This window comes from Streptomyces paradoxus (genome assembly GCF_014202475.1).
Taxonomy (GTDB): Bacteria; Actinomycetota; Actinomycetes; order Streptomycetales; family Streptomycetaceae; genus Streptomyces; species Streptomyces paradoxus.
The window spans coordinates 1-57,671 of record NZ_JACHGV010000019.1 but is presented as its reverse complement, the minus strand read 5'-3'; the positions used below and the strand labels follow the sequence as shown (position 1 = coordinate 57,671).

The 57,671-nt window shown below is 70.8% G+C and carries 45 protein-coding genes and 3 pseudogenes (1 of these 48 running past the window's edge); 33 read left to right on the top strand and 15 right to left on the bottom strand.

Annotated elements, in window-relative coordinates; genetic code table 11:
- Positions 1-192, bottom strand: the beginning of a protein-coding gene (locus HNR57_RS36935; protein ID WP_184567410.1) for a DeoR/GlpR family DNA-binding transcription regulator. It extends 639 nt beyond the left edge of the window; the window shows 192 of its 831 coding nt (coding positions 1-192); its start codon is at positions 190-192; its stop codon lies beyond the left edge, outside the window.
- 290 nt (positions 193-482) lie between these two features.
- On the opposite strand from HNR57_RS36935, the gene HNR57_RS36930 reads away from it, so the two are divergent.
- Positions 483-2,837 carry a hypothetical protein gene (locus HNR57_RS36930; protein WP_184567408.1) on the top strand — a complete coding sequence of 785 codons (2,355 nt, stop codon included), beginning with the start codon at positions 483-485 and terminating at the stop codon, positions 2,835-2,837.
- A gap of 26 nt (positions 2,838-2,863) precedes the next feature.
- Here the strand turns inward: HNR57_RS36930 and HNR57_RS36925 are convergent, their stop codons facing one another.
- The 4 genes from HNR57_RS36925 to HNR57_RS36910 form a co-directional block, all read right to left on the bottom strand.
- The gene (locus HNR57_RS36925; RefSeq protein ID WP_184567406.1) at positions 2,864-5,299 is read right to left on the bottom strand and encodes a right-handed parallel beta-helix repeat-containing protein; all 2,436 of its coding nucleotides are present in this window, start codon (positions 5,297-5,299) and stop codon (positions 2,864-2,866) included.
- A 154-nt stretch (positions 5,300-5,453) separates the two neighbouring features.
- Complete coding sequence (locus HNR57_RS36920; protein ID WP_184567404.1) at positions 5,454-6,059, bottom strand: Rv1733c family protein; 606 nt, start codon at positions 6,057-6,059, stop codon at positions 5,454-5,456.
- 163 nt (positions 6,060-6,222) lie between these two features.
- A complete protein-coding gene (locus HNR57_RS36915; RefSeq protein ID WP_184567402.1) occupies positions 6,223-7,050 on the bottom strand; it encodes an MOSC domain-containing protein in 828 nt (275 codons plus the stop codon).
- Positions 7,051-7,094: 44 nt separating this feature from the next.
- Entirely contained in the window at positions 7,095-7,523 is a 429-nt protein-coding gene (locus HNR57_RS36910; RefSeq protein ID WP_184567400.1) for a DUF6643 family protein, read from the bottom strand.
- Positions 7,524-7,821: 298 nt separating this feature from the next.
- On the opposite strand from HNR57_RS36910, the gene HNR57_RS36905 reads away from it, so the two are divergent.
- Positions 7,822-9,102, top strand: a complete 1,281-nt coding sequence (locus tag HNR57_RS36905) for a TerD family protein (RefSeq protein ID WP_184567398.1) — start codon at positions 7,822-7,824, stop codon at positions 9,100-9,102.
- 16 nt (positions 9,103-9,118) lie between these two features.
- On the opposite strand, the gene HNR57_RS36900 is transcribed toward HNR57_RS36905, so the two are convergent.
- A complete protein-coding gene (locus HNR57_RS36900) occupies positions 9,119-10,309 on the bottom strand; it encodes a glycosyltransferase (protein ID WP_184567396.1) in 1,191 nt (396 codons plus the stop codon).
- Positions 10,310-10,348: 39 nt separating this feature from the next.
- Between HNR57_RS36900 and HNR57_RS36895 the strand changes: the two genes are divergently transcribed.
- Entirely contained in the window at positions 10,349-11,134 is a 786-nt protein-coding gene (locus HNR57_RS36895) for a glutamate racemase (RefSeq protein ID WP_184567394.1), read from the top strand.
- Between the two features lie 113 nt (positions 11,135-11,247).
- Entirely contained in the window at positions 11,248-11,802 is a 555-nt protein-coding gene (locus tag HNR57_RS36890) for a hypothetical protein (RefSeq protein WP_184567392.1), read from the top strand.
- A gap of 50 nt (positions 11,803-11,852) precedes the next feature.
- On the opposite strand, the gene HNR57_RS36885 is transcribed toward HNR57_RS36890, so the two are convergent.
- Positions 11,853-12,911, bottom strand: a complete 1,059-nt coding sequence (locus tag HNR57_RS36885; protein ID WP_313675800.1) for an O-antigen ligase family protein — start codon at positions 12,909-12,911, stop codon at positions 11,853-11,855.
- A gap of 224 nt (positions 12,912-13,135) precedes the next feature.
- On the opposite strand from HNR57_RS36885, the gene lnt reads away from it, so the two are divergent.
- The 4 genes from lnt (at position 13,136) to HNR57_RS36865 (ending at position 18,138) form a co-directional block, all read left to right on the top strand.
- Positions 13,136-14,752, top strand: a complete 1,617-nt coding sequence (gene lnt, locus HNR57_RS36880; RefSeq protein WP_184567388.1) for an apolipoprotein N-acyltransferase — start codon at positions 13,136-13,138, stop codon at positions 14,750-14,752.
- A 68-nt stretch (positions 14,753-14,820) separates the two neighbouring features.
- Positions 14,821-15,300, top strand: a complete 480-nt coding sequence (locus HNR57_RS36875) for an NUDIX hydrolase (protein ID WP_184567386.1) — start codon at positions 14,821-14,823, stop codon at positions 15,298-15,300.
- Positions 15,301-15,354: 54 nt separating this feature from the next.
- Positions 15,355-16,158 (top strand): 3-hydroxybutyrate dehydrogenase, encoded by an 804-nt coding sequence (locus HNR57_RS36870; protein ID WP_184567384.1) that lies wholly within the window; start codon positions 15,355-15,357, stop codon positions 16,156-16,158.
- Between the two features lie 75 nt (positions 16,159-16,233).
- On the top strand, positions 16,234-18,138 hold the full coding sequence (locus tag HNR57_RS36865) for a helix-turn-helix domain-containing protein (protein ID WP_184567382.1): 1,905 nt from the start codon (positions 16,234-16,236) through the stop codon (positions 18,136-18,138).
- Between the two features lie 51 nt (positions 18,139-18,189).
- Here HNR57_RS36865 and HNR57_RS36860 read toward each other — a convergent pair whose 3' ends face one another.
- Positions 18,190-19,581, bottom strand: a complete 1,392-nt coding sequence (locus tag HNR57_RS36860) for an MFS transporter (protein WP_184567380.1) — start codon at positions 19,579-19,581, stop codon at positions 18,190-18,192.
- A 611-nt stretch (positions 19,582-20,192) separates the two neighbouring features.
- On the opposite strand from HNR57_RS36860, the gene HNR57_RS36855 reads away from it, so the two are divergent.
- A protein-coding gene (locus HNR57_RS36855) for an IS5 family transposase (protein ID WP_184567377.1) occupies positions 20,193-21,003 on the top strand; the annotation gives its coding sequence in 2 pieces (ribosomal slippage) (positions 20,193-20,566 and positions 20,565-21,003; 813 coding nt in all).
- A gap of 92 nt (positions 21,004-21,095) precedes the next feature.
- On the opposite strand, the pseudogene HNR57_RS40125 reads toward HNR57_RS36855, so the two are convergent.
- Positions 21,096-21,292: pseudogene (locus HNR57_RS40125) on the bottom strand (hypothetical protein); the annotation flags it as partial.
- A 136-nt stretch (positions 21,293-21,428) separates the two neighbouring features.
- Here HNR57_RS40125 and HNR57_RS36850 point away from each other — a divergent pair.
- The 4 genes and pseudogenes from HNR57_RS36850 (at position 21,429) to HNR57_RS36835 (ending at position 25,791) form a co-directional block, all read left to right on the top strand.
- Positions 21,429-21,917 carry a GNAT family N-acetyltransferase gene (locus HNR57_RS36850; protein ID WP_184567375.1) on the top strand — a complete coding sequence of 163 codons (489 nt, stop codon included), beginning with the start codon at positions 21,429-21,431 and terminating at the stop codon, positions 21,915-21,917.
- A gap of 227 nt (positions 21,918-22,144) precedes the next feature.
- Positions 22,145-22,743, top strand: a pseudogene (locus HNR57_RS40120) (PP2C family protein-serine/threonine phosphatase); the annotation flags it as partial.
- 485 nt (positions 22,744-23,228) lie between these two features.
- Positions 23,229-25,280, top strand: coding sequence for a spermine/spermidine synthase domain-containing protein (locus HNR57_RS36840; RefSeq protein ID WP_313675799.1), 2,052 nt, complete (start codon positions 23,229-23,231; stop codon positions 25,278-25,280).
- Positions 25,281-25,449: 169 nt separating this feature from the next.
- Positions 25,450-25,791: a transglycosylase family protein gene (locus HNR57_RS36835; RefSeq protein WP_281403947.1), complete on the top strand. Its 342-nt coding sequence runs from the start codon at positions 25,450-25,452 to the stop codon at positions 25,789-25,791.
- 94 nt (positions 25,792-25,885) lie between these two features.
- On the opposite strand, the gene HNR57_RS36830 is transcribed toward HNR57_RS36835, so the two are convergent.
- Positions 25,886-26,440 carry a carboxymuconolactone decarboxylase family protein gene (locus HNR57_RS36830; RefSeq protein WP_184567371.1) on the bottom strand — a complete coding sequence of 185 codons (555 nt, stop codon included), beginning with the start codon at positions 26,438-26,440 and terminating at the stop codon, positions 25,886-25,888.
- 34 nt (positions 26,441-26,474) lie between these two features.
- Here HNR57_RS36830 and HNR57_RS40115 point away from each other — a divergent pair, with 34 nt between their 5' ends.
- Positions 26,475-26,966 carry a UDP binding domain-containing protein gene (locus HNR57_RS40115; protein WP_184567369.1) on the top strand — a complete coding sequence of 164 codons (492 nt, stop codon included), beginning with the start codon at positions 26,475-26,477 and terminating at the stop codon, positions 26,964-26,966.
- A 279-nt stretch (positions 26,967-27,245) separates the two neighbouring features.
- Here HNR57_RS40115 and HNR57_RS36820 read toward each other — a convergent pair whose 3' ends face one another.
- Positions 27,246-28,715, bottom strand: coding sequence for a non-reducing end alpha-L-arabinofuranosidase family hydrolase (locus HNR57_RS36820; protein WP_184567367.1), 1,470 nt, complete (start codon positions 28,713-28,715; stop codon positions 27,246-27,248).
- A gap of 672 nt (positions 28,716-29,387) precedes the next feature.
- Here HNR57_RS36820 and HNR57_RS36815 point away from each other — a divergent pair.
- Together HNR57_RS36815 and HNR57_RS36810 are read left to right on the top strand one after the other, a co-directional pair.
- On the top strand, positions 29,388-30,818 hold the full coding sequence (locus HNR57_RS36815) for an endo-1,4-beta-xylanase (RefSeq protein WP_184567365.1): 1,431 nt from the start codon (positions 29,388-29,390) through the stop codon (positions 30,816-30,818).
- 31 nt (positions 30,819-30,849) lie between these two features.
- Positions 30,850-32,223, top strand: coding sequence for an RICIN domain-containing protein (locus tag HNR57_RS36810; protein ID WP_221343471.1), 1,374 nt, complete (start codon positions 30,850-30,852; stop codon positions 32,221-32,223).
- Between the two features lie 87 nt (positions 32,224-32,310).
- Here HNR57_RS36810 and HNR57_RS36805 read toward each other — a convergent pair.
- Both HNR57_RS36805 and HNR57_RS36800 read right to left on the bottom strand, forming a co-directional pair.
- Positions 32,311-32,570: pseudogene (locus HNR57_RS36805) on the bottom strand (DUF418 domain-containing protein); the annotation flags it as partial.
- A gap of 286 nt (positions 32,571-32,856) precedes the next feature.
- Positions 32,857-35,310, bottom strand: coding sequence for a SpoIIE family protein phosphatase (locus HNR57_RS36800; protein WP_184567363.1), 2,454 nt, complete (start codon positions 35,308-35,310; stop codon positions 32,857-32,859).
- A 322-nt stretch (positions 35,311-35,632) separates the two neighbouring features.
- On the opposite strand from HNR57_RS36800, the gene HNR57_RS36795 reads away from it, so the two are divergent.
- Genes HNR57_RS36795 through HNR57_RS36780 form a run of 4 tightly spaced genes read left to right on the top strand, consistent with a single transcriptional unit; the run spans position 35,633 to position 41,629 of the window.
- Positions 35,633-36,901, top strand: a complete 1,269-nt coding sequence (locus tag HNR57_RS36795; protein WP_184567361.1) for an aspartate aminotransferase family protein — start codon at positions 35,633-35,635, stop codon at positions 36,899-36,901.
- A complete protein-coding gene (locus HNR57_RS36790; RefSeq protein ID WP_184567359.1) occupies positions 36,898-39,801 on the top strand; it encodes an FAD-binding and (Fe-S)-binding domain-containing protein in 2,904 nt (967 codons plus the stop codon). The genes HNR57_RS36795 and HNR57_RS36790 overlap by 4 nt, the downstream gene beginning before the upstream one ends.
- Positions 39,798-41,237 (top strand): NAD-dependent succinate-semialdehyde dehydrogenase, encoded by a 1,440-nt coding sequence (locus HNR57_RS36785; protein ID WP_184567357.1) that lies wholly within the window; start codon positions 39,798-39,800, stop codon positions 41,235-41,237. The genes HNR57_RS36790 and HNR57_RS36785 overlap by 4 nt, the downstream gene beginning before the upstream one ends.
- A 38-nt stretch (positions 41,238-41,275) precedes the next feature.
- Complete coding sequence (locus HNR57_RS36780; RefSeq protein ID WP_184567355.1) at positions 41,276-41,629, top strand: cupin domain-containing protein; 354 nt, start codon at positions 41,276-41,278, stop codon at positions 41,627-41,629.
- A 14-nt stretch (positions 41,630-41,643) separates the two neighbouring features.
- Here the strand turns inward: HNR57_RS36780 and HNR57_RS36775 are convergent, their stop codons facing one another.
- Together HNR57_RS36775 and HNR57_RS36770 are read right to left on the bottom strand one after the other, a co-directional pair.
- Positions 41,644-42,387 carry an IclR family transcriptional regulator gene (locus HNR57_RS36775; RefSeq protein WP_184567506.1) on the bottom strand — a complete coding sequence of 248 codons (744 nt, stop codon included), beginning with the start codon at positions 42,385-42,387 and terminating at the stop codon, positions 41,644-41,646.
- A 226-nt stretch (positions 42,388-42,613) separates the two neighbouring features.
- Positions 42,614-43,360, bottom strand: coding sequence for an IclR family transcriptional regulator (locus HNR57_RS36770; protein WP_184567504.1), 747 nt, complete (start codon positions 43,358-43,360; stop codon positions 42,614-42,616).
- A gap of 279 nt (positions 43,361-43,639) precedes the next feature.
- On the opposite strand from HNR57_RS36770, the gene solA reads away from it, so the two are divergent.
- From solA to HNR57_RS36705, 13 genes are all read left to right on the top strand, one after another.
- Positions 43,640-44,779 (top strand): N-methyl-L-tryptophan oxidase, encoded by a 1,140-nt coding sequence (gene solA / locus HNR57_RS36765; protein ID WP_184567353.1) that lies wholly within the window; start codon positions 43,640-43,642, stop codon positions 44,777-44,779.
- Positions 44,776-45,843, top strand: coding sequence for a succinylglutamate desuccinylase/aspartoacylase family protein (locus tag HNR57_RS36760; RefSeq protein ID WP_184567351.1), 1,068 nt, complete (start codon positions 44,776-44,778; stop codon positions 45,841-45,843). Before solA ends, HNR57_RS36760 begins: the two co-directional genes overlap by 4 nt.
- 87 nt (positions 45,844-45,930) lie before the next feature.
- Positions 45,931-47,037 carry an ABC transporter substrate-binding protein gene (locus HNR57_RS36755; protein WP_184567348.1) on the top strand — a complete coding sequence of 369 codons (1,107 nt, stop codon included), beginning with the start codon at positions 45,931-45,933 and terminating at the stop codon, positions 47,035-47,037.
- The gene (locus HNR57_RS36750) at positions 47,030-48,169 is read left to right on the top strand and encodes an ABC transporter ATP-binding protein (RefSeq protein WP_184567347.1); all 1,140 of its coding nucleotides are present in this window, start codon (positions 47,030-47,032) and stop codon (positions 48,167-48,169) included. Before HNR57_RS36755 ends, HNR57_RS36750 begins: the two co-directional genes overlap by 8 nt.
- A gap of 3 nt (positions 48,170-48,172) precedes the next feature.
- On the top strand, positions 48,173-49,069 hold the full coding sequence (locus HNR57_RS36745) for an ABC transporter permease (RefSeq protein ID WP_184567345.1): 897 nt from the start codon (positions 48,173-48,175) through the stop codon (positions 49,067-49,069).
- Positions 49,066-49,932 (top strand): ABC transporter permease, encoded by an 867-nt coding sequence (locus HNR57_RS36740; protein WP_184567343.1) that lies wholly within the window; start codon positions 49,066-49,068, stop codon positions 49,930-49,932. The genes HNR57_RS36745 and HNR57_RS36740 overlap by 4 nt, the downstream gene beginning before the upstream one ends.
- Complete coding sequence (locus tag HNR57_RS36735) at positions 49,929-51,311, top strand: aminotransferase class III-fold pyridoxal phosphate-dependent enzyme (protein ID WP_184567341.1); 1,383 nt, start codon at positions 49,929-49,931, stop codon at positions 51,309-51,311. Before HNR57_RS36740 ends, HNR57_RS36735 begins: the two co-directional genes overlap by 4 nt.
- A gap of 23 nt (positions 51,312-51,334) precedes the next feature.
- Complete coding sequence (locus HNR57_RS36730; RefSeq protein WP_184567339.1) at positions 51,335-52,288, top strand: succinylglutamate desuccinylase/aspartoacylase family protein; 954 nt, start codon at positions 51,335-51,337, stop codon at positions 52,286-52,288.
- The gene (locus HNR57_RS36725; protein WP_184567338.1) at positions 52,285-53,745 is read left to right on the top strand and encodes an aldehyde dehydrogenase family protein; all 1,461 of its coding nucleotides are present in this window, start codon (positions 52,285-52,287) and stop codon (positions 53,743-53,745) included. Before HNR57_RS36730 ends, HNR57_RS36725 begins: the two co-directional genes overlap by 4 nt.
- A complete protein-coding gene (locus HNR57_RS36720) occupies positions 53,742-54,680 on the top strand; it encodes an aldo/keto reductase (RefSeq protein WP_184567335.1) in 939 nt (312 codons plus the stop codon). Before HNR57_RS36725 ends, HNR57_RS36720 begins: the two co-directional genes overlap by 4 nt.
- A 45-nt stretch (positions 54,681-54,725) precedes the next feature.
- Positions 54,726-55,391: a haloacid dehalogenase type II gene (locus tag HNR57_RS36715; protein ID WP_184567333.1), complete on the top strand. Its 666-nt coding sequence runs from the start codon at positions 54,726-54,728 to the stop codon at positions 55,389-55,391.
- 39 nt (positions 55,392-55,430) lie between these two features.
- Positions 55,431-56,714, top strand: a complete 1,284-nt coding sequence (locus HNR57_RS36710) for an NAD(P)/FAD-dependent oxidoreductase (protein WP_184567331.1) — start codon at positions 55,431-55,433, stop codon at positions 56,712-56,714.
- Between the two features lie 91 nt (positions 56,715-56,805).
- On the top strand, positions 56,806-57,671 hold an 866-nt coding region (locus tag HNR57_RS36705; RefSeq protein ID WP_246555348.1), incomplete at its 3' end, for a lyase family protein.

Genomic DNA, 57,671 nt, shown 5'->3' with positions numbered 1-57,671 from the left:
CGGGACCGCGCCGCCGTGCACCTTCTCCAGCACGCCCTGACGGGCGAGCGCGTCGAGGTCGCGGCGGACCGTCATGTCCGACACGCCGAGCTTGCGGGTCAGCTCGTTGACCCGGACACCGCCCCGGCGGCGAACCTCGTCGAGGATCAGGGATCGCCGCTGCTCCGCGAGGAGGTTCTGATTCTCGCTCACGTACGCTCCGGTCCTTTCGCCTCAATGCCGTCCGACACCCCCCACACCGGACCCGACCAGGACATTCTTCCGGCCCTCGGTGCGAGGACGCCCCATCCTCGCATGTCGCGGAGCGGAGAGCGCCACCACGCCCACTCGTCGCGCATATGCCACCGGTGGCTCAGCCGTCACAACGGTTCATCACGGATCGGGGAGATTCCGTGACAGGAGGTGTGCGGCGCCGCGGAAGTGGAGATCCTTGTGCCCGCACAGACAGAGCCGACGGCGTGTCACGGGGGAAGTGCGAATCAGTGGAACGTGCGCAGGAACATGCGTCGACCGGCGGGCCCGACGGTCCCGCCACGCGGCCCGGCGAGCCCGGGACCGCCCTGGAACTCCTGGTCCACGGCGTGGGCGGCACCACGCCGCAGGAGATGCTCAACGATCCGCGGACGGTGCGGATCACCGGCGACGACACGGCGGCCGTCTTCCGGCGCGCCGACGACGTCGACGCCGAGCACCACCCGGACGACCGCCGCCGTGAAGGGCCGGTGCCGGAGGCCTACGTCTGGTGCAACCTCACCTCCGGCAACGGCACCCGCGCCCTGTGGCTGTTGCTGCTGCCGTTCATGGTCGTCAACCTCGCCCACTGGATGCGCCCCTCCGCCCACGGCCGCCGCCGCACCGTACGCCTCTACGGCCTCTTGGTACGGCTCGCGGCGCTCACCCTGACGGTGCTGCTCGTCGCCGCCGCCTGCGAGGTCGCCCTCGACCTGGCGGCCTGGCAGTGCGCGGGCACCACAGCCTGCGCCGACCGCCACTCCTGGCTGGGCTTCCTCTCACCCAGCGTCTCGGACGGCGGCTGGTGGAGCGCACCCGGCCGCAGGCTCGCCCTCGCCGCCGTCGTGCCCACCGCCCTGACCGTCCTGCTCTGGTACCTGTCCCGGCGTACCTGGAGCGACTACGAGTCGCAGCAGCCCATCGAACGCGCCCCCGAGCCCGAAGGTGAGGGCGGCCCGACCGCGCTCGGCCGGCCCGGCTTCTGGTACGGGCGCCGGCTGGTGGCCCGGCTGCGCGCCGCGCACACGGCCGCCGGCCTGATCACGGTCGCCGCCGCGGTCGCGAGCGCCGCCGCCCGCCACGACCGGCGCCCCGGCGGCCCCGCCGTACTGGATGCCCTGGGCCTGATCCTGGAGGCGGCCCTCGCGGCCTGCGCGGCCGCCGTGGTGTGGGTGGTGTGCCGCCGCGGCCGCAGCGAGAGACGGCTGGACCGCACACTCGACGAGCGTTTCGTACGACGCCTGCCGCTCGTCGCGCTCGTCCTGCTCACCCTCTCCCTGTTGTACGCCGGCTGGGAGCGCCCGGGGTGGACGTCGGAAGGCCGGCTGCCGGGGGATGCGACCTTCGGCGGGATCGCCCTGGTCCAGGGCCTGCTCGTGATCGTCCTCGGCGTCGTCGCCCACGTCCTGCACCGCACCGACCCCGACCGGCGGGCGGTGCTGCGGGGCCTGGGCGGACCGGCCGTCGCGATGCTGGCCTGCGCGCTGGGCGGGGTGATGTCCGGCGGCGTGTCGCAGCGCGTGTCCGACTGGCTGGACGGCACCGGAGCGTCGATCGAGGGCCCGCCGGTGCTGCTGACCTGGCAGGCGTCCGTGATCCCCCCGCTGCTCGTCGTGCTGCTGGGGCTCCTCGGCTGGCTGGCCCATCGCGCCTGGCAGCTCGCCCGCGCCGAGCGCGCCGCCGTGGCACTCGACTACCCCGACGAGGCCCAGGACCCCGCCCGCACCCGCCGTATCGCCTACACCCGAGCGATGTCCTCGCTCACCGACCGGGGACCCCGCATCGTCGCCGTCACCTCCGGCATCACCCTGCTGCTCGGCGCCGGAGCCCTCGTGGGCGCCCTCGCTACCGACGAGACCCCCGGCGAGGCCGCGCAGGGCGCCTACCCCGTCGTCCACGGCGCCGCCGAGACCTCCCAGGCCCTCGGCTCCTGGCTGATCGGCCTCGGCTTCATCCTCTTCGTCACCTGGGGCCGGCGCGCGTACAAGGACGCCGCGGCCCGCCGCACCATCGGCATCCTGTGGGACGTCGGCACCTTCTGGCCACGCGCCTCCCACCCCTTTGCCCCGCCCTGCTACGCCGAGCGCGCGGTGCCCGACCTGACCTGGCGGATGGCCACCTGGACCCGCGCCACCGGCGGACGGCTGGTCATCTCCGGGCACTCGCAGGGCAGCGTCCTCGCCGCCGCCGCGGCCTGGCAACTCGCCCCGTCCGCCCGCAAACGCGTCGCGCTGCTGACCTACGGCTCCCCGCTGGAGCGCCTCTACGGCCGCTGGTTCCCGGCGCACTTCGGCCCCGCGGCGCTCACCTCCCTGCACCGGGACGTCGACTGCTGGCGCAACCTCTACCGGCTCACCGACCCCATCGGCGGCCCGATGCGCCTGCCCGGCGCCCAGGTCGACCACGCCCCCCTGATGGACCCCCTCGCCTACGGCCGCACCGATCTCCTGCCGCTGCCCGCGCCGATACTCGGCCACTCCGACTACCAGGCCGATCCGGTCTTCGCCGAGGAACGCCGCAAGCTGCTGGCGCGGCTGCGGCCGGAGGACCCGGCCGCCGGGGAGGTGCCTTCGCCACGCCACCAGCCCGAGCCGCCCGCCGCGTGAGGGGCCCTCAGAGCAGCCAGAGGACCTCAGAGCAACTCGGGCAGATCCTCGGCGTAGAGGAGGGTCAGGTCGTCCGTGCTCGGCTCCGGAAGCTGGGCGACCCGGCTGGCGTGCCGTTCGACCATGGCCTCGAACGTCTGCCGTGCGGTACGGCCGTTGCCGAACGCCGGGCCCTTCGGCAGCACCGTGAAGTACTTCCGCAGGGCCTCCGACGCGCCCGGCGCCAGCCGGTACTCGTGCTCCTCGGCCTGCTGCTCCACGATCCGCAGCAGGTCCTCGGGGCCGTAGTCGCTGAAGGTGATGGTCCGGGAGAAGCGGGACGCCACGCCCGGGTTGACCGACAGGAAGCGTTCCATCTCGGCCGTGTAGCCCGCGACGATCACCACGACCGCGTCCCGGTGGTCCTCCATCAGCTTCACCAGCGTGTCGATGGCCTCCTTGCCGAAGTCGCGGCCCGCGTCCTCCGGGGACAGCGCGTACGCCTCGTCGATGAACAGCACGCCACCGCGCGCCTTCTCGAAGGCCTCCTGTGTGCGGATCGCCGTCGAGCCGATGTGCTCGCCGACCAGGTCGACCCGGGACACCTCGACCAGGTGGCCCTTCTCCAGCACGCCGAGGGAGGCGAGGATCTCGCCGTAGAGCCGCGCGACCGTCGTCTTGCCGGTGCCGGGAGAGCCGGTGAAGACCAGGTGCCGCTTGACGGAGGCCGCCTTCAGACCGGCCTGCTGCCGGCGCCGGCCGACCTCGATCATGTCGGTGAGGGCGCGCACCTCGCGCTTGACGCTCTCCAGGCCCACCAGCGCGTCGAGTTCACCGAGGACGTCCTTGGAGGTGCGGGCCGGCTGCTCGGGCTCGGCGACCGGCGCCGGGGGCTCCGGTTCGGTGCGCTGTCCCGGGAGGGCGCCCAGCAGACCGGGGGAGTGGCTCACCGTCTGCACGGCCGTCGCCGGCGCCGTGGGCGCACGCAGCCCGGCGCTCTCGTCGCTCGTGCAGTCCTCGACGAGCGGGCCCGCCCCGGACGCGGCGTCCGCGCCGCTGTCCGCGAACTCGTAGCCCCCGCGCGCGCACCGCTCCGTGCGGCACTTCCGCAGCGTCGTACGGCTGCCGTCGATCACATGGAAGCCGTAGCCGCCACTGCCCGTCACCCGGCAGTTCTGGAAGCTGCCGCGGCCACCGGCCGAGACGTAGACGCCCGCCTCCGCAGGCGAGTCGATCGTGCAGCGCTCCACGGTCGGGTCGGCGCCCTTGGTGACGATCACGCCGGTCTGCGTGCCGTCCACCGTGCAGTTGCTGAGCGTGCCGCCGCTGCCGTGGTCGCGGAACCAGGCGCCCGTCGCCGCGTCCCGGATCCGGCAGTCGTCGAGCTGCGCGGTCGCGCCGTCGCTCACCGACACCGCCGTGTTGCGCACCTGCGACAGGTCGCTGTCGACGACGTCGGCGCGCGAGCCGCGGTCGAGGACGAACAGCGCGTCCGGCACGTCATGCACCCGGCAGGAGTCCAGGACGGCGGTGGCGCCGTCGCTGACCCACACCGCGGGGTAGTCGCCGGTGCTGTCGAAGATCTCGCACTGGTTGGCGTCCACCCGCGTGCCCGGGTCCCACACCGACAGGCCGTTGCGCCCGAACTGCCGCACCGTGGTGCGCGTCAGCGTGAGAACGGAACGGGAGCGCAGGTCGACCGCGTTCTCCGGGATGTCGTGGATGCGGCAGTCGGCGAGCGTCAGCACCGCGTCCGTGTCGAGCGTGACCCCGTCGGCCGTCGTGCGGTGCACATCGCAGTCGGTGAGGTGCGCAGTGGCCCGGCCGGTGATCTGCACACCGCTGCCCCGCACTTCGTAGATCTCGCAGCCCACCGCCTCCAGCGCCGAGTTCTCCCCGGTCGCCGACAGGCCCGAGCCCGAGGTGTGGTGGACCCGGCAGCGCTCCAGGCGGGGGTGGGCGCCGCCGCGCACCGCCACGCCCGCCTGGCCGGCCGCGACGACCTCGCACTCCTCGAACACCCCGCCCGCGCCGTCGAGTACGGCGATGCCGATGCCCGCCGGGTTGTCGACCGCACAGCGGCGGACCGTGGGCCGGGCGCTGCCGCGCACCTCGATCCCGGCCGCCGACCGCGTCACGACCCGCACGTCCCGCAGCTCCGGGGTGCCCTCCTCCACCAGCACGGCAGGGGCGGCGGCGTCCTGGCCCTCCACATGGAGGTCCTGCACCACCGCCGAGGCGCGCACGGTCAGCGGCACGCCGTCCACGGGCGCGATCCGCACGGAGCCGGGGGAGCCCTCGGGGCCGCGCAGGGTCACCGCGCGCTGCAGGACGAGGTTCTCCCGGTAGGTGCCGGGCGCGACGGTGAGGACGTCCCCGTCGGCCGCGGCCTCCAGGGCGGCGGCGAGCGATGCGTACTCACCCGTGCGGCGCCGCCACCGCGACGTGCCGGTGTGCGTCACCTGGACCGTGCCCTGTGCCATGGTGTAGCCGTGCCCCCACCTCGGTCGTACTGATGGCTCGTCCGCCCTCGGGGCGCGTCCCTGGGGCTCACTCGCGCGCGGGTTGTGCCGAACGGTTCGGCCGGACCACCGTAGCGTGCGCGCGGGTGGTGGGTTGACCAGAGCCGGAAGGCCGTCAGCTGCCGGCGCCCGTCCTGCCCCAGTCCGGGCCCGCCTTGTCCCATGCCTGGTCCCAACGGGCGTACCGGCGGCGGACCATGCGCCAGACGATCAGCCGTCTGCCGGCCTCGACGAGACCGCCCGTCGCCAGGGCGGCGCCGAAGCCGGCGAGGACCGCGTGCGTCGAGGCCGTCGCGGAGTCGAGCGGGCGGGCCACCATCCGGCCGTGCCGGTCGGTCCATATCCGGAACTCATCGCCCTGCTGCGGGTCCTTGAGGCCTGCCAGGACGGGGCCCTGGTGCGGGGTGCCGTCCGGTGCGGTCCAGTCGGCGAGGACGCGGGTGCGCAGATCCCTGCCCGACGACGTCTCCGGGTCGGCGTCCAGCGGGGAGCGGTCCAGCTTGCGGACCACGGTGGCCGTCACCAGATGCCGCGCCTCGTGCTGCGCCCGGACGGAGCGCTGCAGGGCGTCCTCGGCCGCACCCCCGACGAGTGAGCCGGCCACCGGGGCGGCCAGCAGGATCAGCAGCAGGGCGGCGAGCGCCACCCAGGCCTCGGTCAGGTCGGTCGCGCGGCACAGCGGATTGCGCCGCCAGCGCCAGAGTCCGCTGATCGCTCGCACCGCCTGCACCCCCTTCCCGCTCCGTGATACTCCCCCGGTGGAGCCGTCCACCCATGGACCCGTCGAAGAGAGAGCGACATCACTTCTCTTCGGGATCTCTCATGAATTTCTCATACAGGCCAACGCCCGGGCCCGCGGCGCGGTTCCCGCTCCGCCCGAAGAGCTATTCGAGGATCCGGACCGGGTCCCCGACCTGGATCGTGCCGCAGGACAGCGGCACCAGGTTCTGGCCGAAGACGAGCTTGCCGCCGAGGCGGCGGTGCCGCCCCAGGCTGAACAGGGGCTCGTGGCCACGCTCGCCGGTCCCCTGGTCGGTGGTGGTCACCACGCACCGGCCGCAGGGCTTGGCCACGCGGAAGTGCACCTCCCCGACGGCGATGCGCGACCAGTCGTCCTCGGCCCACGCGGAGGTGCCCGCCACGACCACGTTCGGCCGGAAGCGGTTCATGGGCAGTGGGCCCTCGCCGGCGTGCTCGCCCTGCGCGATCAGGGAGTTGAGGGCGTCGAGCGAGGCCGTCGTGGTGAGCAGCAGCGGAAAGCCGTCGGCGAAGGAGACGGTCTCACCGGGCCGCGCGTACTCCGGGGCGACGGGCCGGCGGGTGGCCGGGTCGTCCATGTACACCAGGCGCGCGTCGAAGCCGAGGCAGGAGCTGACCCAGGCGTGCGCGGCCTCGTCCTCGGCCGGGATCGCCTCGACCTTGTCGCGGAAGATCTCCACCGGCACGGTCGCGACGGGCCGGGGAACGGGCACCGCCAACGGCGGCATGCCGGGCGCGGACAGACGGACGCCGCCCCCGGGCCGAAGCTCGGCGGCGACGAGCGCGAGGTGCGGATGCCGGCGTTGGGTGACGACCTTTCCCCCGCCGTCGATCAGCACCCAGCGCCGGTCTCCGGCCAGCCCCCAGGGCTCCACGACGGCCTCCCGGGGCGCCAGGCCCCGGACCGCCTTGACCGGATGGATGTGGATCGAGTGCAGGTGAGCGTTCCCCATGGGGCCATCGTGCCAGCCGGCACCGACAGCCCCCGGAGGCCGGCTCAGTACCCGCGGTACTGCTGGTTGTTGTACGGGTCGTGATAGGGAGCCGGAGCCGGCCGGGGAGCCGCGGGGCGCATTGCCTCGTAGCCCGCGGGGGCCGCCGGACGCGGCTGCTGCGGCTGGGGGCCGGGGTAGCCGCGCGGAGCGGTGGCCTGTTGCGGGATGTACGCCGCGGGCGCCTGCTGCAGCGGTGAGGGCTGTTGCGCCTGCGGATAGCCGTAGGCGGGCTGGGAGGGAGCTGCCGGCAGGGCGGGCAGTGCCGATGGGAGGGCGGGCAGGTTGCTGCCCGGCATGTCGTACTGAGCGGGGACCCGGATCGGGGCGATCTGCGGGGTGCCCCGCTCGGCGACGAGCCTGTCGTAGATCGGGGTGTCCGGGAAGGAGGCGGAGTAGTAGCCGCCGCCATAGGTGGAGCGGGGGGAGGTCATGGCACATAAGTTAAGCCCACGATGTGCTGGTTGGGGAGACCGATAAGAGGGTTGTTTTCCGTGTCCGCCGGGACCCGGGATCCCCAATGCGAGCGAACTCGGCAAAATGGGGCGCCGAACGGGGGTCTGATCCTGTAAAGGCCGAGTTCCGGGCGGGTTACCAGGGGTTGGCCGCCGGTCTTCCGCCCGGCCGCGCGGGGGACTTCGCAGCGGCGGGGAATTAGGTTGTGCGCACGGAACTCGACGGACCGCCGGGACGGGCCCGGCGCGGTGACACGCAATGGGGGCGGCCATGCAAATGCTGAAAGGTTCAAATACTCCAGTGCCCACCGCGGCCTTGCGGGTGGAATTGGGGTGGCGGGCCGGAGCGGGTGTGCCCGACGCCGACGCCTCCGCTTTGCTGCTGGTGAGCGGAAAGGTCCGCTCGGACGCGGACTTCGTCTTCTACAACCAGCCCGCGCACTCCTCCGGCGCGATCCGCCACGAGGGCAAACGCGCCACCGACGGCCGGGTGACCGACACGCTCCTCGTCGACCTGGCGCGCGTGGAGCCCGCGATCGAGACCGTCGTCCTCGCCGCCAGCGCCGACGGCGGCACCTTCGGACACGTTCCCGACCTGTACATCGAGGTCCGGGATGCGGCCCAGGGCACCCCGGTGGCCCGCTTCGACAACCCGGGCGCCACCACCGAAACCGCTTTCGTGCTGGGCGAGTTCTACCGCCGCCAGGGTGCCTGGAAGTTCCGCGCAGTCGGTCAGGGCTACAGCAGCGGCCTCGAAGGGCTGGCCACGGACTACGGCATCACCGTGGACGAGCCGCAGCAGGCGGCCCCGGTCCCGGCCGTCGCTCCGGCACCCCCCGCGGCCACACCGCCCGCCTCCACACCCCCGCCGATGCCGCAGCCCGCCGCTCCGCCCCCGCCCGCCGCGCCGCCCGAGCCCGTCCGTCTCACCAAGGTGACGCTCACCAAGGCGGCCCCCTCCGTCTCGCTCACCAAGCAGGGCGGCACCTCCGGCGCGCTGCACGTCAACCTCAACTGGGAGGTGCGCAAGCAGTTCTCGGGGTGGAGCAGCAAGTTCGGGCGCCCGACGGCGATGCACTCCGACCTCGACCTCGACCTGTGCGCCCTGTACGAACTCAGCGACGGCAGCAAGGGCGTCGTACAGGCGCTCGGCAACAGCTTCGGGGCGCTGCACCAGCCGCCGTACATCCACCTCGACGGCGACGACCGCACCGGCGCCGTGTCGACGGGGGAGAACCTCACCGTCAACCTCGACCACAAGAACGCCTTCCGGCGCATCCTCGTCTTCGTCACCATCTACGAAGGCGCCCGCTCCTTCGCCGATCTGCACGCGTCGGTCACGCTCCAGCCGCAGTACGGGGCGCCGATCGAGTTCTCCCTCGACGAGTGCACCGTCCCCTCGCTCGTGTGCGCGCTCGCCCTGATCACCAACACCGGGGGCGACCTGATCGTCCAGCGGGAGGCGCGCTACCTGGTGCCCGATCGCGGGGTGAGCCCGCAAAGGACCGTCGACCACGCCTACGGGTGGGGCATGAACTGGACCCCCGGCCGCAAGTGACTCCTCCCCGTGGCCGTCAGCCCTCGTCGGGCAGAGCGTCCGGGCGCGCGTAGGTGCGGCCCTTCCAGGCCGCACCCCGTCCCCGGTAGTGCTGCACCGCGGAGTCGACGGTCATGAGGAGATAGAGGAACGCGGTGAACGGCAGCAGGGGAGCGAGCCACAGCGGCTGCCGGTAGTAGCGGAGCATCGGGACGTACGTCCCCGCCATGACGAGCCACGCCAGACCGCCGAGGACCGCCGCCGGGGTGCGGCCGGCGGCGAGACCGGCCAGGGCCGCCATGGGCGGGACCAGATACACCAGCGCCAGCCCGGCGACCGTCCCGGCCAGCAGCAGCGGATGGTGCCGCAGCTGGGCGTACGCGCTGCGCGACACCATCCGCCACAGGTCGCCCAGCCGCGGATACGGCCGCACGCTGTCCACCCGCTCGGCGAGCCCCAGCCAGACGCGGCCGCCGCCGCTCTTCACGGCCCGGGCGAGCGCCACGTCGTCGATCACGGCCTGCCGGATCGCGTCCGGGATCCGCGCCCGCTCGGCGGCCTCCGCCCGCAGCAGGACGCAGCCCCCGGCCGCCGCCGCCGTCCGGCCGTCACCGGCGATCCGGCGGAAGGGGTAGAGCTGTGCGAAGAAGTAGACGAACGCCGGCACGACGAGCCGTTCCCAGACGCTCTCCACCCGCAGCCGGGCCATCTGCGAGACGACATCGAACCCACCGGAACGGGCCGCCGCCACCAGCTCCCGCAGACTGTCCGGCGCATGCGCGATGTCGGCGTCCGTGAGGAGGAGATACTCGGGTTCACGCGCGCGTGCCAGCCCCAGGCCGTGGCGCACCGCCCACAGCTTGCCGGTCCAGCCCGCGGGTGGCTCACCGGGCGAATCCACGGTCAGCGGCAGCCCGCCGTGCCGGCGCGCCAGCTCGCGCGCCAGATCACCGGTACCGTCCGCACTGCCGTCGTCGACCAGGAAGATCTCCGCCCGCCCCGGATAGTCCTGCGCGAGCAGTGACGGAAGCGCGGCGGGCAGCACCGCCGCCTCGTCGCGGGCCGGGACGACGACGCACACGGACGGCCACCCGTCGGGCTCCGCGCGCGGAGGCAGCCGCACGTCGGTGCGCCAGAAGAAGCCCTGGCAGAGCAGCAGCCACAGCCAGGCGAGCAGTGATCCAGCGGCAGTCCACACAACGGCGCTCACGCGCGCAGTCTGCCCCACCCGGCCTGCCCGGGACGGCTCATCGTCTATCGTGATCGGGTGAAGATCGCGCTCATGGACTCCGGAATCGGTCTGCTGGCGGCCACCGCCGCGGTACGGCGGCTGCGCCCCGACGCCGATCTCGTGCTCTCCCTGGACCCCGACGGCATGCCGTGGGGCCCGCGCACCCCGCGGGACCTCACCCAGCGTGCCCTGGCTGTCGCCGAAGCCGCCGCCGCGCGCCGCCCCGACGCCCTGATCGTCGGCTGCAACACCGCGACCGTGCACGCGCTCACCGCCCTGCGCGCCCACCTCGAACCGGCCCTTCCGGTCATCGGCACCGTCCCGGCGATCAAGCCGGCCGCGGCCGGCGGCGGGCACCTGGCCATCTGGGCCACCCCGGCCACCACCGGCAGCCCCTACCAGCAGGGCCTGATCCGGGACTTCGCCGGAGGCGTGCCCGTCACCGAGGTGCCGTGCTGGGGCCTTGCCGAAGCCGTGGAGCACGCGGACGAGGCGGCGATCGACGCGGCCGTGTCCGCGGCCGCCGCCCTCACCCCGGACGACGTGACCACCGTCGTCCTCGGCTGCACCCACTACGAACTGGTCGCCGAGCGCATCCGGACCGCCGTCCAGCGCCCCGGCCGCCCGCCCCTCGTGCTGCACGGCTCCGCGGGAGCCGTGGCCGCCCAGGCCCTGCGGAGGCTCGGCGAGCAGCCCGCGCCCGGAGCCACACCGCACGGCACGCTCACCGTGCTGCTCAGCGGACGCGAGGGCACGTTGCCCGCCCCCGCCCTGGCGTACGCCGAAGGGCGCCTGATGCAGGCCGTCACGCCAGCCCGCTGACCGGGACCCGTCACCGACGGTCACCGGCGGGCCGGATCAGCCCGGCGCCCGGCCGGTGCGTCACACTCCGCCACAAGGTAGCTGCGCAGCGAAATCTGAGTACCCTCAATGACATGAGGGACCACCTCCACGGCGAGAACACCCCCCACCCGCACTCGGACGTCTGGACCGGCCGCGCCACCAACCGGGTGCAGTGGCTGCTGGCGCTCGTGGGTGCCGCCTGCATGGCGCTCGGCATCGAGCTGGCCGTCGACTCGGCATGGACATCCGGTGTCGCCCCGCTGGTCATGGCAGTCGTCGGGTGCATCGCCGCCGGGCTGCTGGTCCTCTTCGGAACGCTCGCCTTCGTGCACGTCGCGCTCCGGGTCGACGAGGAGCACCTGGAGGTGCGCTGCGGCCACATCGGCGTGCCCCGCCGCCGCATTCCGCTCTCCCAGGTGGCCGGCGCCACGTACATCTCCCACGTCACCCCGCGGCACTGGGGCGGCTGGGGATACCGATGGCGTCCCGAGAAGGGCACCGCGGTGGTCGTACGGCGTGGTGAGGGCGTCGAGCTGGAGCTGTGGGACGGGCACACCTTCACGATCACCGTGGACGACGCGGAGGCGGCCGTACGGGTCATCGAGGCACGCCTGCGGCCCACCAAGCCGGGCGCTCCCGCGCACTGAGTCGCCGGTAGCCCGTCACCGGGGGTGATCGCGGCCGTGATCACCGGCTGTCACCAGGCGGGAGTGCGTCCCGCCCCGCGTGCCTGTGCCTCCGGAGTGCGGCTCGACGGTTCGAAGGGGCGTGCCGTGGCCATGCCCGCCAGCAGGCCCGCTCCCACCGACACCGCCGTGAAGCTCAGCGCGTTGCCGATCGCGGCGATGGCGGCGAGCGCCGTCAGAGCCGCGCCGGCCGTGAGTGCCACCGGCGTCGGGCGAGGGCCGCGCCACAGCGCGTACAGGACCCAGCCGAACACCGCCGCGAGCAGGATCACGCCGACGATCCCCTGTTCGGCCGCCTGCTGCAGGGGCGCCGAGTGGGGCTTGCCGTCGGACAGCAGCGACTTGGCGGACGTCGTGCTCAGCTCCCCGAAACGGCCCGGGCCGGCCCCCAGGGCGGCGTCGTCGCCCAGCAGATGCCACGCGTCCTGCCACAGCCGCACGCGGTGCGGCGTCAGCCGCCCCTCCAGAGCGGCCAGGAACCCGCCCGGTACGGCCTGCGCGGCGACCGCCCAGACCAGACCGGTCACCGCGGCGGCGACAGCGGCCAGCACGGCCATCCCGGCGCCGCGGTGACGGGTGCGGCCGGCGGCCAGAGAGCACACCAGCACCGCGAGACAGGTGACGAGACCGGTGGTCGAGCCGAGCACGGCAGCAAGCACCGCGGTGCCGGCGGCCAGCAGGCGCAGGGCGAACCGGACGGCCGGAACCGGCGCCGCCCAGGCAGCACAGCACGCGGCACCGGCCGACAGCGTCAGGACGGCGGCCGTGGCCCCGGCATGCCCGAGGGGCGCGGCGATCTGCGGGCCCGGAGCGAGGTGCGGGACTGCAACCGTCAGCGCGATGCCGGCCAGCGCCCCGGCGAAGGGAGCGCCGACCGGCAGCAGCGCCCCGCTGATCCGCCCGGCGGCGTATCCCGCTGCCACGGCCAGCACCGCCAGGAGAACCCCCTCGGGCCTGCCGTCGTGCACGGCCGCCGTGACCAGGGACCAGGCGGCGCAGGTGCCCAGCACCACGACACCCGCCGCGTCAGAAACGATTCGTCTCTCGCCGTCCGCGTCCGGTCCGGACACGGACGTCACCCCACTGGAACCCACCCCGCCCGCCCCCCGGCGCACCTTCGCCCCCGACCTGTGAAGACCCCGGCCGCCCCGGCCACCACGGGCCGTACGACTGAGGCTTGGCACACGGTAACGGCTGGTGGTCGGTTTGGGGATGTGTCGTGACGAAATGAACAGGGAGTCCCCGACGCCCACCGCGCTGTCGGCCCCAAGGTCACGCGCCGTAGACTCCGGGAGTGACCGTCACCGCAACCTCCGTCGGCGAGTCGGACCAGCTGGAGCCGCGGATCGCGCCCGGGGCGCGGACGTGGGCCCGGCGGCTCGTGCGTCTCGTTCCGGCCGCCGCAGCCGCGCTCTCCGGCCTGCTCCTCTATGTCTCCTTCCCGCCCCGCACGCTGTGGTGGCTGGCGCTGCCGGCCTTCGCCGTCTTCGGCTGGGTGCTGCGCGGCCGCGACTGGAAGGCGGCACTGGGCCTCGGCTACCTCTTCGGCCTCGGCTTCCTGCTGCCGCTGCTGGTGTGGACCGGAGTGGAGGTGGGGCCGGGCCCCTGGCTCGCCCTGGTGGCCATCGAGGCCCTCTTCGTCGCCGCGGTGGGCGCCGGAGTCGCGGCCGTGTCGAAGCTGCCCGGCTGGCCGGTGTGGGCGGCCGCCGTGTGGATCGCCGGCGAGGCGGCACGCGCGCGTGCGCCCTTCAACGGCTTCCCCTGGGGGAAGGTCGCGTTCGGCCAGGCGGACGGTGTGTTCCTGCCGCTCGCCGCGGTGGGCGGCACCCCGGTCCTCGGCTTCGCGGTCGCGCTGTGCGGTTTTGGACTGTACGAGGTCGTCCGGCTCGCCGTGGAACGGCGGCGGACCGGTGAGGTACGGCGCTCCGCCGCTGCCCTGGGCCTGCTGAGCCTGGCCGTCCCGCTCGTGGCCGCCGTCGCCGCCCGGCCCCTGGTCAGCGACACGGCCGAGGACGGCAGTGCCACCGTCGCGGTGATCCAGGGCAACGTGCCCCGCGCCGGCCTCGACTTCAACTCCCAGCGGCGGGCCGTGCTCGACTACCACGCGCGTGAGACCGAACGCCTGGCCGCCGAGGTCAAGGCGGGCAAGCTCACGCAGCCCGACTTCGTGCTGTGGCCGGAGAACTCCTCCGACATCGATCCCTTCGCCAACCCCGACGCCCGCGCCGTCATCGACACGGCGGCCAAGTCCATCGGGGTGCCCATCTCGGTCGGCGGTGTCGTCGAACGGGACGGCAAGCTGTACAACGAGCAGATCCTGTGGGACCCGGCGAAGGGCCCCGTCGACACCTACGACAAGCGCCAGATCCAGCCGTTCGGCGAGTACCTGCCGCTGCGCTCGCTCATCGGCGCGATCAACAAGAACTGGACGGCCATGGTCCGCCAGGACTTCAGCCGGGGCACCAAGCCGGGTGTGTTCACCATGGACGGCGCCAAGGTCGGCCTCGTCACCTGCTACGAGGCCGCCTTCGACTGGGCCGTGCGCTCCGAGGTCACCGACGGCGCCCAGATGATCTCCGTACCCAGCAACAACGCCACCTTCGACCGCAGCGAGATGACCTACCAGCAGCTGGCCATGTCCCGCGTACGCGCGGTCGAGCACAGCCGGACCGTGACCGTGCCGGTGACCAGCGGTGTCAGCGCGATCATCATGCCGGACGGCCGGATCACCCAGAAGACCGGCATGTTCGTGGCCGACTCCCTGGTGCAGAAGGTGCCGCTGCGGTCCTCGCAGACCCCCGCCACCCGGCTCGGCATCCTGCCGGAGGTCGCGCTCGTGCTGGTCGCGGCGGGCGGACTCGGCTGGGCCGTCGGCGCCGGACTGCGGGCACGACGCGCCGGTGACGCGTAGCCATACGCAGGTCGCACGGCGCCTGAATAGCGCCGGGGCGCCGGAAGCGGCCCACTAGGGTCGACGGCATGGCTACTCCCGACTTCATCCGCACACTCCGTTCCTCGGCCGGCCATCAGCTGCTCTGGCTCCCCGGGGTCACCGCCCTCGTCTTCGACGACGAGGGCAGAGTGCTGCTCAACCGCCGGGCCGACACCCGCAGGTGGTCCGTGATCGGCGGCATCCCCGACCCGGGAGAGCAGCCCGCGGCCTGCGCGGTGCGGGAGGTCTACGAGGAGACGGCCGTGCGCTGCGTCGCCGAACGGGTCGTCCTCGTCCAGGCCCTGGATCCCGTCACGTACGAGAACGGTGACACCTGCCAGTACATGGACATCACCTTCCGCTGCCGGGCCGTCGGCGGCGAGGCACGGGTCAACGACGACGAGTCGCTGGACGTGGCCTGGTTCGACGTCGACGCACTGCCCGAGCTGAACGAGTTCGGGCTGCTCCGGATCAAGCAGGCCCTGTCGGACGCCCCCACATGGTTCGACCCCACTGCTACCGGCTGAACTATGGGGCCTGACCATATGTGGTGAGGCGTGGGCGCTGCCTAGGGTCGCACCATGACCGCGTCGTCCCGTGCCCCCCTGGCCCCCCATGCCTCCTCGCTCGACCTGGGCGGCCGCACCGCGCTCGTCACCGGCGCCGCCGGCGGCATCGGCCGTGCCTGCGCGCTGCGGCTCGCGGCCGCCGGGGCCAAGGTGAGAGCCGTCGACCGGGACGCCGCGGGCCTGGAGGCACTGGCCGGCCAGGGACACGGCCTCGCCGGCACGGTGGAGCCGCACGTCCTCGATCTCACCGACCTGGACGCCGCCGAACTCGCTGCCGCGGGCACCGATGTCCTCGTCAACAACGCCGGGCTCCAACTGGTGCGTCCCATCGAGGAGTTCCCACCCGACGTGTTCCACACGGTGCTCACCGTGATGCTGGAGGCGCCGTTCCGGCTCATCCGCGGAGCCCTGCCCCACATGTACGGACAGGGGTGGGGCCGCGTCGTGAACGTGTCGTCCGTCCACGGGCTGCGCGCCTCGGCCTACAAGTCGGCCTATGTGGCTGCCAAACACGGGCTGGAGGGACTGTCCAAGACCACCGCCCTCGAAGGCGCGCCCCATGGTGTCACCTCGAACTGTGTGAACCCCGCATATGTGCGCACCCCACTGGTGGAGAAGCAGCTGGCCGACCAGGCGCAGGCGCACGGCATCCCCGAGGAGCGCGTCCTGTCCGAGGTGCTGCTGCAGGACAGCGCCGTCAAACGGCTGATCGAACCGGAGGAGGTCGCCGAGGCCGTGGCGTATCTGTGCGCTCCGCAGGCGTCCTTCGTGACCGGTACCTCGCTCGTGCTCGACGGTGGCTGGACCGCCCACTGAGCAGCCGGTCCCGTCGGCCGGGGCAGTTGTCCACAGGGCTGACGGGGCGGGCCGGTCATGGTGAATCCTGTGAGCATGTCCAGCGATCACGTGCAGGTTGCCGAAATGCCGTTCCTCGAGCTCCTGGCCCGGGGTGCGTCGGCCGACGCCTACGAGCAGCCGGAGCTGCTCGCGCGTGCCGAAGGGCGCCCGGCGGAGTGGATCGCCGCGCTCCGGCAGGCCAAGCCGCTCGCCCTGCGCGTACGCGCGGAGCTGGAGGGACGACGCCGGCGCGAGGCCGAGCTGTCCGCCCTGTTCGAGACGGCTCACGACCTGGCCGGGCTGCGCGACCTCGACGCGGTTCTCCAGGCGATCGTGCAGCGCGCCCGCTCACTGCTGGGCACGGACGTCGCCTACCTCAGCCTGAACGACACCGAGCGCGGCGACACCTACATGCGGGTCACCGAGGGCTCGGTCGCGGCCCGCTTCCAGCAGCTGCGGCTCGGCATGGGGGAGGGGCTCGGCGGCCTGGTCGCGCAGACCGCGCGCCCCTATGTCACCGACGACTACTTCAAGGACGACCGTTTCCAGCACACCCTCACCATCGACGCGGGCGTGCGGGACGAGGGGCTGGTCGCCATCCTCGGCGTGCCGCTGACGCTCGGGCACCACGTCATCGGCGTGCTGTTCGCCGCGGACCGCCGCGCCCGGGTCTTCGAGCGGGAGCAGATCGCCCTGCTCGGCTCCTTCGCCGCCCTCGCCGCGGCCGCCATCGACACCGCCAACCTGCTCGCCGAGACCAGGTCGGCCCTGGCCGGCCTGGAGCGGGCGAACGAGATCATCAGGGACCGCAGCGGCGTCATCGAGCGCGCCTCCGACGTGCACGACCGGCTCGCCGAACTCGTCCTGCGCGGCGGCGGGGTGCACGACGTGGCCGCCGCCGTCTCCGAGATCCTCGACGGCACCGTCGAGTTCGCCGAGGCCGCCGCCGCACCCGCCGGGGCCCTGGAGAAGTCCGGCGCGCAGGGGCACGCGGTGCTGCACGAGGACGACTGGATCGCCGCCGTCGCCGCCGGGGGCGAGCTGCTCGGCGCTCTGGTGCTGCGCGGGCACCCGGGACTCGACCCGGTCGACCAGCGCACCCTGGAGCGCGCCGCCATGGTCACCTCCCTGCTGCTCCTGGCCCGCAGATCCGCCGCCGAGGCCGAGCAACGCGTGCGCGGTGAGCTGCTGGACGACCTGCTGGACGCCCGCGACCGCGACCCGCGCCTGCTGCGGGAGCGCGCGGCCCGGCTCCATGCCGACCTCGACGCGCTCCACGTGGTGCTGGCCGCGCGGCTGGAGGGCGGTGCGGCCGGCGCCGACCAGGAGGCGGACGCCCGCCGACGCCTGGCAGCGGCGGCGTCCCACCTGGCCGCGACCCGGCACGGCCTGGCCGCCGCCCGCGACGGCGGCACCGTCCTGCTGCTGCCCCTCGGCCCTGCCGACACCGCCACCGACGTGGCCCGACGGGCCGCCCGGCATCTGGGCACGGCGGTCCACGCCCCGGTCACCGTCGGCGCTTCCGCACCCGCCGAGGACCTCGCCACCCGCCCCGAGACCGTGGCGACGGCCTACGCGGAGGCCCGCCGCTGCCTCGAAGCGCTGCGCGTCCTCGGCCGCTTCGGGGACGGAGCCGCCGCCGAGGACTTCGGCTTCCTCGGACTGCTCCTGGCCGGCGACCGGGACATCCCCGGTTTCGTCGACCGCACCATCGGCGAGGTCGTCGCCTACGACCGCCGACGCGGCACGGAACTGCTGCGCACCCTCGACGCCTACTTCGCCTGCGGCATGAGTCCCGCCCGCACCAAGGACGAGCTGCACGTCCATGTGAACACCGTCGCCCAGCGCCTGGAGCGCGTCGGCCGCCTCCTCGGCGACGACTGGCAGAGCCCGGCGCGGGCTCTGGAGATCCAACTCGCCCTGCGCCTGCACCGGTTGTCGGCACCGGAACAGCGCTGACCCCCGTACGCAGCCTACGTACGGGGGCCGGAGATCACTGCTCTTGGAGGGTCAGGCGGTGCGGGCGTCCTCCGGGGCGGCGGCCTTCCGGTCCGCGCCCTGGCCGGCGGGAACCGCGACATCGGCCAGGTCCCGGTGGCGCGTTTCCTTGGCCGCCGCCACCGCGACGACCGTGAGCAGGGAGGCGGCGATGACGTACAGCGCGATCGGCGTCGAACTGCCGTAGTCGGACAGCAGCGCGGTGGCGATCAGCGGCGCGGGCGCGCCCGCGGCCACCGAGGCGAACTGCGCACCGATCGACGCACCGGAGTAACGCATGCGCGTCGCGAACATCTCGGAGAAGAACGCGGCCTGGGGCGCGTACATCGCCCCGTGCAGGACCAGTCCGACCGTCACGGCGAGGATCAGGTTGCCGAAGCCGCCGGTGTCGATGAGCGAGAAGAACGGGAACATCCACAGCCCGACCCCGACCGCACCCATCAGATACACCGGCCGGCGGCCGATCCGGTCGGACAGCGCGCCCCACCCGGGGATGACGGCGAAGTGCACGGCCGAGGCGATGAGCACCGCGTTGAGCGCGGTCTGCTTGGAGACACCGGCCGAGGTGGTGGCGTAGACGAGGATGAACGCGGTGATGACGTAGTAGCTGATGTTCTCCGCCATGCGGGCGCCCATGGCGACCAGGACGTCACGCCAGTGGTGCCGCAGCACGGCGACGAGCGGCAGCTTCTCGGCCTCCGCGCCCGCGTCCGCCTTGCGGGCCTCGGCCTGCGCCAACGCCTGCTGGAAGACCGGCGATTCATCGACAGAAAGACGAATCCACAAACCGACGATCACCAGCACCCCGGAGAGCAGGAACGGGATCCGCCACCCCCAGCTGCCGAACGCGGCGTCCGACAGCAGGGCAGTGAGCAGCGACAGCACACCGGTGGCGAGGAGCTGCCCGGCCGGTGCTCCGGTCTGCGGCCACGACGCCCAGAACCCACGCCGCCGCGCGTCCCCGTGCTCCGACACCAGCAGCACGGCACCGCCCCACTCACCGCCGAGTGCGAACCCCTGGACCAGCCGGAGCACGGTGAGCAGCACCGGTGCGGCCGACCCGATGGTGGCGTGCGTCGGCAGCAGCCCGATGGCGAAGGTCGCCCCGCCCATCAGCAGCAGACTCAGCACCAGCAGCTTCTTGCGCCCGAGCCGGTCGCCGTAGTGCCCGAACACCAGCGCGCCGAGCGGCCGGGCGGCGAACCCGACGGCGTACGTCAGGAACGACAGCAGGGTGCCGACGAGCGGGTCGGAGTCCGGGAAGAACAGCTTGTTGAACACGAGCGCGGCGGCGGAGCCGTAGAGGAAGAAGTCGTACCACTCGATGGTGGTGCCGATGAGGGACGCGGCGACGATGCGCTTGAGGTTGCCCTGGGGTGGTGGGGCGGTGGATGCGGAGGCCATGGGCGCCACTTCCTCGTGTGCGGTGGGGACGGGTACGTGTTCGCACACGGTAGGAACGTGCAGGTCAGGGGCACATGTGGTGGGACTACATAGTTGGCGGGTGGGGTATGCGCGCAGCCACCATGATGGCTCAGGGAAGGGTGGTTCAGGGGCCCGGGGGCGGTCGAAACGATCGCTGTCTGGTAACGCTGGTTCGGGGTGAAATGACGGCGCAGTGCTGACTCCCGTGCTGGTTGGGTGCTGACTGAAAAGCCCACGTCATCACCCGTCCTCACCTGTCCCGTGCCGACTTGGTGCTGACTTGGTGCTGACTACGCTGCGTCGAACTCGGGCATGTTGCTCAGCTGGGACAGGGGCTCACTTCCTGGTTGCCGTCGGTGCGCCAGGAGGCCTTCACCAGAGCGTCGGAAGCCCGAGCGCTCCGAACCTTTGCGCAGCCCGTAAATGATCTCTGGAACGCGTTGATGTGATCGTCGGTTGCGGCGTTGCGGGCTACTGGCGAGGCCACGGTTGTGCAGCTGGGCAGCTCCTTGCTCATGCGTCGGCGATGCGGCATGACCAGTCCTGCGTTCCAGCCCTGACTGTCAGCCTGATCGTTCGTTGATGAGGACATGGGGAAGCGTCAGTCGCGGCCGTGGATCGTGTCGGACGAACTGTGGTCGCTCATTGAGCCGTTGCTGCCAGAACCGCCTCCGAAGCAGGTCGAGGGCCGGCCGCGGGTGCCGGACCGGCAGGCCCTGTGCGGCATCCTGTTCGTTCTGCACACCGGCATCCAGTGGGAGTACCTCCCCCAGGAGCTCGGCTTCGGTTCGGGCATGACCTGCTGGCGCCGCCTTGCCGCTTGGAACGAGGCAGGCGTCTGGGATCAGCTCCACCAGCTGCTGCTGAACAGGCTGCGGTCGAAGAACCAGTTGGACTGGTCGCGGGCGGTGATCGACTCCTCCCACGTCCGGGCTGCACGCAGGGGCCCAAAAGCGGGCCCAGCCCGGTCGACGCGCACGGCCGGGCAGCAAACACCACGTCATCACCGACGGCCAAGGGATCCCGCTCGTGGTGTCGCTGACCGGTGGAAACCGCAACGACGTCACCCAACTGCTGCCGCTGCTGGACAAGATTCCACCCGTCGCTGGGGTGGTCGGCCGGCCGCGCAGGCGGCCCGACATGCTCTTCGCGGACCGCGGCTATGACCACGACAAGTACCGCCGTCTGCTGCGGCAGCGCGGCATCCGGCCCGCGATCGCGGAGCGGGGACAACCCCACGGCACCGGCCTGGGCACCTTCCGCCGGGTCGTCGAGCGGACGATCTCCTGGCTGCACGGCTTCCGCCGCTTACGGATCCGGTGGAAACGACGCGCCGACATCCATGAGGCCTTCCTCGGCCTCGCCGCCTGCCTGATCACCCACTGCCTTAGGGCCAGTTAGCGGCACAGAGGCGCGGACAGAACCCTTGAAGCCAAGTGGCAGTTGGGCAGTCCGGGGACCGCGGGCCGGTGGGGTCGTGGGGGAGGGGAACAGTGGCCGAGGTGGCGCAGGCAGTCCTCGAACGTGGCGTGCATCGCGTCCGAGGGGCCGCAGTGCCGGTTGAACCAGGCGGCGTCCAGAAGCGTTTCGGGCTGCTGGTGCCCGGTGCGGCACCGCAGCCATCCTGGCCGCCGGGGGAGATGCTGAGCCAGTCCCGGTACGTATCGCACTCGGCGCAGACGACAACCTCGTGGCCCTCCGTAGATCGTTCAACCTGGGGTCGACGCCGTCGAAGCCGGTGACGCAGATCGCGGCGGACTCGAAGTACTGGCTCGCGCAGCCGACCCGCCGCAGGAAGGCACTCCCCGGTGCGAAATACTCTCCCGATGAGTTCACGCACTTCCCGGATCATCCAGCCGATCACGATACGGAGGGCAGTCGCTCGGGATGCCAAACGGCTCACGCGGCTCGTGCGTGGCTCAGGCGCTTACGAGGGTAAGTACGCAGCCGCAGTGGCGGGCTACCGGGTTGGTCCTGATTACATCGAGGCGCATCGCGCCTTCGTGGCCGTCGGCGCCGACGAGTATGGAGGCCGGGTCATCGGGTTCTACTCGCTCGTCCTTGCTCCACCGGAGCTCGACCTGCTGTTCGTCGCCGACGGAGCGCAAGGACGTGGTATTGGACGACTGCTCGTTGGGCACATGCAGTCCGAGGCCCGTGCCGCCGGGCTCGACCGTGTCAAGGTCGTGTCGCATCTTCCCGCCGAGGACTTCTACCACCGCGTCGGTGCAGTGCGGACCGGGACCGCGCTCGCGAACCCGCCCGTCGTGCCGTGGGACCGTCCCACATTCGAGTTTCGCATTCCACCGGAATGACACGGTGTGCCGGTTCACAGGGCACCGGCTCATCTGCATGGTGGCAGGCATGCAGGAGGCGCTGGACGCCGCGCGCTCCGTGAGTGCCGTCGTCTCTGCCCTGGCCGGGGTCCTGCGCCGGCGGCCGCTCCCGGCGACTCCTCCCTCGCCTCCTGGTTTCGACGGCGGATGACGGAAGGCAGGACGCGACGGGAATGGGTCTCCCTCGCCCGTGCGCCTGCTGATCGCCGCCGGGACGACGGCTGATCCTCGCTCCGCTGCACGGTCGGACTCAGGCCCTGGGCAGCGTCGTCCTCATCCGCGGACCTGCCAGGGCCGACTTCACTGGTGACGACCTGCTCGTCGCCTCCCAACTCGCCACACACACGGCTCTCGGAATGCACAAGGCGGTGCTGTACGCGCGTGAGGCATCCGTCGCGGATGCGCTCCAGCGCACGATGCTCCCGCCGTCGCTGCCCGAGCCGGCCGGAGTCCTGCTGGCCAGTCGCTATCTGGCGGCCTGGCGCACCGCGCAGGTCGGCGGCGACTGGTACGACGCGATTCCGCTGCCGGGCAGCAGGGTCGCGCTGGTCATCGGCGATGTGATGGGCCATTCCAGACGTCGGCCGCGATCATGGGCCAGCTGCGCACCATCGTGCAGACCCTGGCCGGACTCGATCTCCCGCCGGACGAAATTCTGCACCACCTCGACGAGCAAGCGGCGCGTTTGGGCACCGAGCACACGGCGACCTGCCTGTACGCGATGTACGACCCCGTACGGCACCGATTGCTCGCATCCAATGCCGGCCACCTCCCGCCGCCCCTCCTGCACGTCCGTACGCGCTCTACGACTCACCATCCGGATCTGCGGCATCGCCCGAGCCGGACACCCACCACCCGCGCAGCCAGCCAGAGCCCGTACGGTGGGCGGCGTTCGCGCAGCGCGCCGGTGCGGGGACAGGTGACGCGGCCGACGGCCCTGCCGTGGTGCCGGGCGGCATGGGCGCCTGAGCATTACCTCGACCGAGTTGACCGAGTGCTTCCTCCGCCTCGTCCTCGCCGCCGTCGGCCGCCCCGACGGTGCCGACGGCATCGTCGTGGCGCCCGCCTGATACCCGGGTCAGGCAGCGATGCAGAGCTGGTCGCATGCGTTGTTCCGGGCCTGGTGGAGGTGGAAGCAGTCGACTAGTGGCTACGGAATTGACGTTGGAGTCGGCGCTCGCGCAGGCGGCGTGGGCGGAGGCGGTCCGGACAGCCCTCTGAGCGCAATCCGCTCCTTGAACCGGCCCAGCATCTCGACTCGCCGCTCCGGAAGTGGCACTGTGAACGACCGTGAATCTGGTCAAAATCGGGCAAAATGGAAGCTCGGTGCGCCTGAGGCTCATGCTGGCCAGCGCCACTATGCTCTTCGTCGAGCTGGCGCTGATCAGATGGGCCGGCGCCAATGTCGTCCACCTCAGCTACTTTTCGAACTTCATCCTGCTGGGGTCGTTCCTCGGCATCGGCATCGGCATCGGGTTCCTGATTCCTGCCGAGCGCGGACACTGGCTCAAACGCTGGACACCGATCCCGCTCGTGCTTCTCGTCGTCCTGGTACGCGAGTATCCGGTGCAGGTGCGTCAGAGCAGCGACCAGGTCCTCTACTTCACCGCCGTGAAGACCACCGGCCTTCCCGAGTGGGTGACGCTGCCGGTTATCTTCCTGCTGACCGCGGTGATCATGGCTGGGATCGGCAAGATCACAGCCGACCTCTTCCGTCAGCTTCCCTCGCTCGACGCCTACCGCTACGACCTGCTCGGAAGCCTCACCGGCTCGGTGTCCTTCGCTGTGCTGTCCTGGCTCCGCGCTCCGTCGGTCGTGTGGGGCGTACTCGCCGCCGTGGCCCTGCTGATCCTGGGCGGCCGCCGCAACACGCTGCTGCACGGCATCCCCTTGACCGTGATGGTCGCCGTGCTGTTCGTGGAGACGACGACGGCCGGCATCCTCTGGTCGCCCTACTACAAGATCCAGCTCAAAACCTCACCGACCTCGACCCGGACCCACTACATCTCCGCCAACGGCGTCCCGCACCAGAGCACCGCGCCGCTCCCGGTGCTGATGCGCGAGAACTCGCCCTACCGGCAGGCGTACGACCAGACACCCCACAACCCCCACAAGCGCGTGCTGGTCATCGGGGCCGGCAACGGCAATGACGTCGCGGTCGCGCTGGCGTATCAAGCGGAGCATGTGGACGCGGTCGAGATCGACCCCCGGCTCCAGCAGATCGGCGCGCAGCTGCACCCCGCGCAGCCGTACGACGATCCCAGGGTGCATGTCCACATCGACGACGGAAGGGCCTTCCTCGAGCGCTCGAACACCAAGTACGACCTCATCATCCTGGCACTGCCGGACTCGCTGACGCTGGTGGCCGGCGCGAGCAATCTGCGCCTGGAGAGCTACCTGTTCACTCAGCAGGCGTTCGAGGCCGCGCGCGACCATCTGGCGCCGGGCGGCGCATTCGCCATGTACAACTACTACCGGAAAAGCTGGTTGGTCGACCGTTTCGCCGGCACCCTCGACCACGTCTACGGCCATGCCCCCTGTATGACGACGTTCAACAAGAACGCCGCCGTGCTGGTGGCCGGAATGACCCCCGCCGACCAGTCCTGCCGGCAGAGCTGGCAGCCCAGCGGCGCGGTCCCGGCGGCCGCGAGCGATGACCACCCCTTCCCGTATCTGCTCCACCGGACCATTCCCACGCTCTACCTGGGCGCGCTCGGCGCGATCCTGCTGGTGACGCTCCTGTCGGTACGCCTGACCGGGGTCCGCATCCGAAGTACGTTCCGCTATACCGACATGTTCCTGCTGGGCGCGGCCTTCATGTTGCTCGAAACGAAGAACGTGATCGGTTTCGCGCTCTACTTCGGTACGACCTGGCTGGTCAACGCCCTCGTCTTCATCGGCGTGCTGCTGGCGGTCCTTGGCGCGGTGGAAGTCCGGCGCAGGCTACGGCGGGTCAACCAGATGGCGCTGCAGCTTCTGCTCTTCACCTCTCTCGCGGCAGCCTGGCTCGTCCCGGCGCACGCCGTGCTCTCGCTGCCTTTCGCCGCTCGGCTCGCCTCCGCCATCGCCCTGGCGTTCGCCCCCATCTTCTGCGCCAACCTCATCTTCTCGGACCGCCTCGCGCTCGCTCCGGACCCGACCTCGGCGTTCGGCGCGAATCTGCTGGGCGCGCTGACCGGGGGCGCGCTCGAGTACCTGGCCCTTGTGACGGGCTATCAGGCCATCTTGCTGGTCGTCGCCACGTTGTACCTGGGGGCGGGCGTCGCCATGCGTTTCGCCGGGCGCGGGCCGGGTGGGCAGGCAACGCGAGTTCCGGACGAGACGGCTGGTTCCAAGGCCTGAAGCCTTTCCTCACTGGTGCAGGACGCCTGCTCCGGCGCCGAGGCCTCGACAACCCGAGCCGTCACTCCGGCCGAGTACAGCCTTTTGGCGTAGAAGTCCTCGTTCTCGATTCGCCACTTACGTAACGCGGTGCAACGGTCTGCATATGATCTCATCGCAGAAGACTGAAATGATCAGTACTCACGACTGCCGCCGCCGTAGGGGGAGTCCGGCATTCGTGCTACTGGCGACCGCCCTGATACTGGGCATTGCCACGCGAGCGGAGGCCCTGCCGGCTGGTCAGTTCGGGCCTGACTGGGACGCCATCGCTGCGTGCGAGTCCAGCGGCAACTGGAAGGCGAACACCGGCAACGGCCACTACGGCGGTCTGCAGTTCACCCACTCCAGCTGGGTTGCCGCCGGCGGACTGAAATTCGCGCCGCGTGCCGACCTGGCCACCCGCGAAGAACAGATCACCGTGGCCAAGCGCCTGGCCGCCCTGCAGGGTATGTCCGCATGGTCCTGCGCGTGAGTGAAGACTACTGACACCTGTCCATCCCCTTCGTACCGGTTGCCGCTGGATGTCGAGGTTCTGGGTGACGGCCTTGACGACCTCATCCGGTTGTTCAGCGGCCGTCTCCGTCAGGGCGCTGTGGGCCGGCCAAGATGCGGGTGCTGACGCCGATCCGGTTCCAGGCGTTGACGGTGGCGACTGTCATGACAAGTGCCGCCAGTTGCCGGTCGTCGTAGTGGGAGGCGGCTTCGTTCCACACGTCGTCGGGCACACCGTCGGAGCCGAGGCGGGTGGCGGCGTCGGTCAGGGCGAGAGCGGCACGTTCGGCCTTGCTGAAGAAGGGGGACTCGCGCCAGGCCACCAGGGAGAACAGTCGTTCGTCTGGTTCTCCGCCGTTCCTGGCGCGGCCACTGTGCAGGTGTACACAGAACGCGCAACCGTTGAGCTGACTGGCCCGCAGCTTGACCAACTCGCGCAGCGGGGCCGGCAGCGAACTCGACGAGAGGTATCGCTCCAGACCCAGCATGGCCTGATAGGCAGCGGGCTCCAGCTCCGCGAGGACACCTACCGCAACGTGAACATCGCCCTGGTCAACGAACTCGCCGTCGCCGCCCGGGCACTGGGAGTCGATGTGTGGGAGCTCTCGACTGCGCGCGCACGAAACCATTCGGTTTCCAGGAGTTCCGGCCGGGACCAGGTGGGTGGGTGGGCACTGCATCCCGGTCGACCCCGTCTATCTCACGCACTGGGCGCGCACCGGCGGGACGCCGCTGCGGCTGGTCGAGCTCTCGCAGGAGGTCAACGCAGGGATGCCGGCGCATGTCGTGCGGCGTGCCGAGTACTTGCTCAACGAGCGGGGGAGCGCCCTGCGGGAGGCGCGGGTGCTGCTTGTCGGAGTGACCTACAAGCGCAACAGTACGGACCTGCGGGCCACGCCCGCCGCCGCGATCGTCCAACTGATGCGGCAGAGCGGCGCAGGCGTCACGTACCACGACCCGTTCGTGGACACCTGGGCGCCGGGCGGCGAACCGGTGAAGCGGTCCGTCGACGCACTGGCTGCCGCCGCGGACGCCGACCTCACGATTCTGGTGCAGGACCACGACTCCGTTCCGCTTGACCGGTTGCCCGAGTACGCCCGGCTGCTGCTCGACACCCGGGGCCGGCTGCGCGGCACCTGCGCCCATCAACTCTGAGATGTGCCGGTGCGGGCACCACGACGGAGGCCGGGGAGTGGGACATCTGCTTACCGCTACAGCGCTTCTGCGAAGAACAGCCTTGCACCGCTCCGGTGCTGCGCCGGAGGGGGGAACAGGTGGGGCAGGACCGCGTCAGCACGCCTCCGGCCCGGTGCCGGCTCCGTGGTTGTGCGTTGCCGTATGAGTGCTGACGTTGTCGCGTGACCTGGGCGGGCTCGGCCTTCCGCCGAGCCCGCCACGCCGGCTTACTGCCGGAGCCGAACGCGTGTCACGTCGTCAGCGCCGCAGTGTCAGCAGACCCGGACGGTAGGGCAGGAGGCCGTAGTCGCCGCCTGAGTTGGGGCTGCGACCCTGGTAGAGCAGCTGCAGGTTGCAGGGATCGACGGTCATGGTCTGATCAGGGCTGGTGCGGAGCAGTTCGCCATGGCTGATGTCGTCGGTCCAGGTGGCGCCGCTGTTGGCCTTGCCGGCGAAGGGGTTGCTCTCGGTCGCGGCCTGGGGTGTCCACGAGCCGTTCAGACTGGTGGCCGTGAACGAGCGGAAGTAGCGGTGGCCCTGCGCGCCGATCGCCTCGACGATCATGAGGTAGCGGTTCTGGCCCTGCAGCTTGTAGACCTGCGGGGCCTCGAACAGGTTGTTCCTCGTATCGCTCATGACCACTGTCGAGGTCGTACCGAAGCTGCCCGGGAAGTTCCCGATCGGCATACTGGCCCGGTAGATCTTGCCGTTGTCACCGGCGAAGAACAGGTACATGTTCGTCCCGTCGCCGATGAGCGTCTGGTCGATGGGGCCCGTTCCGGAGTCGGAGATGCTTCCGGAGAAGAGCACCTGCTGGGACGACCAGCCATTCGGATTGGTGGGGTCGCTCGACGTCCGGTAGGAGAAGGCGGTCCCGCCCCACTGGTAGGCGAGCACCCAGATGTTCTTCGGCGCGAAGTAGAAGAGCGTGGGCGCGACGGTGGAAGCCGACATCGTGTTCTGGCCGACCGAGGCCATCTCCGACCAGTTGGTGAACAGGCCGAAGTTCATCGAGCCCCACTTCGTCCCCGTGTCGTGCGTCGTCGCATAGACGAGTTGCCTGCCGTTGTAGGGGGCGACGGTGAAGTCCTTGAGCGAGACCCACCCCGGCTTGGGCTGCGCCAGTGCACCCGTCGATGTCCAGCGGTAGGTCGACGGAAGATCGCACGGGCCGGGGTTGCCGGCACCGACCTTGACGAGCTGCCACTGCTGGTTGGCGCCGCCCCAGTCGTCGTACTGGACGATGTTCGCGTTGTCGGCGGTGGAGGCGCCTTGCACTTCGAGGGCCTTGTTGCTGTGGCGCGAGATGAGCCTCACGTAGCCGTCCGAGCTGTCGGCCAGCCGCCACTGCTGGTTGGTGCTGTTCAGGTCGGCCCACTGGACGATCGAGCCGCCGTTCGCGGTGGACCAGTTGTGGACGTCCAGCACCTTGCCCGAGTGCCGGGACTTGATGCGGTAGTAACCGCCCCCGGAATCGACGAACTGCCACTGCTGCTGGTTCTGGTCGTTCCTGGTCCACTGGGTGATGCGGGCGCCGTCGCCGGTCGCCATGTTGTGGACATCCAGGGCTTTGCCGCTGTTGCGGTTGACCAGCACATACGAGGCGCTGGGGTCTACGGTCGCCGCGCCTGCGGGCTGGGCACCGAGGAAGGTGGCCACGAGCAGCAAAGGCGCAAGGACGGCGAGTAAGCGTCTTGGGCGAACCGGGGACGGGTGGCGGAACCACATCAGAGGGCCTCCTTGGGAGCGGGGTGAGGCGACGCCGATGAACCGCTGAGCGGCGTACCGGGCGCCGTTCGAAACATTCGAAGAACTTCCCGATCCATGGAGGGCACAAGCTAGGAAGGTCGAGCCCTCCGGTCAAGGTCTGTCGCCGATCTGTCCACAAACAACTCCTCGCCTTCCGGGTCGGGCGTGTTCATCGGGGTGTTTCGGGTCAGCTTCGGCGCGACGGGTTTCCGAAAGTGTCGAACGGCGAACAGAAAGTTTCTCTGCGGTGACTATTGACGATCCACCGTCAATCCTTCAATCATCCCTCTCTGGGTGACCGGTCATGGTTCGAGATGTCGACCACGTCGGCCCTGGGTGATCTGTGCTGCACGGCAGATCCGCGCACCGACGCACCTGCGCCACCCCGTTCCGTTCCGGTGAGGCTCGCACCAGCGCCCCTGGCTCTTCGCTCTTCGCTCTTCGTGCGGACGGAGAGGTACGCGACGCCGCGTGACGGGCCCCCGGCTGAACCGCGATGGAGTACGCCCGTGTCCGTGTCGAAGCACCGCTGCCGCCCGGCGATGCGGTGCTGCCCGGTTCTGCCCGCCCCGTCCGTCTGCCGAGAGGGAGCGGACGACCCTTGCCACTGCGCTTCAGTCCTTCCGTGCTGTCTACCTTGGAGGCACAGTCATGGGCTCGTATGCCCTTCCCAGACCCGCTGTCCGCCGGCAGGTCCGCCGCCTGCTCTTGGCGCTGGTCCTCGGCGTCCTCGGTGTGGCCGCCGCACTGGCCGCGCCGCCGACCGCACACGCCGCCGAGAGCACCCTCGGCGCCGCGGCGGCGCAGAGCGGCCGTTACTTCGGCACCGCCATCGCCTCGGGCAGGCTGGGCGACTCGGCGTACACGACGATCGCGGGCCGTGAGTTCAACTCGGTGACGGCCGAGAACGAGATGAAGATCGACGCCACCGAACCGCAGCGGGGCCAGTTCAACTTCGCCGCCGGTGACCGCGTCTACAACTGGGCGGTGCAGAACGGCAAGCAGGTGCGCGGCCACACCCTGGCCTGGCACTCCCAGCAGCCCGGCTGGATGCAGAGCCTCAGCGGCAGCTCGCTGCGCCAGGCGATGATCGACCACATCAACGGCGTGATGCGCCACTACAAGGGCAAGATCGCCCAGTGGGACGTCGTGAACGAGGCCTTCGCCGACGGCAGTTCGGGAGCCCGGCGCGACTCCAACCTGCAGCGCACCGGCAACGACTGGATCGAGGTCGCGTTCCGCACCGCGCGCGCCGCCGATCCGGCCGCCAAGCTCTGCTACAACGACTACAACGTCGAGAACTGGACGTGGGCCAAGACCCAGGCCATGTACGCCATGGTCCGGGACTTCAAGCAGCGCGGCGTACCGATCGACTGCGTCGGCTTCCAGGCGCACTTCAACAACGACAGCCCCTACAACAGCAACTTCCGCACCACCCTGCAGAACTTCGCCGCCCTCGGTGTCGACGTGGCCATCACCGAACTCGACATCCAGGGCGCCTCGGCCACGACCTACGCCAACGTGACCAACGACTGCCTGGCCGTCCCGCGCTGCCTCGGCATCACCGTCTGGGGTGTGCGCGACTCCGACTCCTGGCGACCGGAGCACACGCCGCTGCTGTTCAACCGCGACGGCAGCAAGAAGCCCGCCTACACCGCCGTCCTCAACGCACTCAACGGCGGTACCTCCACGCCCCCCTCGGACGGCGGGACGATCAAGGGCGTCGGTTCGGGCCGCTGCCTGGACGTGCCCGGTACCAGCACCACCGACGGCACCCAGCTCCACCTGTGGGACTGCCACAACGGCACCAACCAGCAGTGGACGTACACCGCCGCCGGCGAGCTCAGGGTCTACGGCAACAAGTGCCTGGACGCAGCCGGCACCGGCAACGGCACCAAGGTCCAGATCTACAGCTGCTGGGGCGGCGACAACCAGAAGTGGCGTCTCAACTCCGACGGATCCATCGTCGGCGTCCAGTCCGGGCTCTGCCTCGACGTCGTCGCGGGAGGCACCTCCAACGGCACCCTGATCCAGCTCTATACCTGCTCGAACGGCAGTAACCAGCGCTGGACCCGCACCTGATGGGATCCACGACAGACGAAAGGGTGAATCGATGAAGCCCTACGGTGCGGTTTCCCCCGCCCCTCCACGACGACATCGCTGGTGGTCCCGGGTCGCCGCCGTGGTGGCGACGACCCTCGCGGCCGGCGTGCTCGCCGCGGTGCATCCGGCGCCCGCCGAGGCGGCGACGGTGGACAGCAATGCCTGGTACGTCCTGGTCAACCGCAACAGCGGCAAGGCGCTGGGCGTCTCGGGCGCGTCCACCGCCGACGGCGCGCGGGCCGGCCAGTGGCCGCGCAGCGACGGAAACAGCCAGCAGTGGCAGTTCGTGGACTCCGGCGACGGCTTCTACCGGCTCAAGGCCCGGCATTCGGGCAAGGTTCTCGACGTGGCCGGGGCCTCGACCGCGGACGGTGCCGTGATCCAGCAGTGGGCCGACCACAACGGGGCCAACCAGCAGTTCCGCCTGGCCGACTCCGATGCGGGGCACGTCCGGCTGATCAACCGCGCCAGCAGTAAGGCGGTGGAGGTGCAGGGCGCCTCCACCACCGACGGAGGCAACGTCGTCCAGTACTCCGACTGGGGCGGCGCCAACCAGCAGTGGCAGATGGTCAAACTGTCGTCCGGGGGCGGCGGAGGATGCGGCAGCGCTCCGACACCCCTGACGAGCGGTACACACACGATTCAGAGCGGCGGTAAGAGCCGCAGCTTCATCCTCAGGGTTCCCGCCAACTACGACAACAGCCGCCCCTACCGGTTGATCTTCGCGTTCCACTGGCGGGGCGGAACCGCCGGCGACGTCGCGTCGGGCGGCACGAGCGGGAGCGCCTGGTCCTACTACGGCCAACAGGAACAGTCGAACAACGGCGCGATCCTCGTCGCTCCCCAGGGCCTCGGCAACGGCTGGGCCAATGCGGGCGGTGAGGACATCACCTTCGTCGACGACATGATCCGGCGCATCGAGGGCGGCCTCTGTGTCAACCCGGCACAGCGTTTCGCCACGGGATTCAGCTGGGGCGGCGGTATGAGCTACGCACTCGCCTGCAGCCGGGCCAACGTCTTCAGGGCCGTCGCGGTCATCTCCGGCGCTCAGATCAGCGGGTGCAGCGGCGGCACCCAGCCCATCGCCTACTTCGGAATCCACGGCATCAGCGACTCCGTCCTCAACATCGGGCAAGGACGGTCCCTGCGCGACAGGTTCGCCGGCAACAACGGCTGCACTTCCCAGAGCCCGCGCGAGCCCGCGCCGGGCAGTCGAACGCACATCACCACCACCTACTCGGGCTGCCGTGCCGGATACCCGGTCCAGTGGGCCGCGTTCGACGGAGGCCACATTCCCGGTCCGGTCGACGGCTCCTCCGGCGAGAGTGGCGCCGCCACCTGGACCAAAGCAGAGATCTGGAGGTTCTTCGCACAGTTCCAGTGACCCGCCCGCACCGCGGAGTGGAACCAGGGGATCCGTGAGCGGTCCAGGCCGGGGTGGGGCGCGGAGGTGTCCCACCCCGGCCTGGTCTCATCGGATGTGCTTCACCGGCTTGGTGGCGGCGTTGAGGAGGTACTCCAGGGGGCCGCGGCGGAAGAAGCGGGACCAGATCGCGGCGAACACGATCGCCCGAGGACGAACATGAGCAGCGGCACCCACGACTGCTGGGAGCCGGTCCCGGCGGGCACGGACAGCGCGGACTGGGCGAGGAAGTGGCCGACGCAGGCGGTCAGGGACACGGTGCCCACGGCGATGACCGGCCTGGCCAGGCGGCGCAGTCGCGGCAGGCGCAGCGGCGGCTGTGTCGGTTCATACGGCGAATCTCGCGTGGACGTCCGAGGGCGGACCATCCGGCAGTCCTCGGTCACGGCCCCGCCGGTCGGCGGTCACCGCGCCGCCGACCGGCGGAGTCTCGTCCCGACCGGCCCGGTGCGCCCCGGCGCCTTCTTCAGCCGCACGGCGGGGTGGCACCCACCAGTCGGCCAGGGACACGGCAGCCTGCGACAACTGCCAGTGACATGCGGTGCCGTTGCCGTGCCCTGGTGGCCGGCCGGTGCCGGTCCGCGGGCTCGGATCTCAGTGCGGCTCAGGCTGGTGGAGGTTCTGTGCGCACCAGATCGTCTTGCCGTCGGTGGTGTGCCGGGTGCCCCACCCCTGGGTGAGCTGGGCGACGAGCAGCAGGCCGCGGCCGCCCTCGTCGAAGGCGCGGGCCCGGCGCAGGTGCGGGGCGGTGTTGCTGGCGTCGGAGACCTCGCAGATCAGGGAGTTGTCGCGAATCAGCCGCAGCCTGATGGGCGGCGCGCCGTATCTGATGGCGTTGGTGACCAGCTCGCTGACGACCAGTTCGGTGACGAAAGCCGCCTCCTCCAGGCCCCAGGCGTCCACCTGGTCGACGGCGAGCTTCCTGGCGCGCGGCACCTGCGCGGTGTCGGGCTCGACGTCCCAGTCGGCGACGTGATGGGGATCCAGCGCGTGAGTGCGGGCGAGCAGCAGGGCGGCGTCGTCGGTACGGCGTTGGGGGAGCATGGTGTCCATCACCGTGTCGCACAGGGCCTCCAGCGGCGTGGTCGAGTGGCTCAGGGCTCGCTGCAGATCGGTGATTCCTTCATCGAGGTCGCGCTCGCGGCTTTTCACCAGTCCGTCGGTGTAGAGGGTCAGCAGACTGCCCTCGGGCAGTTCGAGCTCGGTGGCCTCGAAGGGCAGCCCGCCGATGCCGAGCGGCGGTCCCGGGTGGGCGGGTACCGGGGTCCGGGTGCCGTCCGGGGAGATGATCAGGGGCAGGGGATGGCCGGCGCTCGCCAGTGTGAAATGCCGGGAGACCGGGTCGTAGACGGTGTACAGGCAGGTGGCCCCGGACTCGCCGGTCGGCTGGAAGTGCCCGGCGGGCTGGAGGTCGCTGGCGAGGTGCAGGACCAGGTCGTCCATGTGGGTCAGCAGCTCGTCGGGCGGCAGGTCGACGTCGGCGAGGGTGCGCACCGCCGTGCGCAGCCGGCCCATACTGGCCGAGGCGTGCAGTCCGTGGCCGACGACATCGCCGACGACCAGGGCGACCCGGGCGCCGGACAGCGGGATCACGTCGAACCAGTCACCGCCCACTTCCGTGCCGGTCCCGCCGGGCAGGTAGCGGGACGCCACCTCGACCGCCTCCTGGTTCGGCAGTCCTTGCGGCAGCAGGCTGCGTTGCAGGGTCAGCGCGGTGGTGCGCTCGCGCGAGTACCGGCGGGCGTTGTCGATGGCGACGGCCGCCTTGGCGGTCAGCTCTTCGGCGAGGATCAGGTCGTCGGCGGTGAAAGCCTCGGGCCGGTCGAGGCGGGAGAAGGCGACGACGCCGAGCAGCGTGCCGCGCGCCCGGAGCGGCACGGTGATCCGGCCGGTCAGCCCGTCCGCGGCGATGGACTCGTCGATCACCGGGTTGCCCGGTGGCCAGTGGGCCGGGTCGGCGGCGAGTCCGGGCCCGAAGGCCCATTCGCCGCCCTGGCCGGGCTCGGCGGCGAGCTCGACCGCGGACCTGCCGGTGGCCATGCAGCGGGCGGCGACGGAACCGGGAGCGTGCGTGACCGGTTTCGCGGGCCCAGGAGCCCGGTCGGCGTCCACCTTCGTGCTGTGCTGGGCGGCCCGGCTGAGCCTGATGGTCTCGCCGGGGTCGAACGGGGACCGTGAGGGCGGTTCCTCTCCGCGCAGCACCTCGTCGAAGAGATCCACGCTGACGAGGTCGACGAATCCCGGCACCGGGGTCATGGCCAGTTCCCGGGCGGTGCCGATCACGTCGAGTGTCCGGCCGATGCCACCGCTGGCCTCGTTGAGGATGAGCAGGCGCTGCCGGGCCCAGTACTCGGCGCTCATGTCGAATCCCCAGTTGGCGATCGCGCGGACCCTGCCCCCGGCATCCCGGACGGGCCAGATACTGGTGGCCCAGGCATTGGCGTAGTCACTGCCGCGAGGGCGGAAGACGGTGATGAGACGCGTGGGCTCGCCCGTCCTCGCCACTTCGGCGAGTGCGTCGGTGTAGGGCTTGTCGTCCCTTTCGGGAAACAGCGAGCGGTCGAATTCGGGGAGCACCTCGCGGTACCTCTTGCCGAGCACCTGCTCCTCGGAGTGCGCTATCACCCGGCCCGAGGAGGCATTGATCCACTGGAACCGCAGCTCAGGGTCGTAGACGCCCAGTGCGAAGGGGCACTGCTCGAAGGCACGGTCGGCGATCACCGGGCGGCGTCCCCAGCGCTGGACGGTCAATGCGTGGCCCATCGCCCGCCCGTCGGGCCCGAACAACGGGTTTGCCGTCACTACGGCGTCCAGAGTGGAGCCGTCTTCGTGACGCAGGGAGATGCACCCCGTGGGGTCCACGCCGGCGCCGTAGCCCTCGGGGAAACCGGGTGGCGGAGGATCGACGAGCAGGTCGGTCACGGGGCGGCCCACGGTGTCCTCCGCGGTCCAGCCCAGCAGCAGCCGGCCACCCTCGCTCCAGCCGCTCACCATGCCGTCCGGGTCCACCACGACAACGGCAATGGGAGCATCCTGCTTGCCGGCCATGTCCACGCACCACGCCTCCGTCCGGACCTCCGTGCCCGTCAGGGCTGGTTTCCAGCGGCTGCTTCCAGCCTAGAGCGGCCCCCGCTCCACGGCGCTCCGGCCGGCCGGGCTCGGGGTAGCAGGTGACCGGCGCCCAGGTCATCGGCCCCGCTGGGCACACGAGCAGCACGGCTTCCCCCCTGCCGCTGCTCGCCCCCGACGAGGCTGACACAACGTCCGGATGTCGCCTCCTGGCCGGACAGATCGCGCGTTGGCGTGGTCCCGCTCCGCCGAGATGCTCGGGAGACCGCAGCAGACCGAACACCGAGGCCGGGAGACGAACATGACCGCACTGTCGCCGCACCTTCGCCAGGCCACACCCGTGGTGGCGGCCCGGGGCGAGGGCGTCCACCTCTACGGCGAGGACGGCCGCCGCTACCTCGACTTCACCGCCGGTATCGGCGTCACCAGCACCGGTCACTGCCACCCCAAGGTCGTGGCGGCGGCGCAGGAGCAGGTGGGCACGCTGATCCACGGCCAGTACACGACCGTCATGCACGAGCCGCTGCGCCGCCTGGTCGACAAGCTGGGCGAGGTGCTGCCGGCGGGCCTGGACAGTCTGTTCTTCACCAACTCCGGCAGCGAGGCCGTCGAGGCGGCGCTGCGGCTGGCCCGCCAGGCCACCGGCCGGCCGAACGTCATCGTCTGCCACGGCGGCTTCCACGGCCGTACGGTCGCCGCCGCTTCCATGACCACCTCCGGCATCCGCTTCCGGTCCGGGTTCTCGCCGCTGATGAGCGGAGTCGTCGTCACGCCCTTCCCGACGGCCTACCGCTACGGCTGGGACGAGGAGACCGCGACCCGCTTCGCCCTGAAAGAGCTGGACTACACCCTCCAGACGATCTCCTCGCCCGCCGACACCGCCGCGATCATCGTCGAGCCGGTCCTCGGCGAGGGCGGATACGTCCCCGCGAACCGCGCCTTCATGGAGGGCCTGCGCGAGCGCGCCGACCGGCACGGCTTCCTCCTCATTCACGACGAGGTGCAGACCGGAGTCGGCCGTACCGGCCGCTTCTGGGGCCACGACCACTTCGGCGTCGCCCCCGACATCCTCGTCACGGCCAAGGGCCTGGCCAGCGGCTTCCCCCTCTCCGGCATCGCCGCCTCCGAGGAACTGATGACCAGGGCCTGGCCCGGCTCGCAGGGCGGGACGTACGGGGCGAACGCCGTGGCCTGCGCCGCGGCCTGCGCGACGCTCGACGTCGTACGCGACGAGAAGCTCGTCGAGAACGCCGAGGCCATGGGCAAGCGGCTGCGCCAGGGACTGGAGGCCGTGGCCGACCGGACCCCGGGCATCGGCGACGTCCGCGGCCTCGGCCTCATGCTCGCCACCGAGTTCGTCACCGAGGACGGCAGCCCCGACTCCGAGACCGCCGCCCGCGTGCAGCGCGCCGCGATCGACGAGGGCCTGCTCCTGCTGCTGTGCGGCGCCTGGAACCAGGTCGTCCGTATGATCCCGGCGCTCGTGATCGACGAGGCGGGTGTCGACGAGGGCCTGCAGGCCTGGGCGAACGCGGTCGAGGCCGGAACATCGGGAGCGGCACGGCGATGACGGACACCACCACGGCCCTGGAGCCGCTGGTCGTGCGGCTCGCCGAGACCGCTCCCGGCCTGCGGGTGGAAACCGGACCCGGCTCCACCGGTCTCTACGCCTACGACGCCTCCAACTACCGGGTCCCGCCGAGGGCCGTGGTCTTTCCCCGCAGCGCCGACGACGTCGTCGCGGTGCTGGGGGCCTGCCGTGCGACAGGCATCCCGGTCACCGCACGCGGCGGCGGCACCAGCATGGCGGGCAACGCCGTCGGACCCGGCGTCGTGCTGGACTTCTCCCGGTACCTGAACCGGATCCTGGACATCGACCCCGAGGCGCGGACCGCGCGCGTCGAAGCCGGAGTGATCCTCGACGCGCTACGTTCCGCGACCGCCCTGCACGGGCTCACCTTCGGGCCCGACCCCTCCTCGCACAGCCGCTGCACCATCGGCGGCATGATCGGCAACGACGCGTGCGGCAACCGGTCCGTGCGGCACGGGCGCACCAGCGGGCACATCGAGGCGCTGGAGATCGTGACGGCCGACGGTGTGCGGGCCGTCGCCGACCGGACCGGACTGCGGGCCGCCGACCCGGAGGACCGGGACGCCGTCCAGCGTGTCGCAGGTCTCGAAGCGGACCTGCGCCGCCTGATCGACGGCAACCTGGCGTCGGTCCGCACCGAGCTGGGCCGGATACCGCGCCAGGTCTCCGGCTACCAGCTGCACCACCTGCTGCCCGAGAACGGCTTCGACATGGCTCGCGCGCTGGTGGGCACCGAGGGCTCCTGTGCGGTCGTCACCGCCGCGACGGTCCGCCTGGTGGCGACCGCACAGGCATCCACCCTCCTCACCCTCGGCTACGACGACGTGGTCGACGCCGCCGAGGACGTCCCCGAGATCCTGCGCTGGAACCCCACCGCGGTGGAGGGCATGGACGAGGCGATCGTCGCCACCATGCGGGCCCGGCGTGGTCCGGACTCCGTCACCGGTCTCCCCGAGGGCCGTGCCTGGCTGTACGTCGAACTCGACGGCGACGAGCAGGCGGCCGTCGACGCCCGCGCCGGCGAACTGCTGGACGCGCTCAAGGCACAGGGACGGATGACCGGCGGGCGGGTCGTGCACAGCCCGGCCGAACGGCGCTCGCTGTGGCGGGTCCGTGAGGACGGGGCAGGGCTCGCCGCCCGCCTGGTCGACGGCGGGGAGTCCTGGCCGGGCTGGGAGGACGCGGCCGTCGCGCCCGAGGACCTGGCCGCCTACCTGCGCGACTTCCGCAAGCTGCTGGCCGCGCACGGTCTGACCGGCGTGCTGTACGGCCACTTCGGCGCGGGCTGCGTCCACGTACGCATCGACTTCGACCTCGCCACGGACGCGGGCCGGACCGCCACCCGGCGGTTCCTCTCCGAAGCCGCCGCCCTGGTCGTCGAGCACGGCGGAACCCTCTCGGGCGAACACGGGGACGGACGGGCCCGCGGCGAACTGCTGGAGGTCATGTACAGCCACCGGATGATCCGGGCGTTCGCCGCCTTCAAGGAGATCTTCGACCCCGAGGGCCTGCTCAACCCGGGCGTCATCGTGGCCCCGGCCCGCCTCGACGACGACTTGGCCCTGCACACGCCCTCGGACGTGCTGCCCGTCGAAACCCTGTTCTCCTTCCCGCACGACGAGGACGGCTTCGCGGGCGCGGTACGCCGCTGTGTCGGCGTCGGCCGCTGCCGCAGCGACGCGGGCGGCGTGATGTGTCCCAGCTACCGGGCCACGGGGGAGGAGAACGACTCGACCCGGGGCCGGGCCCGTCTGCTCCAGGAGATGGTGCGGGGCGGAACGGTCCAGGACGGCTGGCGCTCCACGGAGGTGCGTGACGCCCTCGACCTGTGCCTGTCCTGCAAGGCCTGCTCCAGCGACTGCCCGGTCGGCGTCGACATGGCCACGTACAAGGCGGAGTTTCTGCACCAGCACTACAAGGGCAGAGTCAGACCCAGATCCCACTACTCCCTTGGCTGGCTGCCCCTCACGTCCCAGCTCGTCGGGTACGCGGCCCGCCCGGTGAACGCGCTGCTGCGCGGACCTGTCGGGAAGCTGCTCGCGCGCCTCGGCGGCGTGACCACGAAACGCCGGATCCCCGCCTTCGCCTCCCGGCGCGCGCTGCGCCGGGCACTGCGCGCGGCGAGGGCCGGCGAACCGGCGAAGACGCTGCTCTTCGTGGACAGCTTCACCCGCGCCTTCCGCCCCGAGGTGGCCGGGGCCGCGAGCCGCGTACTCGCCGACGCCGGCATCCCCTGCACGGCGGAGGACGGCCTGTGCTGTGGCCTGACCTGGGTGAGCACCGGACAACTGTCCCTCGCGCGCCGCATCATGGCCCGCACCGTCGCCCGCCTGGACAACGGCGACGACCGGCCCATCGTCGTGGCCGAACCCAGCTGCGCCGCGGCGCTCAAGCGTGACGTGCCCGAACTCCTCGGCACCGACGCCGCCCGGCGCGTCGCGGCCCGCGTCCACACCCTCACCGGAGCCCTGACCGACCTCGCGGTCCCCGGCTGGGCGCCCCCGGAACTCCCGGACAACGTCGTGCTGCAGACCCACTGCCACGAGTACGCCACCTTCAAGGGCCGCCACCCCCGTGACCTGCTCGGCCGCCTCGGCGTGGCGCAGGTCGACGAGGCCGAGGGCTGCTGCGGACTCGCCGGCAACTTCGGCTTCGAGGAACAGCACTACGACACCTCGATGGCCGTCGCCGACCTGGCCTTGAAGCCACGCCTCGACGACATCGACCCGCGCACACCGGCCGTCGTCGTGGCCGATGGCTTCAGCTGCGCCACCCAGATCGACCACCTCGCCGGAGACCGGGGCATCCGCGCCCTTCACCTCGCGGAACTGCTCGACCCCGCCGCCGACCGGCCCGGACAACCAGGAGAGAACTCATGACCGACACACCCACGCAGTTGTTCATCGGCGGCGCCTGGGTGGACGCCGCGGACGGCGCCACCATGCCCGTCGACGACCCCGCCACCGGCGAGATCCTCTGCCACGTCGCCGACGCCGGTCCCAAGGACGCGAAGCTCGCCGAGGAAGCGGCCGTGCAGGCGCAGGAGGCGTGGGCGCGTACGGCGCCCCGGGTGCGCAGCGAGATCCTGCGCCGCGCCTACGAGATCATCATCGAGCGCACCGACGAGCTCGCCCACCTGATGACGTCCGAGATGGGCAAGCCGCTCGCCGAGGCCAGGGGAGAGGTGGCCTACGCGGCCGAGTTCTTCCGCTGGTTCTCCGAGGAGGCCGTCCGTATCGACGGCGGCCTCGCCACCTTGCCGGACGGCCGCAACCGCATGCTGCTCTCCCGCCGCCCGGTCGGCCCCTGCCTGCTGATCACCCCGTGGAACTTCCCGCTGGCGATGGGCACCCGCAAGATCGGCCCGGCGGTCGCCGCCGGCTGCACGATGCTGCTCAAGCCGGCCCCGCAGACCCCTCTCTCCAGCCTTGCCCTCGCCGCGATCCTCAAGGAGGCCGGGCTGCCGGACGGCGTGCTGAACGTCGTCACCACCTCCCGTGCGGGGGAGGTGTGCGAACCGCTCCTGCGCGGCGGGCGGATTCGCAAGCTTTCCTTCACCGGCTCCACGGCCGTCGGACAGCTGCTGCTCGCCCAGAGCGCGGAGGCGGTCGTACGGACCTCGATGGAGCTGGGCGGCAACGCGCCGTTCGTCGTCTTCGAGGACGCCGACCTGGACAAGGCCGTGGACGGCGCGATGGTCGCCAAGATGCGCAACATGGGCGAGGCGTGCACGGCCGCCAACCGTTTCTTCGTGCACCGCTCGGTGGCGGAGGAGTTCGGGCGCCGGCTGGCGGAGCGGATGGGCGCGCTGGTCGTCGGTCCGGGCACCCGGGACGGTGTCGACGTCGGTCCCCTGATCGACAGGAGGGGACGCGCCAAGGTGGAGGAACTCGTCGCCGACGCGGTGGAGCGCGGGGCGCAGGTGCTCGTGGGCGGCCGTACACCCGAAGGCGCCGGCTGCTTCTACCCGCCGACCGTACTGGCCGGCGTCGACCCCGGCAGCCGCCTGATGGACACGGAGATCTTCGGCCCGGTCGCCGCCATCCTCACCTTCGACGACGAGGACGAGGTCATCCGCCGTGCCAACGACACCCCCTGGGGCCTGGTCGGCTACGTCTTCACCGAGGGCCTCGACCGTGCCCTGCGGGTGAGTGAACGGCTGGAGGTGGGCATGGTGGGGCTCAACACGGGTCTCGTGTCCAACCCGGCCGCCCCCTTCGGCGGCGTCAAGCAGTCGGGGCTGGGCCGCGAGGGCGGCCGCGTGGGAATCGACGAGTTCCTGGAGTACCAGTACCTCGCGGTGCCCGTGCGATGACGGCCGTTCCGGTTTCCCGAGTCCAGCAAAGGAATTGCATGTCGCTCCTGAAGACCATCGACACCGATCCCTCCTTCGCGCCGCACAGGTCCGGCCCGCTCCCGGAACGTCTGGTGTCGGGCGACCCCGCGTTCATGACCTGGCCCCAGGACATCGCCCGCGGGGAGATGATCCATACGGGAGTCTGGGAAGCGACGCCCGGCGAGACGCGCTCGATCAAAGGCGAGACCTTCGAGTTCTGCCACATCCTCGCCGGCACCGTCGAGATCACACCCGAAGGCGGCGAGCCGGTGGTCTACAAGGCGGGCGACAGTTTTGTCATGAAGCCGGGCTTCGTCGGGGTCTGGAAGACCATCGAAACCGTGCGCAAGATCTACGTGATCGTGAAGTGACGCCGGGACCGTCGTCAGGCCAGGTGCCGGGCGGTGATCTCCGCAGCCGTCTCGGCGACCAGGCGGCCCAGCTCGGGCAGCCGGCCGGGCTCGAAGCGGGAGTCGGGCAGGGAGGCGGACAGGGCGGCCAGCGGTGTGCCCTCGCCGTCGAGCACGGGTGCCGCTATCGCGCAGACACCCTGCAGGTACTGGTTGCGGTTGACGGCGTAGCCACGCTCTCTCACACGGCGGAGCTCCGCGCGCAGTTGCCCCGGGTCGGTGATGGTCTCCTCGCCGTAACCCTCCAACGTCCCCGCGGCGACCTCCTCCATCTCGGACTTCCCCAGATGGGCCAGGACGGCGTTCCCGGCGGCTGTGGCGTGCAGGGGTGAGGTGTCGCCGATGGCGTGGAAGGTGCGTACGGCGTGGTCGCAGTCGACGCGGTCGACGACGACCATGCCGTGCGGGGCGTCCGGTACCGACAGGTGGATGGTCTCGTTCACCGCGTCGCGGAGCCGGATCATGGGTTCACGGGCGGCGGCGAACAGGCTGGAGCCCTGGAGTGCGGCGGGCCGTACGGCCAGGACGCGGGCGCCGACCTCCCAGCGGGTGGTGTCCTCGCGGTTCGCCCGCAGCCAGCCCGCCTCGCTGAGGGTGACCAGGGTGCGCTGCACGGTGGACTTCGGCAGCCCGAAGATCTTCGTCAACTCCCCGACGGTCACGGGTTGATGTCTGGCGACTGCCTCCAGCACCCGGAGCGACCTGGTGACGCTCTTCATTTCCATGCGATACCCCCTCAGACCTGTGGACCCCTGGTTCTCATTGCCTCTTGACCCCAGCACGGAGTCAGGGCCACGATCCGTGCCGGACTCCAGCATAGCGTGCCACGATGTGGAACAAGGTGAGATGGAGGTGGCTCCGTGACACAAGGCTGAGGGCCGGCCTCGCGCACTGACGCGTGCGAGGCCGGCCCTCGGGCGACTGCTTGCGGTGGTCGTCTGCCGTTCAGGCACCCAGGCGGCGCTGTGAGATCTCCGCGGCCGTGTCTGCGACGAGGCGGCCCCACTTGGGTGCCCGCTCGCCGTCGTACCGCGCCTCGGGCATGGAGACGGCCACCGCCGCCAGCGGGGTTCCGTCCTCGTCGAGTACGGCGGCGGCGACGGCGCAGACGCCCGGACGGAACTGGTTGCGGTTGACCGCGTAGCCGTCGACGCGGATCCGGTCCAGCTCGGCGCGCAGCTCGCCGGGCTCGACGGGCGTCGTGTCGCTGAACCGCTCCAGCCCCGCCGCGATGAGGTCGTCGACGTCCCCCGCCGGAAGGTGGGCGAGAACGGCGCGCCCGACGGCCGTGGCGTGCAGAGGCGAGGTGTCGCCGATCGTGTGGAAGGTGCGTACGGCGTGGTCGCAGTCGACGCGGTCCACCACGACCATGCACTGCAGGGCGTCCGGCACCGACAGGTGGATGGTCTCGTTCACCGCGTCGCGAAGGCGAACCATGGGTTCACGGGCGGCGGCGAACAGGCTGGAGCCCTGCAGTGCGGCGGGCCGCACGGCCAGGACGCGGGCGCCGATCTCCCAGCGGGTGGTGTCCTTGCGGTTGGCGCGCAGCCAGCCGGCCTCCGCCAACGTGACCAACGTGCGCTGCACGGTGGACTTCGGCAGCCCGAAGAGCTTCGTCAACTCCCCTACGGTCACGGGCTGATGCTGAGCGACCGCCTCCAGGATGCGAAGCGACCTGGTGACGCTCTTCATTTCCATCCGGTTTCCCCCTGTTAATCCTCGAAAATTCTGCTGGACACCCTCTTGACTCCTCGCTGAAGCCGCTGTCATTCTCTGTGCCAGATTCTAGCACAGCATTCCACATTGTGGCACGGCCTCGGGGTCCCCCGGAAGTGAGCCGGACTGCGAGACGCGGCGGTCGCGAGCCGCAGGTCCACGAGGAGGGCCTGGCTCCCGCCCAAATCATCTCGAATCGAACAGCCTCACGTCGAAGGCTCAGCATGCGCCTCGGCGATACGAAAGGAAAGTCCTGTGTCAGCTGCCAGGAAGCGCGTCGCGGTGATCGGCGTCGGAACGATGGGCAGCCAGGCCGCCTGGCGGCTGGCGGCCCGCGGCGCAGACGTCGTCGGGTACGACCGCTACGCACCCGGCCACGACCGCAGTGCCGCCGGCGGCGAGTCCCGGATCTTCCGCAGCGCGCACTTCGAGGACTCCCGGTACGTCCCGCTCCTCAAGCACGCGGACGCCCTCTGGGAACAGCTCCAGCAGGAGACCGGCCGCGAGCTGCGCCGCCTGACCGGATGCCTGCTCATGGGGCCGACCGAGCACCAGCAGATGGCCACGGTCCTCGAATCCATCGCCGAGCACGACCTCGACCACGAGGTACTGGACGCCGAGACGCTCGCCAAGCGCTTTCCGCAGTACCGCATCGAGGACGGCGACGCGGCCGTACTCGACCGCCGCGCCGGGTTCATCCGCCCGGAGCTGACGATCCAGACCGCCGCCCGCCGCGCCGAGCAGCTGGGCGCCGTGATCCACCGCTACAGCACCGTGCGCGAGATCGTCCCTGTCGCCGGCGGTGTGGAGATCCGCACCGACTCCGGCAGCGAGCACTTCGACACCGCCGTCGTCACGCCCGGTCCCTGGGTCAACGACCTGCTGCCCGACCTGCCCTGGGAGGTGGAAGTCCGCCGCCTCGTCAGCGCCTGGTACGTGCCCACCGCCCCCGACGCCTGGTTCGGCGAGGAGCGCCCGGCGTTCATCCGTACGGCACCCACCCACTGCTACGGCCTGCCCTCCCCGGACGGCATCTCGGTCAAGCTCGGACTGTCCCGCGCGCTGCACCGGCTCGCCGACGACCCCAACCAACTGGACCGCACCGTGCGCCCGGACGAGCTGGAGGTCTTCTCCGAGCTGATCGGGCGGTACCTGCCCGACCTGCACCCGGACCCCACCCGCCTCTCCGTCTACATGGAGGGTTACACCGAGAGCAGCCGCCCCCTGGTCGGCCCGCTGCCCGGCGCCGAAAACGTCATCCTCCTCGCCGGATTCTCCGGGCACGGCTTCAAACTCTCGCCCGCCTTCGGCGACATCGCCGCGGACCTCGCACTGGACGGCGCCTCGCCCCAGCCCATCCACTTCCTGTCCACCGTCGGCCGTACGGAGGCATGACCATGCAGGACGCCACCCTCCGCGTCGGCCCCCTACAGGCCCTGCCCGGCACCAAGGCGCACGGCACCGTCCAGGCCGATCTCGGCACCCTCGCCGCGGACATCCCGGTGACCCTGGTCAATGGAACCCGCCCGGGTCCCCGGGTCGTCATCACCGCCGGTGTGCACGGTGGCGAGTTCACGCCCATCGAAGCCGCCGTGCGCCTGGCGGACCTGCTGGAGCCCGGCGAGGTGAGCGGGCAGGTGATCGTCTGTCCGGTCGCCAACCCTCCCGCGGTGTACCAGGGCCGGCTCAACGTCTCCCCGGTCGACGGTGTGAACCTCAACCGTGTCTTCCCCGGCGACCCGGCCGGCGGCCCCACCGAACGGCTGGCCGCCTGGCTCTTCACGCACCTCGTCGACGCCGCCGACGTCTACATCGACCTGCACTGCGGGGGCATCGACCAGGTCCTGCGGGACTTCGTCGGCTACCGCCTCACCGGTGACCCGGACCTGGACAAGGCGACGGCCGAACTGGCAGGCTCCTTCGGCATCCAGGACGTCATCCTCGGGCTGACGCCCGAGGGCGGCAACAGCCACGCCGCCGCCGCCCGCCGGGGCGTCTCGGCGGTCCTGGTGGAGGTGGGCCAGCTCGGCCGGCGGGACGAGGCCACCGCCCTCCGCCGCGTCGACGGCCTGCTGAAGGCACTGCGCCATCTTGGCGTCCTCGACCAGGACGGTTCCGCCCCGGCACCGATCCGCGAGTGGGTCTGGTCCGCCGGCGTCACCGCCGAGGCCGCCGGCCTGTGGTACCCCGAGTTCTCCTTCGATGCCGACGTCATCGGCGAAGTCACCGCGGGCGACCTCCTCGGCCGCATCGTCGACCCGAACGACGGCACGGAGCACACCGTCCACGCCCCGGCCGACGGACGGATCTTCTACGGCATGCACGCCCTCACCGTCGCCACCGGGGCAGAACTCGCCGCCCTCGCCGTCCCCTGGGACCCCGACACGGCCGCGCGGGCCGACACCTTCCGGGCGCCCGGTCTGGGCGCCGGCTCAGACGAGGCGCACCCCCGCCCCTAGACCCCCCTTTCCAGCCGCCCCCCATACCCCCTTCCACGTCCCCAGCCGTTCCCCTTCTCACGGCCGGCACCACCCAGGAGGCACACGATGAAAGATGCCCGAATCGACCGCAGACTGTTCCTGCGAGGAATAGGCGGGGTCACTGCGGGTGTCGCCGCCGCGACCGCCCTCTCCGCATGCGGCACCGGCACCAGCCGTGTGGCCTCCGGTGGGGGCAAGGGCGGCGGCAAGACGGTGGTCGTCCGTGACAGTGGCGGTTCTTACGGCGCTGCCCTGCAGAAGGCGATCTACACGCCGTTCACCCAGGAGACCGGCATCCAGGTGAAGGTGCTGAACCTGGACGACGCCCCGCTGCTGGCGCAGATCAAGCAGGGCCGCCCGCAGTGCGACCTCATCAACAACTCGATGATGTCGCACACCAAGTACGTTGCCCAGGACGCCCTGGAGAGGCTGGACCTCGACCGGATCAAGAGCGTGAAGAGCGCGAAGATCCCCGAGAACCAGATCACCGACCATGCCGTCGGCAGCAGCTTCTACGGCGCCTGTATGGCCTACCGGACGGATGCCTTCGGGGGTAAGAAGCCGGAGTCATGGGCGGACTTCTGGGACACCAAGGCGTTCCAGGGCGGCCGTTCGATGTGCAACCCGGACGGTGACCTGCCGGAGCTGGAGTTCGCGCTGCTGGCCGACGGCGTGCCGATGGACAAGCTGTACCCGCTGGATGTGGACCGGGCCTTCAAGGTGCTGACCCGGCTGCGGGGCGACATCAAGAAGTTCTGGGACAGCGGCCCGCTCCCCGGTGTGCTGCTCAGCCGCCAGGAAGTGACGATGTCCACCGTCTGGGACGGCCGGATCGCCGATCTGCAGAAGCAGGGCGTCCCGGTCACCAGGCAGCTCAACGGTATGCGCCGGCAGTTCCAGGGCTATGCCATCGCCAAGGGCGCGGCCAATGCGGACAACGCCTACCAGTTGATGGACTTCTCGCTGCGCGCGGAGAGCCAGGCCGCCCTGGCCAAGGCGTTCCCGTCGAACCCGTCGTCCCCGCTGGCCTACGCCAAGCTCACCGAGGACGAGCGCAACGCGCTGGCCGGTGCGCCGAAGTACTACGACAAGGGTTTCGACACGGACATCGACTGGTGGCTGAAGAACGAATCGGCCGTCACCAAGCGCTGGTTGGAGTGGGCTCGTGGCTGAATTCGGTATCGCCGCACCGTCGGTGAAGGTGGCCGGTGACAAGCCGGCCACCGCGACCGGCAAGGCGCTGTCGGTAGTGGCATTGCGCAAGACCTATGGGGACGTGGTCGCCGTCGACGAGGCGTCGATGGAGATCGCGGCCGGGGAGTTCGTCACCTTCCTCGGCTCCTCCGGGTCGGGCAAGACCACGACGCTGATGATGATCGCCGGATTCTGCGAACCCGACTCCGGCACCATCACCGTCGGCGGCCGCGACGTCACCCGCCTCGCCCCGCAGAAGCGCAACCTCGGCTTCGTTTTCCAGCAGTACCTCCTCTTCCCGCACATGACCGTGCAGGAGAACGTCGCCTTCCCGCTCACCCTGCGCGGCGTGCCCAAAGACGAGATCCGCCGCCGGGTCGGGGAAACCCTGGAGATCGCCGGCCTGTCCCGCTTCGGCGGCCGTAAGCCGCGTGAGCTGTCCGGCGGTCAGCAGCAGCGGGTCGCCCTGTGCCGGGCCCTGGTCTACCGCCCTCCGGTCATCCTCATGGACGAGCCGCTGGGCGCCCTGGACAAGAAGCTGCGCGATCAGCTCCAGGTGGAGATCAAGACCATTCAGCAGGAACTCGGCCTGACCGTCATCTATGTGACGCACGATCAGGAAGAGGCGCTGGTGATGTCGGACCGCATCGCGGTGATGCGCAACGGTCTGATCGAGCAGTTCGACACCCCGAGGGAGCTGTTCGAGCGGCCCAGGACGCCTTTCGTGGCGGACTTCCTCGGCGCGGCCAACTTCCTGCCCGGCCGCATCGAGCAGCACGACGGCGAGAACACCCTCGTCCGCCTTACCCAGTCCGGCACTCTGCTCAAGGCCCGCCGCCACGATCTGCCCTCCGGCACCGACGTGAAGGTCGCTGTGCAGCCGGGCCGGCTGCGGGCCTGTGCCGCCGATGAGGGGTTCTGTACCGGCACGGTCGAGACCGCCACCTATGTGGGCACCCTTGTGCGCGCGGGGGTGCGGATCGACGGCGGTCAGGGGCCGCTGCTGCGCCTGGAGGTGCCGGCAGGCCGGGGCCCGGTCGCAGGCGAGCGGGTCGGGATCACCGCCGATGCGGACGACGTCAACCTCTTCGCCGACGAACAGGCGGGGTGAGTCATGGCAGCCACCCTCACCGCGGGCGCTCCCGCCCGCCCCCGCAAACGCCTGGCTTCGCGCCGGACCCGCGTCGGGATCCTGTACGCGCTCCCCGTCGTCGTGTATCTGCTGGTGCTGTTCGTCTACCCGATCTTTTCCACCCTGCTGCTGAGCCTGAAGGACGCCGACGGCTCGTTCACGCTGCACTGGTACGCCGACGCGCTGACGGGCGTGAACCTGTCGGTGCTGCTCACCACGCTGCGCATCTCCGCCGAGACGGCCGTGTTGAGCCTGGTGTTCGGGTTCGTTCTGGCCCAGGCCATCACGCGGCTGAAGCCCATTCTGGCGGGCCTGGCGATGCTGGTCGTGGTCGTCCCGCACTTCGTCTCAGCGCTGGTGCGCACCTACGGCTGGATCATCATGCTCGGTGACAAGGGCCTGGTGAACGAGACCCTCACCAGCATGTCGGTTCCCGGGGCGCCGTTCCAGCTGCTCTACAACGAGCTGGGTGTGGTCATCGGCACCACCTCCATGATGCTCCCCTACACCGTGCTGCTCCTGTACGGGGTGATGCGCGGGGTGGACCGGCGTCTGCTGGCGGCCGCGTCCAGCATGGGCGCGGGCAAGGTGACCATCTTCCGGCGTATCTATCTGCCGCTGGTCGCCCCCGGCCTGGCCAGTGCCGGACTGCTCAGCTTCATCCTGTCGCTGGGCTACTACATCACCCCGGCCCTGATGGGCGGCCCCGACCAGACGATGATCGCCACCCTCATCAACCAGCAGGTCACCAAGGAGAACCAGTGGAACGGGGCGGCCGCGCAGGGCGTGATCCTGCTGGTGCTCACCCTGGCCGGACTGCTGCTGGTCAAGGTCGTGACCTCGCTCGGTGCCAGCCGTAAGAAGAGGAGCGCGACATGATGGAACTGCGCAAGTCCCTCGCCGGCCGCATCGCTCTCACCGCGGTCGCCACCGTGATCCTGCTGTTCCTGGCGCTGCCGATCGTCGTCATCCTGGTCACCTCCTTCAGCAACAACGCCTTCGCCTCCTTCCCTCCGGAGACGTGGACGCTGAACTGGTACAAGGCCCTGTTCGCCGACGGCAGCAAATGGCCCGCCGCACTGTCCCTGTCCGCCCTGATCGCCGCGCTGAGCACCGTGTTCTCCCTGATCATCGGGGTCACCGCGGCGACCGCCCTGGTCCGCAGTGAACTGCCGCTGCGCTCCGCGGTGTTCGCCCTGGTCCTGGGACCGCTGGTCATTCCGCAGATCGTCACCGCGCTGGGGTTGTTCCTGTTCTTCGAGCCCGCCGCGATGCTGGGCAGCCCGATCGCCATCGCGCTGGGCCACACGGTGCTGGCCTCACCGATCGCGGTGCTGATCCTGATCGCGACCCTGCGCGGGATCGACGAACGCCTCGAAGACGCAGCGGCCAGCATGGGCGCCGGCCGCCTCACCATCGCCCGGAAGATCACTTTCCCGCTCGCTGCCCCGGGCATGATCGCGGCGGCGATCTTCTCCTTCATCACCAGCTTCGACGAGTTCTACATCTCCCAGTTCCTGTCCTCGGTCGACACCGTCACCCTGCCGGTGCAGGTCTACAACTCCCTGACCTTCGAGATCGACCCCAGCGTGACCGCGGTCAGCGCGATCCTCATCGCCTTCGCGATCCTCGCCCTGGGCCTGGTGGCCCTGGTGCGCTGGATCGGCTCCGGACGGCAGGAATCCCTGCTGTCGGTCGAGAACACGGTCGGTGTCGCCAACCCGGGAGGCGAGGCCGTATGACCACCGCCTCCGCTCAGCTGACCGTGGCCACCGCTCAGCGGCACCTGCTGCTGCACATGACCGCCAACGGATCGCTCGGCGACGAGGGTGAAGACCTCCTCGTCGTCCAGCGAGGGGAGGGCCCGTACGTCGAGGACGCGGACGGCAGGCGCTACATCGACGGCCTGTCGGGGCTGTACTGCTGCCAGCTCGGTTACTCCTACGGCGGCGAGTTCGCCGAGGCAGCCGAACGGCAACTGCGCGAGCTGTGCTACAGCCCGCTGTGGACAGGGTCCGCGCACCCCTCGGCCATCGAACTCGCCGAGCGACTGTCCCGCATCGCCCCCGTCGACATCGAGCACACCTTCTTCTCGAGCGGTGGCGCCGAAGCCGTCGAGACCGCCTGGAAGATAGCCCGCCGCTACCACGCCCTGCGCGGCGAGCCGGGCCGCACCAAGGCGATCGCCCGGCGCGGCGCCTACCACGGCCTGACCATCGGCACCCTGTCGTTCAACGACGACCCCGGCCTCACGGAGCCGTACGGTCCGCCGGCGATCGGCACCCGGTTCGTGTCGAACACCAACCGCTGCGGCCTCGCACCGGAGTTCGCGGACGACGAGGTGTACACGGCATGGCTGCTCGCGGAGTTGGAGGCCGCGATCCTGACCGAGGGCCCCGAGACCGTCGCGATGCTCATCGCCGAGCCGGTGCAGAACCGGGGCGGTTGCATCACCCCGCCCGAGGGTTACTGGCAGGGGTTGCGGGCCCTGGCCGACCGGTACGGCTTCCTGCTCGTCGCCGACGAGGTCATCACGGCCTTCGGCCGGATCGGCGAGTGGTTCGGCGGGGACCGCTACGGCGCCCGCCCGGACATGATCACCGTCGCCAAGGGCATCACCGCCGGATACGCCCCCCTGGGTGCGACCCTGGTCGGTACCAAGGTCACGGAGGTCATCAACCGGCCCGGTGCGGTCCTCAACCACGGCTACACCTTTGCCGGGCACCCGCTGAGCACGGCCATCGCCCTGCGCAACCTGGAGATCATGGAGCGGGACCGCATCCTGGACAACGTCCGCGGTCTCCAGGGCGAGCTGGCCAAGCGCATGGCGGCCCTCAAGGACCTGCCGATCGTCGGCGACGTCCGCGGCACCGGGTTCTTCTACTCCTGCGAACTCACCGGCGACCTCGACGACGGCGCTTTCAGCGCCAAGGCCCGAACCGAGCTGATCGGCGACCTGATCCCGCGCCGGCTGCGCGAGGCCGGCCTGCTGGCCCGCGTCTACAACCGCTCCGCGCCGCTGGTCCAGATCGCGCCCCCGCTGATCAGCGACCGCGGCGTCCTCGACCGCATCGCCGCGATCATCGCCGGCACCCTCGCCGAGGCGTCGTCCCGCATCTGATCCACGTATTGGGAAGGAACCACATGTACTCCATCGGTCCGCTGACCGTCGCACCCGGCGAGCGCGCCCACGGCCTCATCCCCGTCGGCACCAGCAGCTACGGCGTGGAGCTCGGCATTCCGCTGATCGTCGTCAACGGCGTCCAGGAGGGCCCGGTCCTGTGTGTGGACGCGGGCGTGCACGGCGACGAGTACGACGGCCAGGAGGCCATCCGACGCGTCCTCGCCGAGCTCGACCCGGCCACCCTGCGCGGCACCGTCGTCGGTATCCCCTGCCTGAACACCCCGGCCTTCGAGGCGGCCGCCCGCGCCAGCGGCATCGACCACCTCAACCTCAACCGCATCTTCCCGGGCGATGCCGAGGGCTCGTACTCGCAGCGCCTGGCCGCCACCTTCGTAGAGCAGGTCGTGCCGGCCGTCGACGCCGTGGTCGACCTGCACACCGGCGGCGCCTACGGCGAGATCGCCCCCCTCGTCATCCTCCAGGGCGGCTACGAGAACCTGGCGACGGACCTGGCCCTGGCCGCCGGGCACGAGCTGGTCTGGAAGGGCGGCAAGTGGGGCGGCACGGTCCGCCACCCCGTCCTCGAGGCCGGCAAGCCCGCCATCACCATCGAGTGCGGCGGCGCCACCTACCGCGAGACCAACGTCGAGCACCACATGAACTCGATCCGCAACATCCTGCGCAGCCTCGGCATGATCGACGGCGAGGCAGAGTTGCGGGACACCTACACGACGGTCTCCGGCACCTTCGCCCGCTCCGCCTCCGGCGGCTTCTTCGTCGCCCGCGCCGAGCCGGGGGAGACCTGCAAGGAAGGCGACCTGATCGCCACCATCACCGACCACTACGGCAACACGCTGGAAGAGGTCAGCGCGCCGCAGGACGGCATCGTGCTCTGGGTCCGCAGGATCCGCACGGTCCGCCCGGGCGACGAGGTCGTCATCTTCGGCGAGGTGCTGGGGGAGATCCAGCCATGAGCGACGAACTGCGGCTGACCGAGCTGCTGATCGACGGCAAGCACGTCCCCGCCGCCGCCGGACGCTCCTTCACCGTCCTCGACCCGTCGAACGACACGGCCATCGCCCAGGTGGCGCTGGCCGGCAAGGCGGACGTGGACCAGGCGGTGGCCGCTGCGCGCGCGGCCCTCACCGCTCCCGAATGGGCCGGAATGCGTGCCGCCGACCGGGGGCGCATCCTGTACCGGATCGCGGAGGCCATCCGCTACCAGGGCGAACGTCTGGCCCGCCTGGAGAGCCAGGACGTCGGCAAGCCGCTCCGCCAGGCCAAGGCCGATGTCGAAGCGGCCGCCCGCTACTTCGAGTTCTACGCGGGCGTCGCCGACAAGCTCGGCGGTTCGACGATCCCGCTCGGCCCCGGCCTGCTCGACTACACCGTCCGCGAGCCGATCGGCGTCTCCGGCCACATCATCCCGTTCAACTACCCCCTCCAGAACACCGCGAGGGGCTCCGCCCCGGCGCTCGCCGCCGGCTGCACGGTGGTGCTCAAGCCGTCCCCCGAGGCGCCGCTGACCCCGCTGGAGATCGGCAGGATCGCCCTGGAGTGCGGTCTCCCGCCGGGCGTTCTGAACGTCGTCCCCGGCGACGGCGAGACCGGCGCGGCCCTCGCCGGCCACCCGGACATCGACCAGGTCACCTTCACCGGCTCGGTGCCGACCGGCATCAAGGTCGCCCAGGCGGCCGCCGCCAATGTGGTCCCCTCGGTCACGGAACTGGGCGGCAAGTCGCCGGTCGTCGTCTTCGCCGACGCCGACTTCGACGCGGCGCTCGGCGCCGTCGCCGCCTCCGCGTTCGGCAACGCCGGGCAGACCTGCTCGGCCGGCACCCGGCTGCTGCTCCAGCGTGGCGCCGAGGAGTTCCTGGACAAGCTCGTCGCGCACGCCGCCTCCCTCAGCATCGGCCCCGGTCTCAGCGACCCGGACGTCGGCCCCCTCGTCGCCGCACGGCAGCGGGACCGGGTCCTCGGCTACCTGGAACTGGCCCGCGAGGAAGGCGCCGTGGCACGGGCCGGCGGAGGCGCCCCCGGCGACCCCGAACTGGCCGCCGGCTACTACATCCAGCCGACCGTCCTCACCGGACTGGACAACCAGGCCCGTTGCGCCCGCGAGGAGATCTTCGGCCCCGTCGTCACGGTCATCGAGTTCGACGACGCGGACGAGGCACTGGAGATCGCCAACGACAGCCCGTACGGCCTGGCCTCGTACGTGTGGACCCGCGACATCGACAAGGCGATGCGGATGGCCGAGGGCATCCGGGCCGGTCAGGTCTATGTCAACGCTACCGGCGTCGGCACCGGCGTCGAATTGCCCTTCGGCGGCTACAAGCACAGCGGCTGGGGCCGGGAGAAGGGTCTGGAAGGCCTGGCCAGCTACCTGCAGACCAAGAACGTCTGCATCGGTTTCGGGAACCGGTCATGAGATACCGCTCGCTCGGAGAGCGCGGCCCGGCCGTCTCGGTGGTCGGCGTGGGCGGCAACAACTTCGGCGCCCGCCTCGACGAGGACGGCACGAAGGCCGTTGTCCACGCCGCGCTCGACGCCGGGATCACCCTGTTCGACACCGCCGACATGTACGGCGGGTCCGGTGAACGGGGCGGTTCCCGCGGCGACGGTGAACGGCTCCTCGGTGCCGCGCTCAAGGGCAGCCGGGACCACGTGGTGCTGGCCACCAAGTTCGGCATGGAGATGAGCCGGGACGCCGACCTGTACGGTCCGCGTGGATCCCGCGCCTACATCCGGTACGCGGTGGAGGCGTCACTGCGCAGGCTCGGCACCGACCGGATCGACCTGTACCAGTACCACGAACCGGACGGCGTCACGCCGCTGGAGGAAACGGTCGCCGCGCTCCAGGAGCTGGTCCACGAGGGCAAGATCCGGTACATCGGCTGCTCCAACCTCCCGGCCGAGCAGGTCACGGACGCCTTCGTGTCCACCCAGGACCGCTATCACCTGCTCGACCGCGGCGTGGAGCAGGACCTGATCCCGGCCTGCCTGCGCCACGGCGTCGGTCTGCTGCCGTATTACCCGCTGGCCAACGGGCTGCTCAGCGGCAAGTACCGGCGCGGCGAGGGGCCCCCGCCCGGCAGCAGGCTGTCCTGGCGGCAGGGCTGGCTCACCGATGCGGCCCTCGACAAGGTCGAGGCGCTCACCGCGTACGGCGCCGAACGCGGCCTGAACCTCCTCCAGGTGGCGATCGGCGCACTGGCGGCCCTGCCGGCCGTCGGCTCCGTCATCTGCGGCGCCATGACTCCGCACCAGGTCACCGCCAACGCGGCGGCGGCCGACTGGATACCGAGCCCGGCCGACCTGGCCGCACTCGACGCGATCGTCGCCCCCGGCGAACGCGTCGTCTGAAGCCCCCACCCCCTTGAAAACCGCGAGAGACCAAGGCTGAACACCATGCGAGAGATCGTCACCTTCGACGCCTACGCCACCCTGATCAACTTCGAGCTCGCCCCCACGACCCTGAAGGTCCTCGAGGACCGGCTCGACCTGGACAACCTGGATGTCGACGAGTTCCTCGACGACTTCCGCGTCATGCGCTTCCAGGCCGTTCTGGAGGCCTACCGCCCCTACCACGAGATCCTGCACTCCAGCCTGCGCAACGCCATGCGCCTGCACGGTCTGGAGTACCGCGAGTCCGACGGCGACGCCCTGGTCGAGGCCGTTCCCACCTTCGGCCCCTTCCCGGAGGTCCCGGACGCGCTGCGCGCGCTGAAGACCAAGTACGAGATCGCCATCATCTCCAACACGGACGACAACCTGATCGCACGGAACGTCGAGAACATCGGCGTCGAGTTCGACTACGTCATCACCGCCCAGCAGGCCGGCGCCTACAAGCCGGACCGCCAGACCTTCGAGCACGCGTACAAGACCATGGGCGTCGAGCCCTCGCAGGTCATCCACGTCGCTCAGGGCTGGGAGTACGACCACATCCCGACCCGCGACCTCGGCCTGAAGCGCCGCGTGTGGATCAACCGCTATGGCCGCCCGGGCAGCGCCGACTACCAGCCCTACGACGAGCTGCCCGACCTGTCGGGCCTGCCGAAGCTCCTCGGCTGCTGACCGACGGCACAGGACCGAGAAACACAGAGGACGCACGCCATGAAGCAGATCCCCTACTGGCTGGACACAGCTCCCGCCCTGCCCGACCGTTCCGGAAAGGACCTGCCCGAAGAGGCGGACGTGGTGGTGATCGGCGGCGGCCTCACCGGGCTGTCCACCGCCTACCACACCGCCCGCAAGGGCGCCCGGACCGTCCTCGTCGAGAAGGACAAGGTCGGCTCGGGCGCCTCCGGGCGCAACGGCAGCATGTGCACCCAGGGCATCACCATCAGCCCCGCCGAGGCGCGCAAGCGCTACGGCCAGGAGCGGGCCCGCGAGCTCTACGACGCCTTCCGCGAGGCGGTCGACGTCGTGGAGGACCTCACGGTGACCGAGAACATCGACTGCGACTTCAACCGCTCCGGGCGCCTCGGCGCGGTCTGCAAGCCCGGGCACTTCGAGGGACTGCGGGCCAAGCAGCGCGACCTGGCCGACAACTTCGGCCACGAGACGGTCGTCCTGAGCAAGAGCGAACTGCGCGCCGAGCTCGGTACGGACTACTACCACGGTGCCCTGCTCGACCCGCTCAGCGCGGGCCTGCACGTGGGCAAGTTCGTCGGCGGCCTGGCGGACGCCGCCGAGCGTGCGGGCGCCGAGATCCACGAGCGCAACGCCGCCACCGGCCTCACCCGCCTCGCCGGCGGCGGCTTCCTGGTGGAGACCATGCACGGCACCATCCGCGCCAAGCAGGTCATGGCGGCGACGGACGCCTACACCGACCAGTCGATGCCGTGGTTCCGCAAGAGGCTGATCAACGTCGGCAGCTTCATCATCGTCACCGAGCCGCTGGGGGAGGCACGCGCCAAGGAACTCATCCCGAACGGCCGCCTGCTGGTCGCCCACAAGAACGTCGGCCACTACGTCCGCCTCACCCCGGACAACCGCCTCGCCTTCGGCGGCCGGGCCCGCTTCGCCCCCTCCAACCCGGCCTCCGACGTCAAGAGCGGTGACATCCTCAAGCGGGAGATGACCGAGATCTTCCCGCAGCTGGAAGGGGTCCGCATCGACTACGTGTGGGGCGGCATGGTCGGTTTCTCCTGGGACCGCATTCCGCACGCGGGCGAGGTCAACGGCCTGTACTACTCCATGGGTTACTGCGGCCACGGTGTCCAGATGGCCACCTACATGGGCCGCGCGGTCGCCGAGATGATGGACGGCAGGCCCGAGGCCAACCCGATGCGGGGCTTCGGATTCCCGAAGGTGCCTGTCCCCTTCTACAACGGCACACCCTGGTTCCTGCCGTTCGGCGGCGCCTATTACAAGGCGAAGGACCGCCTGCTCTGAGCAGGTGCCGACACCGGTGACACCGCGGGGGCCTTGCCGCGCAGCAGCGCGGGAGGCCCCCACCCTGCCTCCCGAGAGAGGGCTCCAGCCCATGTCCGCCGTCACCCGCATTGAGCACGATCTGCTCGGCGACCGGGACGTCCCCGCCGATGCCTACTGGGGTGTGCACACGCTGCGCGCCACGGAGAACTTCCCCATCACCGGTACGCCGATCTCCGCGTACCCGCATCTGATCGAGGCCCTTGCCGCGGTCAAGGAGGCCGCCGCCCTCGCCAACGAGGAGCTCGGCCTGCTGGAGCCGGCGAAGGCCGCAGCGATCGTCGCCGCGTGCCGGGAGATCCGCACGGGCAAGTTGCATGAGCAGTTCGTGGTCGACGTCGTCCAGGGTGGTGCCGGTACCTCGACCAATATGAACGCCAACGAGGTCGTGGCGAACCGGGCGTTGGAGCTGCTGGGTCACGCCAAGGGCGAGTACGGCTTCCTGCACCCCAACGAGGATGTCAACCTCGGTCAGTCGACCAATGATGTCTATCCGACCGCCGTCAAGATCGCGACGGTGTTCGCGGTGTTCGGCTTGCTCAGAGCGATGGCGGTCTTGCAGGACGCCTTTGCGGCCAAGGCAGTCCAGTTCCGAACCGTGCTCAAAATGGGCCGTACCCAACTTCAGGACGCGGTGCCCATGACACTCGGACAGGAGTTCTCCTCGTTCGCCGTCATGATCGAGGAGGACCGCAGCCGGCTCGCGGAAGCGGCGGAGTTGATCCATGAGATCAATCTGGGTGCGACCGCGATCGGCACCGGTCTCAACGCTCCCGCCGGATACGCCGAGTCGGCCCGCCGTCACCTCGCGGCCATCACCGGGCTCCCGCTGGTCACCGCCGCCAACCTGGTCGAGGCGACCCAGGACTGCGGGGCCTTCGTGCAGATGTCGGGTGTGCTCAAACGGATCGCGGTCAA

Bases quoted from the DNA above. Each gene is read 5' to 3' on its own strand.
- HNR57_RS36775 (WP_184567506.1), bottom strand. From the start codon at position 42,387: ATGAAGAGCGTCACCAGGTCGCTCCGGGTGCTGGAGGCAGTCGCCAGA.
- HNR57_RS36755 (WP_184567348.1), top strand. From the start codon at position 45,931: ATGAAAGATGCCCGAATCGACCGCAGACTGTTCCTGCGAGGAATAGGC.
- HNR57_RS36820 (WP_184567367.1), bottom strand. From the start codon at position 28,715: ATGTGGTTCCGCCACCCGTCCCCGGTTCGCCCAAGACGCTTACTCGCC.
- HNR57_RS36815 (WP_184567365.1), top strand. From the start codon at position 29,388: ATGGGCTCGTATGCCCTTCCCAGACCCGCTGTCCGCCGGCAGGTCCGC.
- HNR57_RS36870 (WP_184567384.1), top strand. From the start codon at position 15,355: ATGACCGCGTCGTCCCGTGCCCCCCTGGCCCCCCATGCCTCCTCGCTC.
- HNR57_RS36725 (WP_184567338.1), top strand. From the start codon at position 52,285: ATGAGCGACGAACTGCGGCTGACCGAGCTGCTGATCGACGGCAAGCAC.
- HNR57_RS36875 (WP_184567386.1), top strand. From the start codon at position 14,821: ATGGCTACTCCCGACTTCATCCGCACACTCCGTTCCTCGGCCGGCCAT.
- HNR57_RS36830 (WP_184567371.1), bottom strand. From the start codon at position 26,440: ATGGTTTCGTGCGCGCGCAGTCGAGAGCTCCCACACATCGACTCCCAG.
- HNR57_RS36780 (WP_184567355.1), top strand. From the start codon at position 41,276: ATGTCGCTCCTGAAGACCATCGACACCGATCCCTCCTTCGCGCCGCAC.
- HNR57_RS36860 (WP_184567380.1), bottom strand. From the start codon at position 19,581: ATGGCCTCCGCATCCACCGCCCCACCACCCCAGGGCAACCTCAAGCGC.
- HNR57_RS36760 (WP_184567351.1), top strand. From the start codon at position 44,776: ATGACCATGCAGGACGCCACCCTCCGCGTCGGCCCCCTACAGGCCCTG.
- HNR57_RS36730 (WP_184567339.1), top strand. From the start codon at position 51,335: ATGTACTCCATCGGTCCGCTGACCGTCGCACCCGGCGAGCGCGCCCAC.
- HNR57_RS36795 (WP_184567361.1), top strand. From the start codon at position 35,633: ATGACCGCACTGTCGCCGCACCTTCGCCAGGCCACACCCGTGGTGGCG.
- HNR57_RS36850 (WP_184567375.1), top strand. From the start codon at position 21,429: ATGAGTTCACGCACTTCCCGGATCATCCAGCCGATCACGATACGGAGG.
- HNR57_RS36810 (WP_221343471.1), top strand. From the start codon at position 30,850: ATGAAGCCCTACGGTGCGGTTTCCCCCGCCCCTCCACGACGACATCGC.
- HNR57_RS36915 (WP_184567402.1), bottom strand. From the start codon at position 7,050: ATGGGGAACGCTCACCTGCACTCGATCCACATCCATCCGGTCAAGGCG.
- HNR57_RS36790 (WP_184567359.1), top strand. From the start codon at position 36,898: ATGACGGACACCACCACGGCCCTGGAGCCGCTGGTCGTGCGGCTCGCC.
- HNR57_RS36925 (WP_184567406.1), bottom strand. From the start codon at position 5,299: ATGGCACAGGGCACGGTCCAGGTGACGCACACCGGCACGTCGCGGTGG.
- HNR57_RS36910 (WP_184567400.1), bottom strand. From the start codon at position 7,523: ATGACCTCCCCCCGCTCCACCTATGGCGGCGGCTACTACTCCGCCTCC.
- HNR57_RS36745 (WP_184567345.1), top strand. From the start codon at position 48,173: ATGGCAGCCACCCTCACCGCGGGCGCTCCCGCCCGCCCCCGCAAACGC.
- HNR57_RS36710 (WP_184567331.1), top strand. From the start codon at position 55,431: ATGAAGCAGATCCCCTACTGGCTGGACACAGCTCCCGCCCTGCCCGAC.
- HNR57_RS36800 (WP_184567363.1), bottom strand. From the start codon at position 35,310: ATGGCCGGCAAGCAGGATGCTCCCATTGCCGTTGTCGTGGTGGACCCG.
- HNR57_RS36720 (WP_184567335.1), top strand. From the start codon at position 53,742: ATGAGATACCGCTCGCTCGGAGAGCGCGGCCCGGCCGTCTCGGTGGTC.
- HNR57_RS36785 (WP_184567357.1), top strand. From the start codon at position 39,798: ATGACCGACACACCCACGCAGTTGTTCATCGGCGGCGCCTGGGTGGAC.
- HNR57_RS36890 (WP_184567392.1), top strand. From the start codon at position 11,248: ATGAGGGACCACCTCCACGGCGAGAACACCCCCCACCCGCACTCGGAC.
- HNR57_RS36865 (WP_184567382.1), top strand. From the start codon at position 16,234: ATGTCCAGCGATCACGTGCAGGTTGCCGAAATGCCGTTCCTCGAGCTC.
- HNR57_RS36715 (WP_184567333.1), top strand. From the start codon at position 54,726: ATGCGAGAGATCGTCACCTTCGACGCCTACGCCACCCTGATCAACTTC.
- HNR57_RS36735 (WP_184567341.1), top strand. From the start codon at position 49,929: ATGACCACCGCCTCCGCTCAGCTGACCGTGGCCACCGCTCAGCGGCAC.
- HNR57_RS36770 (WP_184567504.1), bottom strand. From the start codon at position 43,360: ATGAAGAGCGTCACCAGGTCGCTTCGCATCCTGGAGGCGGTCGCTCAG.
- HNR57_RS36835 (WP_281403947.1), top strand. From the start codon at position 25,450: ATGATCAGTACTCACGACTGCCGCCGCCGTAGGGGGAGTCCGGCATTC.
- HNR57_RS36905 (WP_184567398.1), top strand. From the start codon at position 7,822: ATGCTGAAAGGTTCAAATACTCCAGTGCCCACCGCGGCCTTGCGGGTG.
- HNR57_RS36740 (WP_184567343.1), top strand. From the start codon at position 49,066: ATGATGGAACTGCGCAAGTCCCTCGCCGGCCGCATCGCTCTCACCGCG.